Source organism: Thermosipho sp. 1244, from assembly GCF_018588215.1.
Lineage (GTDB): Bacteria > Thermotogota > Thermotogae > Thermotogales > Fervidobacteriaceae > Thermosipho > Thermosipho affectus.
Genome location: NZ_LNGA01000023.1, coordinates 115343 through 168741, shown reverse-complemented (window position 1 = coordinate 168741; position 53399 = coordinate 115343). Strand labels below are relative to the sequence as shown.

General features: G+C 32.0%; 48 protein-coding genes (1 of these 48 cut by a window edge). 27 read left to right on the top strand and 21 right to left on the bottom strand.

What is annotated here, in order from left to right; all coding sequences use genetic code 11:
- From AS157_RS05905 to AS157_RS05865, 9 genes are all read left to right on the top strand, one after another.
- On the top strand, positions 1-753 hold a 753-nt coding region (locus AS157_RS05905; RefSeq protein WP_284730381.1), incomplete at its 5' end, for a flagellin.
- 234 nt (positions 754-987) lie between these two features.
- Positions 988-1530, top strand: coding sequence for a 50S ribosomal protein L10 (gene rplJ, locus AS157_RS05900; RefSeq protein WP_077289502.1), 543 nt, complete (start codon positions 988-990; stop codon positions 1528-1530).
- Between the two features lie 18 nt (positions 1531-1548).
- Complete coding sequence (rplL, locus tag AS157_RS05895; protein WP_077198394.1) at positions 1549-1938, top strand: 50S ribosomal protein L7/L12; 390 nt, start codon at positions 1549-1551, stop codon at positions 1936-1938.
- A 135-nt stretch (positions 1939-2073) separates the two neighbouring features.
- Entirely contained in the window at positions 2074-5592 is a 3519-nt protein-coding gene (gene rpoB, locus AS157_RS05890; protein ID WP_214494995.1) for a DNA-directed RNA polymerase subunit beta, read from the top strand.
- Positions 5593-5614: 22 nt separating this feature from the next.
- Positions 5615-10567 (top strand): DNA-directed RNA polymerase subunit beta', encoded by a 4953-nt coding sequence (locus AS157_RS05885; RefSeq protein WP_214494994.1) that lies wholly within the window; start codon positions 5615-5617, stop codon positions 10565-10567.
- An 80-nt stretch (positions 10568-10647) separates the two neighbouring features.
- Positions 10648-11787: an amidohydrolase gene (locus AS157_RS05880; protein ID WP_077289499.1), complete on the top strand. Its 1140-nt coding sequence runs from the start codon at positions 10648-10650 to the stop codon at positions 11785-11787.
- A 127-nt stretch (positions 11788-11914) separates the two neighbouring features.
- Entirely contained in the window at positions 11915-13288 is a 1374-nt protein-coding gene (locus AS157_RS05875; protein WP_077289498.1) for a substrate-binding periplasmic protein, read from the top strand.
- Complete coding sequence (locus AS157_RS05870) at positions 13278-14483, top strand: sensor histidine kinase (RefSeq protein WP_214494993.1); 1206 nt, start codon at positions 13278-13280, stop codon at positions 14481-14483. Before AS157_RS05875 ends, AS157_RS05870 begins: the two co-directional genes overlap by 11 nt.
- The gene (locus AS157_RS05865; RefSeq protein ID WP_214494992.1) at positions 14483-15781 is read left to right on the top strand and encodes an HD domain-containing phosphohydrolase; all 1299 of its coding nucleotides are present in this window, start codon (positions 14483-14485) and stop codon (positions 15779-15781) included. Before AS157_RS05870 ends, AS157_RS05865 begins: the two co-directional genes overlap by 1 nt.
- Here the strand turns inward: AS157_RS05865 and AS157_RS05860 are convergent.
- Genes AS157_RS05860 through pheS form a run of 9 tightly spaced genes read right to left on the bottom strand, consistent with a single transcriptional unit; the run spans position 15755 to position 23468 of the window.
- Positions 15755-16441: a YjjG family noncanonical pyrimidine nucleotidase gene (locus tag AS157_RS05860; protein WP_077289495.1), complete on the bottom strand. Its 687-nt coding sequence runs from the start codon at positions 16439-16441 to the stop codon at positions 15755-15757. The genes AS157_RS05865 and AS157_RS05860 overlap by 27 nt on opposite strands.
- Positions 16438-17517: a Gfo/Idh/MocA family protein gene (locus AS157_RS05855; RefSeq protein ID WP_077289494.1), complete on the bottom strand. Its 1080-nt coding sequence runs from the start codon at positions 17515-17517 to the stop codon at positions 16438-16440. Before AS157_RS05855 ends, AS157_RS05860 begins: the two co-directional genes overlap by 4 nt.
- Positions 17518-17529: 12 nt before the next feature.
- Entirely contained in the window at positions 17530-18270 is a 741-nt protein-coding gene (locus tag AS157_RS05850) for a ZIP family metal transporter (RefSeq protein WP_077289493.1), read from the bottom strand.
- The gene (locus AS157_RS05845) at positions 18267-19061 is read right to left on the bottom strand and encodes a carbon-nitrogen hydrolase family protein (protein WP_077289492.1); all 795 of its coding nucleotides are present in this window, start codon (positions 19059-19061) and stop codon (positions 18267-18269) included. Before AS157_RS05845 ends, AS157_RS05850 begins: the two co-directional genes overlap by 4 nt.
- Positions 19036-20229 carry a TIGR04013 family B12-binding domain/radical SAM domain-containing protein gene (locus AS157_RS05840; RefSeq protein ID WP_077289491.1) on the bottom strand — a complete coding sequence of 398 codons (1194 nt, stop codon included), beginning with the start codon at positions 20227-20229 and terminating at the stop codon, positions 19036-19038. The genes AS157_RS05845 and AS157_RS05840 overlap by 26 nt, the downstream gene beginning before the upstream one ends.
- Positions 20220-20456, bottom strand: a complete 237-nt coding sequence (locus AS157_RS05835) for a DUF370 domain-containing protein (protein WP_077289512.1) — start codon at positions 20454-20456, stop codon at positions 20220-20222. Before AS157_RS05835 ends, AS157_RS05840 begins: the two co-directional genes overlap by 10 nt.
- A gap of 10 nt (positions 20457-20466) precedes the next feature.
- Entirely contained in the window at positions 20467-21528 is a 1062-nt protein-coding gene (gene ychF / locus AS157_RS05830; protein WP_077289490.1) for a redox-regulated ATPase YchF, read from the bottom strand.
- A gap of 46 nt (positions 21529-21574) precedes the next feature.
- On the bottom strand, positions 21575-22489 hold the full coding sequence (gene truB, locus AS157_RS05825; RefSeq protein WP_077289489.1) for a tRNA pseudouridine(55) synthase TruB: 915 nt from the start codon (positions 22487-22489) through the stop codon (positions 21575-21577).
- A gap of 1 nt (position 22490) precedes the next feature.
- The gene (gene pheS, locus AS157_RS05820; RefSeq protein ID WP_077289488.1) at positions 22491-23468 is read right to left on the bottom strand and encodes a phenylalanine--tRNA ligase subunit alpha; all 978 of its coding nucleotides are present in this window, start codon (positions 23466-23468) and stop codon (positions 22491-22493) included.
- A 96-nt stretch (positions 23469-23564) separates the two neighbouring features.
- Here pheS and AS157_RS05815 point away from each other — a divergent pair, with 96 nt between their 5' ends.
- Entirely contained in the window at positions 23565-24656 is a 1092-nt protein-coding gene (locus AS157_RS05815; RefSeq protein WP_077289487.1) for a M20 family metallopeptidase, read from the top strand.
- Positions 24656-25801, top strand: coding sequence for a diaminopimelate decarboxylase (lysA, locus tag AS157_RS05810; protein WP_077289486.1), 1146 nt, complete (start codon positions 24656-24658; stop codon positions 25799-25801). The genes AS157_RS05815 and lysA overlap by 1 nt, the downstream gene beginning before the upstream one ends.
- 27 nt (positions 25802-25828) lie before the next feature.
- On the opposite strand, the gene AS157_RS05805 is transcribed toward lysA, so the two are convergent.
- From AS157_RS05805 to AS157_RS05780, 6 genes are all read right to left on the bottom strand, one after another.
- Entirely contained in the window at positions 25829-26686 is an 858-nt protein-coding gene (locus tag AS157_RS05805) for a DUF1385 domain-containing protein (protein ID WP_077289485.1), read from the bottom strand.
- A 30-nt stretch (positions 26687-26716) separates the two neighbouring features.
- Positions 26717-26950, bottom strand: a complete 234-nt coding sequence (locus tag AS157_RS05800; protein WP_077289484.1) for a hypothetical protein — start codon at positions 26948-26950, stop codon at positions 26717-26719.
- Positions 26951-26957: 7 nt separating this feature from the next.
- Positions 26958-27233, bottom strand: a complete 276-nt coding sequence (locus AS157_RS05795) for a stage V sporulation protein S (RefSeq protein WP_075666074.1) — start codon at positions 27231-27233, stop codon at positions 26958-26960.
- A gap of 123 nt (positions 27234-27356) precedes the next feature.
- Positions 27357-31436: a PolC-type DNA polymerase III gene (locus tag AS157_RS05790; RefSeq protein WP_077289483.1), complete on the bottom strand. Its 4080-nt coding sequence runs from the start codon at positions 31434-31436 to the stop codon at positions 27357-27359.
- A gap of 11 nt (positions 31437-31447) precedes the next feature.
- Positions 31448-31921: a crossover junction endodeoxyribonuclease RuvC gene (ruvC, locus tag AS157_RS05785; protein ID WP_077289482.1), complete on the bottom strand. Its 474-nt coding sequence runs from the start codon at positions 31919-31921 to the stop codon at positions 31448-31450.
- A 1-nt stretch (position 31922) separates the two neighbouring features.
- Positions 31923-33023, bottom strand: a complete 1101-nt coding sequence (locus tag AS157_RS05780) for an MFS transporter (protein ID WP_077289481.1) — start codon at positions 33021-33023, stop codon at positions 31923-31925.
- A 94-nt stretch (positions 33024-33117) separates the two neighbouring features.
- Between AS157_RS05780 and AS157_RS05775 the strand changes: the two genes are divergently transcribed.
- The 11 genes from AS157_RS05775 to rpmB all read left to right on the top strand — a co-directional run bounded on the left by AS157_RS05775 (position 33118) and on the right by rpmB (position 41924).
- Positions 33118-33771 carry a DUF3298 and DUF4163 domain-containing protein gene (locus AS157_RS05775; RefSeq protein ID WP_197023239.1) on the top strand — a complete coding sequence of 218 codons (654 nt, stop codon included), beginning with the start codon at positions 33118-33120 and terminating at the stop codon, positions 33769-33771.
- A gap of 176 nt (positions 33772-33947) precedes the next feature.
- Complete coding sequence (gene rplU, locus AS157_RS05770; protein WP_077289479.1) at positions 33948-34268, top strand: 50S ribosomal protein L21; 321 nt, start codon at positions 33948-33950, stop codon at positions 34266-34268.
- The gene (locus AS157_RS05765) at positions 34265-34576 is read left to right on the top strand and encodes a ribosomal-processing cysteine protease Prp (protein ID WP_077289478.1); all 312 of its coding nucleotides are present in this window, start codon (positions 34265-34267) and stop codon (positions 34574-34576) included. The genes rplU and AS157_RS05765 overlap by 4 nt, the downstream gene beginning before the upstream one ends.
- Positions 34566-34823, top strand: coding sequence for a 50S ribosomal protein L27 (rpmA, locus tag AS157_RS05760; protein WP_075666726.1), 258 nt, complete (start codon positions 34566-34568; stop codon positions 34821-34823). The genes AS157_RS05765 and rpmA overlap by 11 nt, the downstream gene beginning before the upstream one ends.
- A gap of 12 nt (positions 34824-34835) precedes the next feature.
- A complete protein-coding gene (locus AS157_RS05755; protein WP_075666067.1) occupies positions 34836-35378 on the top strand; it encodes an ECF transporter S component in 543 nt (180 codons plus the stop codon).
- 2 nt (positions 35379-35380) lie between these two features.
- Positions 35381-35830 carry a 50S ribosomal protein L13 gene (rplM, locus tag AS157_RS05750; protein ID WP_075666066.1) on the top strand — a complete coding sequence of 150 codons (450 nt, stop codon included), beginning with the start codon at positions 35381-35383 and terminating at the stop codon, positions 35828-35830.
- A gap of 18 nt (positions 35831-35848) precedes the next feature.
- Positions 35849-36247 (top strand): 30S ribosomal protein S9, encoded by a 399-nt coding sequence (gene rpsI / locus AS157_RS05745; protein WP_075666065.1) that lies wholly within the window; start codon positions 35849-35851, stop codon positions 36245-36247.
- 69 nt (positions 36248-36316) lie between these two features.
- A complete protein-coding gene (gene dnaG / locus AS157_RS05740; protein ID WP_077289477.1) occupies positions 36317-37906 on the top strand; it encodes a DNA primase in 1590 nt (529 codons plus the stop codon).
- Between the two features lie 14 nt (positions 37907-37920).
- A complete protein-coding gene (rpoD, locus tag AS157_RS05735; RefSeq protein ID WP_075666063.1) occupies positions 37921-39033 on the top strand; it encodes an RNA polymerase sigma factor RpoD in 1113 nt (370 codons plus the stop codon).
- 78 nt (positions 39034-39111) lie between these two features.
- Positions 39112-41598, top strand: coding sequence for an ABC transporter permease (locus AS157_RS05730; protein WP_231450348.1), 2487 nt, complete (start codon positions 39112-39114; stop codon positions 41596-41598).
- Between the two features lie 116 nt (positions 41599-41714).
- Positions 41715-41924: a 50S ribosomal protein L28 gene (gene rpmB / locus AS157_RS05725; protein WP_077289476.1), complete on the top strand. Its 210-nt coding sequence runs from the start codon at positions 41715-41717 to the stop codon at positions 41922-41924.
- 80 nt (positions 41925-42004) lie between these two features.
- Here the strand turns inward: rpmB and AS157_RS09600 are convergent, their stop codons facing one another.
- On the bottom strand, positions 42005-42127 hold the full coding sequence (locus AS157_RS09600) for a hypothetical protein (RefSeq protein WP_255373658.1): 123 nt from the start codon (positions 42125-42127) through the stop codon (positions 42005-42007).
- Positions 42128-42253: 126 nt separating this feature from the next.
- Here AS157_RS09600 and alr point away from each other — a divergent pair, with 126 nt between their 5' ends.
- The 4 genes from alr to AS157_RS05705 are packed head-to-tail and all read left to right on the top strand — an operon-like array spanning position 42254 to position 46948.
- Positions 42254-43348 carry an alanine racemase gene (alr, locus tag AS157_RS05720; protein WP_077289475.1) on the top strand — a complete coding sequence of 365 codons (1095 nt, stop codon included), beginning with the start codon at positions 42254-42256 and terminating at the stop codon, positions 43346-43348.
- Entirely contained in the window at positions 43345-44355 is a 1011-nt protein-coding gene (locus AS157_RS05715) for a 3'-5' exoribonuclease YhaM family protein (RefSeq protein ID WP_077289474.1), read from the top strand. The genes alr and AS157_RS05715 overlap by 4 nt, the downstream gene beginning before the upstream one ends.
- A gap of 1 nt (position 44356) precedes the next feature.
- The gene (gene topA / locus AS157_RS05710) at positions 44357-46447 is read left to right on the top strand and encodes a type I DNA topoisomerase (protein WP_077289473.1); all 2091 of its coding nucleotides are present in this window, start codon (positions 44357-44359) and stop codon (positions 46445-46447) included.
- 9 nt (positions 46448-46456) lie between these two features.
- Entirely contained in the window at positions 46457-46948 is a 492-nt protein-coding gene (locus AS157_RS05705; RefSeq protein ID WP_077289472.1) for a chromate transporter, read from the top strand.
- On the opposite strand, the gene AS157_RS05700 is transcribed toward AS157_RS05705, so the two are convergent.
- Genes AS157_RS05700 through AS157_RS05680 form a run of 5 tightly spaced genes read right to left on the bottom strand, consistent with a single transcriptional unit; the run spans position 46933 to position 52735 of the window.
- Positions 46933-47679, bottom strand: a complete 747-nt coding sequence (locus AS157_RS05700; protein WP_077289471.1) for an acyltransferase — start codon at positions 47677-47679, stop codon at positions 46933-46935. The genes AS157_RS05705 and AS157_RS05700 overlap by 16 nt on opposite strands.
- Positions 47680-47683: 4 nt before the next feature.
- Positions 47684-48172 carry a polyhydroxyalkanoate synthesis regulator DNA-binding domain-containing protein gene (locus tag AS157_RS05695; protein WP_075666055.1) on the bottom strand — a complete coding sequence of 163 codons (489 nt, stop codon included), beginning with the start codon at positions 48170-48172 and terminating at the stop codon, positions 47684-47686.
- Between the two features lie 36 nt (positions 48173-48208).
- Entirely contained in the window at positions 48209-49399 is a 1191-nt protein-coding gene (locus AS157_RS05690; protein ID WP_077289470.1) for a hypothetical protein, read from the bottom strand.
- A gap of 13 nt (positions 49400-49412) precedes the next feature.
- The gene (locus AS157_RS05685) at positions 49413-50168 is read right to left on the bottom strand and encodes an outer membrane lipoprotein-sorting protein (protein WP_077289469.1); all 756 of its coding nucleotides are present in this window, start codon (positions 50166-50168) and stop codon (positions 49413-49415) included.
- Positions 50165-52735, bottom strand: coding sequence for an efflux RND transporter permease subunit (locus tag AS157_RS05680; RefSeq protein WP_077289468.1), 2571 nt, complete (start codon positions 52733-52735; stop codon positions 50165-50167). The genes AS157_RS05685 and AS157_RS05680 overlap by 4 nt, the downstream gene beginning before the upstream one ends.
- Positions 52736-53099: 364 nt before the next feature.
- Here AS157_RS05680 and AS157_RS05675 point away from each other — a divergent pair, with 364 nt between their 5' ends.
- On the top strand, positions 53100-53399 hold the 5' portion of the coding sequence (locus AS157_RS05675) for a KamA family radical SAM protein (protein WP_077289467.1). 813 nt of this gene lie beyond the right edge of the window; only the first 300 of its 1113 coding nucleotides appear in the window; its start codon is at positions 53100-53102; the stop codon falls past the right edge of the window.

The window sequence follows — 53399 nt, the reverse complement described above, 5'->3', positions numbered from 1 at the left end:
AAATTGGAAAGCTTTAGGGCAAATGTTGATGCAAAAGTTGTTACTGGTGGTAACGTTAATTTGCAACTCGGTACAGTCAGTTCTGCAGCAACAGAAGGAACATATGTTGTTGAAGTTGGACAATTAAATGGTTCTGAAACATCAGCTTTAGATGTTAAGATTACGCTTATTAACAACTCCGGCTCACTAAGTTCTACAATTACAACACTTGGTGCAAATTCCGTTTTATTTGGAAATATTTCCTTTAAATGGGATTCAAGTGTATTTAGCCTTTCAGATTTTGGTGGAGCATTACCAAGTGGTGAAGTAATAGACAGTGCAGTTGTCAGAGTAGAAGCTATAAATACAGCTGCAAACCAATTAATCTTCCAAATTGGTGCTAACGAAGGTCACAATATGCTCACAGGTATTGATGATATGAGTGCAACAGCTCTTGGGCTTACAACAACCTCTTTAGATGTCACAACGCAAAATAGCGCAGAAAGAGCAATAATGGTAGTAGATGCTGCAATACACAAAGTAAGTTCACAAAGGGCGGCATTAGGTGCTGTACAAAACAGACTTGAGCATACAATATCCAACTTAGGAGTAGCGGCAGAGAACTTAACAGCAGCAGAAAGCCGTGTAAGAGATGCAGATATGGCAAAGGAAATGATGGAATTCACCAAACAACAAATACTCTTACAAAGCAGTATGGGAATGCTTGCACAGGCAAATGCTCAACCACAAAATGTATTGCAATTGTTAAGATAATAGTTAGTTTATCAAAAATAAAGTGGGCAAAATGCCCACTTTATTTTTACATATTGTTTACACAATATATACTTGTAAAAAGAAAAATATATGATAAAATTTAGGCGATGCTGAAGACGGTAGGTTAGATAATGGCTTGTGCCGCCTGCCCGAGGCAGAAGAGGAAGAGTTTCTTCCTTGTTTTTTGCCTCGGAGGTACCCGAGGTCGTTTATTTTTTTTAGGAGGTGACAGAATTGCTGACAAGAAAACAAAAAGAGCAACTTGTTGAAGAATTAAGCGATGTATTTGAAAAATCCTCGCTAATCCTTTTTTCAGATTATAAAGGATTAAACGTTGAGCAAATTACAAAACTAAGAAGAAATTTAAGAGAAAAATTAGCAAACGGTGCAAGGTACAGAGTTATCAAGAATAGTGTTGCGTATCTTGCGTTAAAAAAGGCTGGATACAACGTAGAGGAAATCGAAGACGTTTTTTCAGGACCACTTGCAATACTATACGTTGAAGATGGTGATCCAATAGAAGCTATCAAGATTATCTACGATTTTTCAAAAGAAATGAAAGGACTTCCATCCTTTAAAGGTCTTTATTTAGATGGTAAATTCTTCGGAGCAGACGAAGTGGAAAATCTTTCCAAACTTCCATCCAAGGAACAGCTTCTTGCAATGGTTGTTAGTGGAGTACAAGGACCAATTAGAGGATTTGTTAACGTACTTTCAGGCACTCTTAAAAGTTTACTTTATGCTCTTAATGCTATTAAGGATAAAAAATCAGAATAATTCAGGAGGTGTTTATTCATGGAAAAATTAGAACAAATTGTAAATGAAATTGAACAATTAACAGTTGCAGAACTTGCAGAACTTGTAAAGATGTTAGAAGACAAATTCGGTGTAAGTGCTTCCGCACCAGTAATGGCAATGCCAGTCGCAGGTGCAGCTGCAGGTGGAGGTGCAGCAGCAGAAGAAAAAACAGAATTTGATGTAGTACTCAAGAGCTTCGGTGCAAAGAAGATTAACGTTATAAAAGTAGTAAGAGAAATCACAGGACTTGGACTTAAAGAAGCAAAAGAATTAGTTGAAAAAGCAGGCACACCTGATGCTGTTATTAAACAAGGCATTAACAAAGACGAAGCAGAAGAAATCAAGAAAAAACTTGAAGAAGCTGGAGCAGAAGTAGAACTTAAATAATAGTAACATAAGTTTCTAAAAAGAAAAGATTTTGTATCAACCCCGTACACAGTATTGTGTAGGGGGTTTTTTTGTGTTTTAATATATAATTGGTGTAATTTTACCCCCCTAAATTTTTCTAACTGAGGTGATAGGATGAAAGAAATTAAAAGTGGAAAAAGGACCCGCTATTCATTTGGTAGGGTCCAAGCACCTATCCCAGTTCCCAACCTCGTGGAAATACAGACAAAATCTTACCAAGATTTCCTCGAGAATGGGATACTTAAGGTTCTCAAAAAATTCTCACCCATAACTTCATCAAAATCCGATCTAAGAAAAGAAAAGGGATTCTCCCTGGAATTTATCTCTGTAAGAATCGGAGACCCTCAAAACACTGTTCAAGAATGTAAAGAACGACTATTAACTTATACTGTTCCGGTTTATACAACAGTTCGTATAACCGATAACAGTACTAACGAAATGATTGAAGAAGAAGCATTTCTTGGCTATATTCCTTACATGACTCCAAGAACTACATTCATAATCAACGGAGCAGAGAGGGTAGTTGTAAATCAATTAGTAAGAAGCCCTGGAATTTATTTTGTGGAAGAAGCCAAAAAAACTTCTGGGACAAGACCTATATACGTTGCCCACTTTTTACCAGTAAGAGGTGCTTGGCTTGAAATATTACTCAATTTAAACGATGAGGTATTCTACGCAAGAATTGATAGAAAAAGAAGGATAAATTTATTTTTACTCCTAAAAGCACTTGGATATGGAGATGACTTGGAATTACTATCGTTGTTCCCACATTGGATCGATGTTGAAGATGAATATACTTTATTACATTCAGAAGGACTTGTAATACTTGAAGATGTTAAAATGAAAAACGGTGAAATATTGGCAAAACGTGGAGATGTTATTACACAAGGACTTATTGAAAAACTCTCCAATTCAAATATCGAAAAGATTAAAGTTGCTCACAGATATGCGGTAAATACTTTAGAAAAATTAAAACATATGTATGGAGAAAATGTAGAAGAAAATAGAGCATATATAGAAATCTTCAGAAAATTAAGACCTGGTGAACTTCCAAGAATAAATGCCGCAAAAATATTCTTAAAAAACCTTTATTTCAACGAAGAAAGGTTTGAACTTTCAGAAGTTGGAAGATTCAAAATGAATAACAGACTCGAAGAAGCTTATAGAAAATACTTGATAGATGTCGAAGGAAAAAAACCCGAAGAAGTTGAAAATACTAAGTATACAGAAACTTCAAACGTCTTAACTCCAATGGACATCGTGCTTGCATCAAGAAATTTAATAGAAATAGACAAACACCCTGGGACTATGGATACAAAAGATCATCTAGGGAACAAAAGGGTAAGAACCGTTGGTGAACTTATAAGAATCGAATTTGAAAGGGCATTTTCAAAAGCTGTTTTCATGATTCAAGAAAAACTTGCAACATATACATCACTTGATAAAATTTCAGTACAAAGCTTAATTAACGTTAAATCAATCATTGCAACGATAAATTCATTTTTTGCAACAAATCCACTTTCACAATTTATGGATCAAACTAATCCGCTTGCAGAATTAACACACAAAAGAAGGTTAACTGCCGTTGGACCTGGAGGTTTAAAAAGAGAACGCGCAAGATTCGAAGTACGTGACGTTCACCATTCCCATTATGGAAGAATGTGTCCTATTGAAACACCTGAAGGTGCAAACATAGGTCTTATTACCTCTCTATCTGTCTACTCTTCAATAGATAAATACGGATTCTTAATAACACCTTATGTTAAAGTAGTAAAAGGCAAAGTTACTAACGAAGTAGTCTATCTAACAGCAGATGAAGAAGAAAATTACAAAATAGCACCTTCAACGACTCCTGTCGATGAAAATGGAAATATCATTCCAGAAAATGTTACCGTAAGATACGAAGAAAAAGTGCTTTATGTGAATAAAAATAATGTACAATTTTTAGATGTTGCTCCTAACCAGATCGTTAGTGTTTCCACTTCTTTAATTCCATTCCTAGAACACGACGACGCAAACAGAGCGCTAATGGGTTCTAACATGCAAAGACAAGGTGTTCCATTGATTGAGACTGAAGCACCTAGAGTAGGGACTGGAATGGAATGGAACGCTGCAAAGTATTCTGGTACTCTGCTCCTTGCAAAACACGATGGAATAGTCAAAAAAGTAGACGCAAGAAAAATAATTATACACAGAATAGATAAAAACGAAAAAGAAATGTATGATTCTATGGGAAATCCCATCCTTGACACATACGAACTTTTAAAATTCACAAGAACAAACCAAGACACTTGTATTAATCAAAGACCTATAGTTAATGTTGGAGAGGTTGTCAAAAAAGACGAACCGATAGCAGATGGTCCTGCAACAGATATGGGAGAATTAGCCCTTGGAAAAAACGTACTTGTGGCTTTTGTACCTTGGGAAGGTTACAACTTTGAAGATGCTATTTTAATAAGCGAAGAACTTTTAGAAAAAGAAACGTATACTTCCATACATATTGAAGTGTATGAAACAACAGCAAGAGATACAAGACTTGGTCCTGAAGAAATAACACCTGATATTCCCAACGTTAGTAAAGAAAAACTAAGAAACTTGGATGAAGATGGTATTGTCAGAATAGGCGCATATGTACAGGAAACGGATATCTTAGTTGGTAAAGTAACACCAAAAAGTGAGAGCGATACAACCCCAGAAGAAAAAATAATAAGATCAGTTTTTGGAGAAAAAGGTAAAGAAGTAAAAGATACTTCGTTAAGGGTTCCACATGGAATAGAAGGAAGGGTAATTGCTGTTCACGTTTTTGATAAGGAAAAAGATGGAGATTTAGGCCCAGGTGTTAACAAATTAATAAGGGTATATGTTGCAATCAGGAAACCTCTTGAAGTAGGTGATAAATTAGCAGGAAGACATGGTAACAAAGGTGTCGTTTCAAAGATATTGCCAAAAGAGGATATGCCATTCTTACCAGATGGTACACCTGTACAAGTAGTATTAAGTCCTCTTGGTGTTCCATCACGTATGAATGTTGGACAAATACTAGAAACAAGTCTTGGATGGTTAGCAGTTCTAACAAACAGATGGTTCGCAACTCCTGTATTTGATGGTGCAAAAGAAAAAGATATCTTACCTGAACTATATAAAGCAAGAAAAAAAATGGGACTTGAAGCAGGTGATAATGAAAAAAATCCGTCTGGAAAAGTAATTTTGCGTGATGGTAGAACTGGAAAAGAATTTGATCATCCTATCTTGGTAGGTTACATGTATGTAATGAAGCTTATTCACATAGCAAGGGATAAAATACATGCAAGATCCACAGGTCCATACTCACTTATTCACCAACAACCACTTGGCGGTAAAGCACAATTTGGCGGTCAAAGATTTGGTGAAATGGAAGTGTGGGCATTAGAAGCATATGGTGCTGCACACACTCTAAACGAGATGTTAACGGTAAAAAGTGACGATATCAGGGGAAGAAATGAAGTATACAAAGCAATAATGAAAGGGAAAAATATACCAGAACCTGGTCTTCCTGAAAGTTTCAAAGTGCTTATAAGAGAACTAAGGGGAATCGCTCTAGATGTTAGAGTATACGATGAAGAAGGTAATGAGATAGATATTGAAAAGTTATAATGCCCCATAAGGAGGGAAAAAAATGGGTTCAACTTTTAAGAGAAAAATCGCTAAAGTTACCGTTAAAGTTGCTTCACCAGAAGTTATAAGAAGTTGGTCAAGTGGTGAAGTTAAAAAGCCCGAAACTATAAACTATAGAACATTCAAACCGGAAAAAGATGGTTTATTTTGTGAAAAAATATTTGGTCCAACAAAAGATTACGAATGTGCATGTGGAAAATATAAAGGAAAGAAATACGAAGGTACCGTGTGTGAAAGATGCGGAGTAAGGGTCGAATCAAAAGAAGCAAGAAGAAAAAGAATGGGACACATTGATTTATCTGCCCCAGTAGTTCATGTATGGTACTTAAAAAGTAGTCCAAGTATACTATCAGCGTTGCTTGATATTCAAGCAAAAGAACTTGAAAATGTCATATATTATGGTGGTAAAAGAATAATTGAAAAAATATTAATCGTTACTGATCCCAAAGATACAGATTTCATCAAAGGATCACTTCTCTACCAAACAGAGTATGAAGTTTACAGTCAAAAGTTAGATTTCGAGGTAATGCCTGGAGTTATCATTAAGTCCCCTACTACCCCAGTTATATCGGATATATCAGGTGAAGTAAAAATAAGACACGAAAAAACTCATACAGATAGAGAAATCACCTGGGTTGATATAAGAAAAATTTCAAGAGCAGAGCACAGAGTGTATACAGGAATGGTTTTAAACGTGAAAAACGGTGATTACGTAAATCAAGGTGATGAAATTGTTTCTGAAATGCAAGTTAACCCAATATATGCCCCTTTTGATGGGACAATTGAAATAGATGAAATTTCAAATACTATAACTGTTAGACCTCTTACTACAAGTAAAGATATGCCTGTTACCTTTTCTTTACCATATGGCGTAAAACCCTTAATTTCAAACAGTAGTAAAGTAAAAAAAGGAGACCAATTAACTAATGGAACAGTTTTGCCTGCTGTTATTGCATCTGTAAGCGGGACAATAAGCTTTGGAAAAGAACTTAACATTAGACCTCTTGAAAATGGAAAATATGAAGTATTAACAAGCGGAAATGTATACGTTGAAAATATTGTAGAAGAAAAACATTATCCTTTGTTTGAAGGTGCCTTTGTTTACGTAAAAGATGGTGATGAAGTTTCAGAAGGTCAAACAATCGCAGATAGGTTTTTATTTGAAGATGAATATCTAACACTTGAAGAATATAAAATATTTGAACAACATTATCCTGCTATGTTTACCGCAGAATCAGAAGTAGAAAATGATAGACCCATAGTCGTAATTACAAAAATAGATGATGATGTTTCAGTTGAAACTAATTTAAAGGTTGGAGATATAATAACGGATCACCAATACGATGCATATAGAACGATTTATGGAGAAAAGATAGAAGCCGAATCTGGAGCAGCTGCAATAAAGAAACTTCTTCAAAATTTAGATCTTGAAAAATTAAAAGCGGAAATAGAAGCAGAATTAAAGAGACTTTCTAAAAGTAGTGGTAAAGCTAAAAAACTTCTAAAGAGATTAAAAATAGTAAAAGATTTATTAAAAAGCGGGACAAATCCCGAATGGATGGTTTTGGAAGCAATTCCTGTGGTACCACCTGATATTAGACCTATGATACAAGTTGAAGGTGGAAGATTTGCTACTACTGACTTAAATGATCTTTACAGAAGAGTTATTAACAGAAACAACAGGTTAAAAAAATTATATGAAATGAATTCACCTGAAATTATAGTTAAAAACGAGAAAAGAATGCTGCAAGAAGCCGTAGATAGTCTTATATACAACGGTAGAATGGGGAAAGCAGTTACAGATAGAAACGGAAGACCTCTAAAATCACTTACAGACCTTTTAAAAGGTAAAAAAGGAAGATTTAGAAGAAATCTTCTAGGTAAGCGTGTAGATTATTCTGGACGTGCTGTCATCGTTGTAGGTCCACATCTAAAAATTCACGAATGTGGTCTTCCAAAGAAAATGGCTATGGAGCTTTTCAAACCATTTGTCTTGGCAGAACTTTTAAACAAAGATGATGAAACAAGCAAAACGGCAAGAAAAATGAAAAAGGCAATAATCGAAAAAGAAATGCCTCAAGCATATGAAGTACTAGAAGAAATAATTAAAGGACATCCGGTACTTCTTAACAGGGCACCTACACTACACAGAATGTCATTACAAGCATTTGAACCCAAACTAATCGAAGGCAACGCAATCCAGTTGCATCCTCTTGTTTGTCCGCCATTTAATGCAGACTTTGATGGCGACCAGATGGCAGTTCATGTACCTCTATCCGCTGCTGCACAAGCTGAAGCAAAATTCTTGATGCTTTCAAGGTACAATATAATTTCCCCGGCACACGGCAAACCTATATCCATGCCTGGAAAAGATATTGTAGCAGGTGTCTACTATTTAACAATGGTTGACAAAAATTTTGATAAAATTGAAAAGGAAAATATAAAATGGAAATTCTCTTCTATAGATGATGCAGAACTTGCATATGAATTTGGTTATATCAATCTCCACGATCCTATACTTGTTAAAGTTGATAATAAAGTTATTAAAACCACATATGGAAGGCTTGTATTTACAAATATTGTTCCAAAGGAATTTAGAGATTATAACAAAACATATGGAAAAGGTGCTATTAAAGATTTGGTTTACAAAACATTCAAGAAATACGGAGTTGATAGAACAGCAGATCTATTAGATGATATAAAAGATTTAGGATTCCACTATGCAACAATCTCTGGACTTACGGTAAGTATAACTGATTTTTACATTTCACCTGAAAGAAAAAAAATAATTGAAAATGCTAAAAAGAAAATCTCTGAAGTTGAAGAACTATTTGCTCTAGGATTCCTATCAGATGAAGAAAAATATAGAGAAACAATAAAAATATGGGCAGATGCGACAGAAAAAGTCCAAGAAGCTACATTCAAATATATAGGAAAGGATCCATTTAACCCAGTATACATAATGGTAGATTCAGGTGCAAGAGGTAACAAGGACCAACTTAAACAACTTGCAGGTATGCGCGGTCTTATGGCTGATCCATCTGGAAGAACTATTGAAATCCCAATTATTTCAAACTTTAGAGAAGGCCTTTCTGTGCTAGAATTCTTTATCAGTACTCATGGTGCTAGAAAAGGCTCAGCTGATACAGCATTAAGAACAAGTTCTGCAGGATACCTTACACGAAGACTTGTCGATGTTGCTCAATCAGTTGTTGTAACTACTACAGATTGTGGCACACAAAATGGTATAAGAGCAACTGTTCTAAAAAGCAGTGACGGATTAACAGTTGAAAAGCTAGAAAACTTCCTATTTGGAAGAGTTCTTGCAAAAGATGTATTTGATCCAAAGACAAATAACATACTTACAAATCCTGAAAATGGTAAACAGTACACAAGAAATACTATGATAGACGATGATGATGCAAAATTCTTAGGAAACTACTCGGTAAGAATTCCCGTATCAAGAGAAGTAGTACTTAATATTGAAAATCCAGAACTTCCTGAAAACTACTGTGAACTAATAGATGATTTCATATATGAAGACATACATTACGATGCCGGAACAGAAGTAAACTGGGATATCATAAGAAAAGCAAGAAATGCTGGTATAACAAGTTTAAAAGTTAAAGAGTATCCAATTGTTGGAAAAGTTTCAGTTGAAACAATTGTAAATCAAAAAGACATGAAACAATTAATAGTTGATGAAGAGTTAATAATGCCAACAACTGCAAAAATACTAGAGGAAAACAACGTGAAATCCGTATTAGTAAGACCTGAAATAATTGTAAGATCTGTATTAACCTGTGAATCAGAACATGGCGTATGTTCAAAATGTTACGGTATGGACCTTTCAAATCACAAAATAATAGAAGTTGGTGAATCAGTAGGTGTAGTAGCTGCACAATCAATAGGAGAACCAGGCACACAGCTTACAATGAGAACATTCCACACAGGTGGTATTGCCACTACTGCAGATATTACACAAGGTCTTCCGAGAGCAGAAGAACTATTTGAAGCTAGGAAGAAACTAAAAGAACCAGAAGGTGTATTCTCAAAAGTAAAAGGCTATGTAAAAGATATTGTTGAAGACGAAACTGGTAAGAAAAAAATCTATCTTGAAGATGAAGCGGGAGATATCCACGAATACGAAATTCCAACAAAGGTAAAAGTAGCAGTGAACAAAGGTCAAAAAGTACTTCCAGGGCAATCTTTATCTACAGGTGCAATTAGACCTAGGAAAATACTTGAAACACTTGACGTTGACGCAACAGCTCTTTACTTGCTAAAAGAGATTAAAAAGGTCTACGTCGAACAAGGTGTGGATATTCACGATAAACACTTTGAGATTATAATAAAACAAATGCTCGACAAAGTTGAAGTTGTTGATCCAGGTGATACAGATTACTTACCTGGAGATCTTCTAAGACTTCAAACTGTAAAAAGAATAAATAGAGAATTACTCGAAGGAAATACACATGTGGAAACAAACAGAAAACGGGTAATAGGAAAGATATTACATCAACACCTAATAGGTGAAGATGAGAATGGTCAGATAGTTGAAATTGCTCCAGAAGGAGCAGAAGTCACCGAGGAAATACTTGAAAAAGCTATAAAGTTGGGAATAAAAGAAATTATTGTTCAAAATGGCGAAGGCGAAGTAATAAATTATCAAATTTTACCAAAAGAACCTATAAAATACAAGAGAAAATTACTTAGAATAACAAAGGCATCACTTGAGAGAGTAGGGTGGTTAAGTGCAGCAAGTTTCCAACAAACACCTCAAGTCTTAACTGAAGCAGCTATTGAAGGTTCAGAAGATCTATTACTAGGTCTAAAAGAAAACGTAATTGTAGGGCAACTAATACCTGCAGGAACTGGGTTGGACATGTTTGCAAATATACAAATTGAAGAAACACCTAGAATGGCTACTAAAGATAAAGAAAAAATGGCGTAAGTTGAATCCCCCTCTTTAAAGAGGGGGATTTTGTTTGGATACCGAACAATATGGTATAATAATTATCGGAGGTGAGAAATATGGTATTATTAAAAAATGGCTCAATTTATCCTATAACAAAGAAACCATTTAAAGGGGATATTCTAATTGAAGATGGAGTTATAAAAGAAATTGGCGAAAACCTTGAAGTAAAAGGCGCAGAAGTTATTGATGTAAGTGGAAAATACATCTTCCCTGGATTTATTGACGCACATTCTCATATTGGAGTATTTGAAGAAGGTGTTGGAGAATTTTATTATCAAGATGGTAATGAATATTCAGATCCTTTAACTCCTCATGTTAGAGCATTAGATGCTTTCTATCCAGGTGACAGTGCTATAAAGCGGGCTCTTTCAGGGGGCGTTACAACGGTAATGGTAGTCCCAGGAAGCGCAAATCCTATAGGGGGGCAGGGTTTTATATTAAAGTTCAAATCTGACATTGTAGATGAAATGATTGTAAGACAACCTGCGGGATTAAAGATGGCATTTGGCGAAAATCCAAAAAGAGTATACGGTTCAAAAAACAAAATGCCAACAACAAGACTAGGTGTTGCAGCAATTATTAGAGAATATTTTTCGAAAGTAAAAGATTATATGAAAAAAAGGGAGGAAGACCCAAAGACCCCAATAGATTTTAAATTGGAAGTGGGAGTAAAAGTATTAAAAAAAGAAATTCCAGCAAGATGTCATGCACACAGAGCAGATGACATTGTTACTGCAATACGTATAGCTGAAGAATTTAATTTCGACATTGTTATTGAACACGCAACAGAAGGATATAAAATTGCAAAATTTTTAAAGCAAAAGAAAATTCCAGTTGTACTTGGACCTTTATTTGGATTTAGAACAAAATTAGAACTCACAGATTTAACATATGAAGCCATAAATATTATCAATGAACACGGAATTCTTGCTGCTTTAATGTGTGACCATCCAGTAATACATTTAGAACACACCAATATTCAAGCAGCTACTGCATTAAGATACGGTGCCAAAGAAGAAGATCTTTTAAAAATGCTAACCATTAACCCTGCCAAAATATTAAAAATAGATAACAAGGTAGGATCACTTGAAGTTGGAAAAGATGCAGATATTGTAGTTTGGAATACCCATCCTTTTGATTTCAAAGCAAAAGCAGAAATGGTTTTCATAGAAGGGAAAATAGTTTACAAAGATTAAAACGGGAGAACACAATCTCCCGTTTATTTCATAAGTACATTTAAATTTTCTGTTCTTCCCTCACTTCCTATCAAACCTTTATCATATCACAAAATTTGTGGTAGAATATTATTATAGGGGTGAGTCAATGAAAAAATTAATCGTTGTGTTTCTTCTGATTTATACTATTTTTTATTCCATAACTCTTTACACATATCCTCAAGATACTATTGCAAAGTTTTTAGATAAAGATGGAAATCTTAAGGGTATAAGTTGTAAAATTATAGAAATACTCAACAAAAAGCTTTCAAACTACAACATTAAAATCGAATTTAAATCAAACACACCCAAATCTCTTTCTGAAATTCTCTCCTCACTTGAAAATAACGAAATTCAAATATTTGTAGGCCTTTCCAAAACACCAGAAAGAATCAAAAAATTTAAATTTTCAACTTTCCCACTCTGGAATACAAAGCTTTTAATAATTTCAAAAAAAGAAAAAACACTAACGGAAAAGAATAAAAAAATAGGACTAATAAATTCATCAAAAACGAAAACTTTATTCCAAAATATCTTTCCTAATTTAGTTATTAAATCTTATGAAAATATCCAACTTGCAATAAAGGATCTATTAAACGACGAAATAGACTATGTCGCATACAACGGCGGAATTTTAAATTATTATACAAAAATTTATCCTCTAAAAATCATCCAATTTGAATCTGAAAGATACAGACAATACATAGCATTTTCAAAAAATGTTGATAATCAAATAGTAAACATAATTAACAACGCTATAAAAGAATTATACAATTCCCATGAATATAACAATATATTCAAGGATTTTTCAGGTTTTTCACCTGGAAATAATGTATATTTTGCTCTAATTGACTGGCCACCGTACGAATACAAAGAAAATGGGGAATGGAAAGGTATCGACTATGAGTTACTAAAAGTTTCTCTCGAAAACTTAGGATTTAAACTAGTAACAAAAAAATATCCCTGGCAAAGATGTCTTAATTTAATAAAATTAAAAGCAATAGATGGAACTTTAACATTACGCAACACAGAAGAAAGAAGTAAATATATATATTTTACGAAAATTCCTATTAGCTATGGTATAGATGTTATTTTTTCAATAAAAAATAATAAAGAAAAAAAAATACTCGGTTATGTTAAAGGATACGCCTACAATGAAAAAATATTCAAAATGGGATACAAATTAGTTTCTGTTGATAATGATTTTAACGGTATGTTGTTGCTTTCAAAAAAGAGAATAGATTTATTTGTTGCAAATTTGTACGTTGGTTTGTTTTACGCAAAAGAATTAAATATAGATGTTGAATATTCCATTCCAATAGATTACTTTAAATATTACGTAGGTTTCTCAAAAAGTTATTTAGGGAAATTCTTATCAGAAAAAATTTCAGGTGTCCTTTTAAAATTTAGAAAAGACGGTACATGTGAAAAAATATATCAAAAATACAATTTAACATTCCAGGAGGATAAAAATGATAAATAAAAAATCTTTGACATTTTTGATTGTTCTAATCACTGTTATTACAATATTTTTATATTTCTCTTTTTGGAAAAATCAAATTAATGAAAAACTAAAAATTTACACAAAATCCATTGAATATCCTCTTTGGCTTTTAGATAATGAAGAGCTGGAAAGAACGCTAAACCTAATCACAAATGACAGTGAAATACTTGGCGTTGAAATATTTAATTTTGACGGAAATAAATTAATTAAAAAAATAAAAAATCTACCAGTAATTTATCGTAATTACTCATTTCCTATTTATTTTGAAAATATCTTTATAGGAAATGTAATATTTTACATATCCTATAAAAAAGTTATATTTACCTCTGCATATTTAATATTTATATCTACACTCTTTTATATCATAGCTTTACTACTATTGAAAAACGTAAACATAAACGAAAAATTATTTGAAACAAATGAAGAGTTACTTGAAACCAATGAAGAACTCGAAGAAAATTTAAAAGAACTTGAAAGAACACAGCAATCTCTTGTCACTTCAGAGAAAATGGCGACTATTGGAAAATTAATGGTAAGCATAGCCCATGATATAAACACTCCAATTGGTATTATATATTCTGCAGCAACTGAAATTGAAAATAGAATAAATGATGATGACCTAAAAGAACTTGTAAAAATAATTATTAAAAACTCCCAAAAAATATCAAATTTAATAAAGAGTCTAAAAAAAACAACATTTTACGAAATAACAAATGAAAAGTCTAAAATTAATATAAAAGAGTTTGTAGATGATATAATCACAACTATCTCACCAAAATTAAAGGAAAAAAATATAAAGATAATCAAAGATATAGATGATGTGTCTGTATATTCAAATCCAGGAGCAATCTCACAAATTTTGATTAATCTAATAGACAATGCAATCTTTCATGCCTTTGACAAAAAAAATAACAATATTATTACTATTTCCGCACATATAACCCCATCTAAAAAATTAGAAATAACCATAAAGGATAATGGTAAGGGAATAGATGAAAAAAATCAAAGAAAAATTTTCGAACCTTTTTATTCTACCAAAGAAAAAGGAAGTGGTTTAGGTTTAAGCATTGTGTACCACCTTGTAACAGAAATACTAAAAGGTGTTATTAATGTTGAAAGTAAAAAGGGTAAAGGAACTATTTTTAAAATAATTATTCCCGTAGAGGTGAAATAATGGATGAATGGAAAGTTTTACTTGTTGATGATGAAGAGGATATTCACGCCTTAACATCAATAATCTTAAAAGACATTAAATTTAAAAATAAACGTATAAAATTATTAAGCGCCTATTCTGCCAAACAAGCAAAAGAGTTATTAATAAAAGAAAAAGATATTTCTCTTTCAATAATTGACATAGTAATGGAGAATGAAAACTCTGGACTTGAGTTAGTGAAATTCATTAGAGAAACTTTAAATAATCAAATTATGAGAATAGTAATAAGAACAGGTCAACCAGGATATGCTCCTCCACGTGATATCATATTAAAATACAACATCAATGACTATAGAGAAAAAAGTGAATTGTCAAGCAACGGTCTTTTTACAATGGTCATCGCAAGGCTTAGAGAATACTCTGAAATAAAAAAGTTATATTCTCAAAAAAATTTATTAGAAAAATTCGATACTATAGATTCAAGTAAAATTGTATCTATAAACGATTTAAAAAGGATTCTTGAGGATACTTTGAATACTTCAGTCGTTATAACAAAGGCTGAAACTGGCAAAGATATAAAAAATAAAATATATTGGAAAGACAATAATGAAATTTTGTTTAAAATAAATAAAAAAAGTTATACAATAAACTTTTCAAAAAATATGGATAACAGGGACTTATTCACCATTGCTTTTGAAAAGTTAATTTTAGATCTTGAAAACAACATACTCTACAAAGAAAGAATTAATTCTTTATACCAACTCATATACATACTTTCTGAAATAACAGAAACTCGCTCACTGGAAACCGGGGAACATGTTAAAAGAGTTAGTACAATAACAAAACTCATATCAGAAAAAATACTTGATAACAAAGAACATATAGAAACTGTAAGTCTTGCTTCTATGCTTCATGACATAGGAAAAATAGCCATCCCTGATAAAATTTTAAATAAACCTAATAAACTCTCAGATGAAGAATTGAAAATAATGAAAACTCATACTGAAATAGGGTACAAAATTTTAAATTCTGTTGAAAATTCATTGTTCAAAATTGCCGCAAATATAGCCCTTTACCATCATGAAAATTGGGATGGAAGCGGCTATCCAAAAGGATTGAAAAATTCAGAGATTCCCATTGAAGCACAAATTGTATCCATAGCCGATGTTTATGATGCTTTAAGTAATGACAGAATATACAGAAAGGCATGGCCAAAAGAAAAAGTACTTAAATATATAAAGGAAAATTCTGGAAAAAAATTTAATCCAAAACTAGTAAAAATTTTCTTTGATTTATCTGATAAAATCAAGGAGCTTTAAATAAAGTTCTTCATAATCTTTTGCTTTTTTACAATTTACTTCCTTATACCTACCTTTATAGTCAAACAAGATAAAATCTACATTTGCATTTTTTGCACCTTCAAAATCCGTCTCTACATTGTCACCAACATATATAGAATTTTTCAAAGGTACATTTGAAAGCTCTTGCGCATAGTAAAAAATATCTGGATTTGGTTTTGGATTTCCAACTTTTTCCGATGTTAAAATAAATTCAAAAAATCTATCTAACCTTGCAAGTTTTGAGCGTCTTTGTTGTACATACTCAACACCATTAGTTAAAACAGCCATTTTCAATTGTAATTTTTTCAACTTTCCCAAAAATTCCTCTGCACCATCTATAAAAAATGCAGAATTTGAAAGACCCTCAAGGTAAATTTTTGCAATTTCATTATAATCCTTCAAAGATATACCTACATTTTCAAAAAATTCCCTAAATCTCTCAACTACTATAATTTCTTTCTCATATTTTCCCTCTGAAAAAAGTCTCCACCATTTTTCATTTATCGGTCTATAAATTTCTAAATACTCTTTTTTATACAAAACACCAATATGTCCAAAAACATTTCTTAAAGCATACTCCTCGGATTTATCAAAATCTAAAATAGTATTATCCAAATCAAAGTAAATCATTTTCTTCATTTCAATATTACTCCCTTCATATCGTTGGTGGAAAAATTGAAAGGAAACTTTACAGGTTTTCCTTCTAAAGCAGATTTGTATATTGCAAGTACTATTTCTACCGCCTTTTTCCCATCTTCTCCTGAGATATATGGTTTTCTATCTTTTTCTATTGCTTCGTAAAAGTCTTTGTATAACGGTACATGTCCAAATCCATATACCGTATCTGGATCAGGTAAATTCATAAAGGGATGTCCTTCTTCTCCCTCAAATCTCCACTCTTCTATTCTGTTTACCGCAAGTCCTCCTATCACCACTGTTCCTTTTTCTCCAAATATCCCTAGCTTTTCATGTAAGTTCCTCGGATATATCGTTGTCGTTCCTTCTATTATTCCCACTTTCCCGTCTTTAAATTTTACTATTGCTCCTCCAAAATCTTCTGCTTCTATATATGGATGATTAAAATTTTTAATTATTCCATATACTTCCTCTATCTCTCCTCCTAACATCCACTGCAACAAATCTATATTATGTGTACATTGATTCATTAATGCTCCTCCATCTTGAGCCCATGTTCCCCTCCAACTTGCTTGTTTGTAATATTCTTCATTCCTATTCCACCTTATTGTTGCAACTCCATAGTGTATCTTTCCAAATGCCCCTTCTTCTACTTTTTTTCTTAGTTCCTGTATCGGTGGATTAAATCTGTTTTGAAAGCAAACCTCTAGTTTTAAATTTTTTTTCTTTGCTAATTCTATCATTTCATCTGCATGTTTTGTGGATAATGCTATTGGCTTTTCCACAAGTACATGTTTATTATTCGTTAATGCTTCCATCGTTATTTCATAGTGTTTTCCACTCTCTGTTGCTATCGCTACTGCATCTATATCTCCTCTTTTTAAGATTTTTACATAGTCTTTTTCAACCTCAGGCTTTCTACCTATCCTCTTTTCTATTATCTCTGCACACTTTTCTGCCCTTTCTCTTTCTATATCACAAAGTACAACTGTTTCAATTCTATCCGAGTTTTGAATCAATGCCTCTATATGTTTCTTCGTTCCTATCCTTCCGCATCCTATTAATGCCATCCTTAACATCTTTATTCCTCCTTAGCCCAAAGCTACATCAAGCGCAGCCATTAAAAAGAAGCCAATAATCAAAAAATAGGTAGATAACCTTTCGTTACCCCTAAGATGTGTTTCAGGTATAACCTCATCACTGATTACAAAGATCATTGCTCCACCAGCAAAAGCCATCATATATGGAAGTAATGACTGAGAAATACTTACAATACCAGCTCCAAGTAACCCACCAAAAATCTCAACTAGCCCCGTCAAAAAAGAAACAAAAAAAGAAATTTTGATGGAATATCCCGCATTTAAAAGTGCAGCAGCAACTGCTGCTCCTTCAGGAATATTCTGAGCACCTATCGCAAATGCAATATTTAAAGCTTGATTGGAAAAAGCACTAACACCTACTGCCATTCCTTCAGGCAAATTATGAATTGTAATTGCAATTACAAAAAGCCATATCTTGCTTAATCTCTTTAATTCTGCTCCCTCATGTCCCTTTAAAAAGTGTTCATGAGGTGAATACTTATCCATCAAATCAACTAAAATCGCCCCTAAGAAAAAACCAAATGCAAATCTCAAAAGACCTCCTAACTCTATTGATGGAGCAACCAGGCTAAATGCACTTGCAGCAAGCATTATACCAGCTGCCATTCCCAAAAGTGCATCTATAAATTTTTCATTTACTCCTTTTCTAAAAAACAAAAATGGAATTGCACCGAGGGATGTTGCCATACCTGCGGCTGAACTTAACAAAATTCCATAAAGGAAACGATTCATCTTGCTAACCCCCTATATAGTTCTTTTTTTCTATTTAAAAAGTACGCATGTGAGATTCCTTTCTCTTCAAATCTAAAATAATCTAAAGTCTTTACGTCCACATCGTGATAAATTAACTGTTCTTTTTTTCTTGCACTAATAATTACATTACCATCTGGCCCTACTATTCTTGAACTACCTATAAAGTTCATTAAACCCTTTCCAGATGTCGAGGCCGTTACTAAAAATGCTCCGTTTTCCAATGCACGCGCCTTCGTAGCAATATCATATATGTGTTTTCTCTCCCTTCCAAAAGCAAATGGTGCAAGTAAAACTTGCGCACCATTTATTGTCAAAATTCTGGATATCTCAGGAAATCCTATTTCATAGCATATTAATATACCGAACCTTACACCATCAAACTTAAAAACCAAAAACTTTTCCCCAGGATAAAACACATCTTTTTCTTTTCTAAAAAGATGTGTTTTATCGTAAAATAAAACACCTTTTTTCTTTTTTACAACAAATACAGAATTTCTAATTTCTGAAAGTACTACTCGAGGTACGCCACCTACTATAGCCATATTGTACTTTCTAGAAAACCATATTAATTCTTCTTCTTTTTCTTTGAAAAATTTCACAGAAGAAAGCAAGATATCTTTATCATACGTGTATCCCGAAATAGATAACTCCGGAAATAATATCAATCTTATCCCCAAATTTCCGGCTTCTTCTATAAATTGTACATGTTTCAAATAATTATATTCAAATTTTCCAGGTTTAGGTTCAAATTGGGCTGCTGCTATTAACATTTGCAACCCTCCTTGCAAGTTCTTCTTGTTTCAACCAATACCCATCAAGATAGCCCTGTGAAGTTAATAATCCGAGGAATTTATAATGTTTTTTGGTTAGTCTTCCAGGTCCTACATTCGCCAGTGGCGTACCTGGAAGAGGCATAAAAGTATGTGCATGTACCTTTGCATCGTATTTCTTAACTATTTTTTTTATAAACTCAAACGTCTCTTCCACATCTTTCTCGGTTTCAAATGGAAAACCAAAAATAAAATCTACTCTTGGTATAAAACCAAATTCCTTTAGCAAAGCTAAAGCACGTTCTATCTCATCTAAATTATGCCCTCTGCGTATCCTTTTCAATACACCTTCACTTCCGCTCTGCGCTCCTATAACAATATACTTGTTGTTAACATATTTTTTTATAACTTTCAAAATCTCTCTACTTACACTTTCAGGTCTTACATCTGACGGAAAAGTCCCAAAATAAATCTCTTCAACACCTATTTTTTTCAAATTGTATAAGAGATCATCAACTACTTCCACATTTGGCGTTATCCCATTTTTACTACCATACCCAAATGAATTTGGTGAAATAAACCTTGCAATTTTTCTGCCGTTTTTCACTCCAAGTTTAGAATATTCCACTATCTGTTCCACAGGTCTATGCCTAACTATCTTCCCGGCAAGTCTAGGAGTTTGACAATATCCACATGAAAATGGACAACCACGTGTTATTTCAATAGGCATATATAAATTCTTTTGCGGACAAAAAGGCGGATATTTTGAAAGATCAACTCTATTTTTCACACCATCAAATATGCGATTTTTTGGAAAAAAACCATCCAAAAATCTCCTTATATTTTCCTCACCATCACCTGTAAAAACATAATCAATACCTATATCTAAAAGTTGCGTAGGGTTTGCTGTTGCATGCGGTCCTCCGGCAATAACCATGTAACCATTTTCTTTTAATATTCTCACTTCAGATATTACATTTTTAAGGTCAAAACTCATGAAAGAATAGAGGACAACTGTCCCCTCTCTAGAAAAAGAAAAAATATCATCAAAATTCCTTATCTCATACATTTTCACACTTTTTTTGTAAGAATAGATAGATGCAACAAGTGCGGTAATACTGTATCTATTTGTCTGTGTGTATCTAAATAATATTCTTTTTAACTCCACAAGGCCTCATCAACCTCTTCTAAAGTCTTAGCTATCACAAAAACATGACCACTATCCATAATCAAAATAGTCTTTGACTCTTCACCAAAAGTCATGTTAACAATTTTCCCACCAACTTTATTCATTCCCCTTAATCTCCTAGCAACGGTTGATGAAACAGGCAATATTGCAATAATTCTATTTCTTGGAATAAATAAGTTTTTGGAAATTTTAACCACTTGCCTCACAATTTCACCCCTAAACATTAAATCTTATGGTAAGAATATCTCCGTCCTCAACTATGTAATCTTTACCAACTAATTTCATTAATCCCCTTTCTTTTACTTCTTTTTCACTACCATAATTTATTAAATCTTCATATTTTATAACTTCGGCTTTAATAAATCCTCTAGCAAGATCCGTATGGATAACCCCTGCCGCTTCAACGGCGCTACTCCCTTTTTTTAAAGTCCAAGCTCTAACTTCATCTGGACCTACCGTGAAAAATGAAATAAGCCCAAGTTGCTCATATACAACCTTAGAAAGTCTTTCTATACCACTTTCTTCTATTCCCAAATCTTTCAAAAATTCCTGACGTTCTTCCTCATTAAGCTCCTGTATCTCTTTTTCCATCAATCCACATAATTCTATATAGGCAAAATTATAATCTTTCACTAAATCTAAAACTCTTTCTTTTTCAGGATACTTTCCTTTTGTAAATTGATTCTCATCTAAATTTATAGCAATAATTATTGGTCTCAACGTAACTAGAGAATAACTTGAAATCATCTTCTTTTGTTCTTCAGTTAATTCATGCTTAGATAAAAATTCTTCATTTTCTAAAACTTCCCTCAATTCCTTTAAAAGTTTTAGTTCTATTTCTTCTCTGTTGTCTAATTTTCTTTTTGAGTTCTCAAGTTTTTCAATTCTATTCATAACTATTTCAAGGTCTCTAAAGATAAATTCGTCTAGGGCTATTCTTAACTGCTTATAGGCATTTTCCTCTGGAAAAAGCACATTTTCATTTTCAAAAGCCCTTAAAACTAAAAGTAACGCATCTGCACTTTGAACCATATTAAAGACTTGTGTCCTACTCTTTTTATCAGAAGGATCAAGTGAAGGTGTATCATAAAATTCTAAAGTAGCGTATGTGGTTTTTTTGGGATTATACATATTTGAAAGTAGTTCAACCCTTTTATCATAAACCTTTGCCACACCTTTCTGATGAACAGGTGAATAAGGATCAACATCAATACCCGTTAACAAAGAAAAAATTGTAGTTTTACCAGATTGTGGAAGCCCTATAATTCCTATCTTCAAGATTTTCCTGTTACCAAATTTACCTTGGTAACAGACACACCTCCTTTCATATCTCCCTAAAAACTTTCTTCAATTTAAATATCTTTTCCTTTGGATGATTTTTTTCAATAAATTTTGAACTTCTTTCTGCCCTTGCAATAGCAATTAATTTTCCTTCACACAATAACATAACATCTTGCTCTTTTGAAAAATCATCAAATATTGTTTTTAGAAAATCCATTGTCGGTTGAATTCCGTTGAAGATTTTTTCCACAGAATCCTTGTAAACTTCAACCTTTGGCAAATTTAAAACCTTTTCAACATTTAACATATTTTTTAGTAGTTTGTCTTTTCCTGTTTCAAATGGATTTATAGAATTTTTCAATTCAAAATCTCCAACGCTTATTCTCACTAATTCCTCCGCCGTTGCACCACATCCAAGTTTATAACCTATATCCATACACAAACTTCTTATATACGTTCCTTTCGAAACTTCCACTTCAAGTGTTACATGTGGTATATTTATTTTAATGTTTTCTATTGAATATATTTCTACTTCAACAGGTGGAAGAGAAATTATTTTTCCTTTTCGTGCAAGTTTGTAAAGCCTTTCACCTTTATACTTTTTTGCAGAATATGCAGGGGGAACTTGCTTGTACCTTCCCTTAAATGATTTTATTGTCTCTATTATCTCTTCTTCCGATTTATCACATACCCTTTCTTCGACAACTTCACCTGTTATATCAAAAGTTTCCGTTGTAATCCCAAGAAGCATCTTTACAAAATACCTTTTTCTCTCCACTTGCAAATATTCTAAGAGTCTTGTTGCACTTCCTATTCCAACTACCAAAACTCCCTCTGCAAAGGGATCTAATGTACCTGCATGTCCTACTCTTTTTGTACCTAATTTTTTTCTTATTTCATCTATAACGTCATGCGAAGTAACACCTTTTGGTTTGTACACGTTTAAAAAACCCATCATATCAGTAATTCTCCAGGAATCTCACATCATTCCTTATAAAATCTCTTATATCTTTAATACCGTATTTTACCATTGCAATCCTCTCAAGTCCAAGTCCAAAGGCAAATCCAGACCAAGTTTCTGGATCATACCCCACATTCCTAAATACATTTGGATCCACCATACCTGCACCTAATATTTCAAGCCAATTACCTTGAAACCACACGTCTACTTCATAACTTGGTTCTGTAAATGGGAAGAAGCTAGGTTTCAACCTAACTTTTGCAGACTCTCCAAAAACTCTCCTTGCCATTTCCTCTAAAGTGTATTTTAAATGTCTAACGGTAACATTCTTATCCACATAAAGCCCCTCCATCTGGGTAAACATTGGAAGGTGGGTTGAATCATAATCCCTTCTAAAAACCCTCCCCGGTGAAATTATAGCAAGTGGTGGTTTTCTTTCAAGCATAGTCCTTATTTGTATAGGTGATGTATGAGTTCTAAGTAACGTTTTTTCGTCAAAATAAAATGAATCTTGGGTATCCCTTGCAGGATGCCATTCTGGAGTATTTAAAGCATCAAAATTATGCCATGTATCTTCCACCTCAGGACCTTCAACCACTTCAAATCCCATGGAAATAAATATATCTTCAAGTTCCCTTTGAACCTTCGTTAATATGTGCAAATGACCTTTATCCCTTTTTGCACCTGGTAATGTTACATCCACTCTAATTTCTTCAAACTTTTTAATCTTTTCATTTTTCTTTATCTCTTCCATCTTTTCGTTTAATAATTTCTCTATTTCATTTCTTACTTTATTGATAACCGCACCAAATTTTGGTTTTTCTTCCTGTGGAAGGTTTTTTAATTTTTTCATTTCCAAAGTAACAAGACCTTTTTTCCCCAAATATTTGATTCTTATATTGTTTAAAGAAGACATATCGTTAGCAGAAGATATCTCATCTTTAGCTTCTATCAAAAGTTCTTTTACTTCTTTCATTAAAACACCTCCAAATTTAACTTATATGAAACGAAATTCAATAGTAATTATAACATACATATGCTATTATTAAAACAAAATAAGGAGGTGAAAATAATGGATGCAATCGAATTGAGGCATCTTTTACACCAAAATCCAGAAGTCTCTTTTAGAGAATTTGAAACGCAAAAAATATTACTAGATGCATTAAAATCGTTAAATGACAATAGATTAAAAATCTATAAAATTGCCGGTACAGGTGTGATTGCACTATATGAGGTTGAAAAAGATAAACCGTTTATAATCTACCGTGCGGATATAGATGGACTTCCCATATATGAAAAAACAAATTGGGAATTTTCCTCAAAAAATTCCAACATGCACGCTTGTGGTCATGATATACACATGGCAATCGCATTTGATTTAATTAAGAAAATTTTAAAATATAATATAAAACAAAACTTTGCCTTTATTTTTCAACCTGGAGAAGAAACGGGCGCAGGTGCAAGATATGTTTTAGATGAAATAGAACAACTTCCAATAAAATACGCTGTTGCATTGCACGTAACAGATGAATACGATTTTAAAACCATTGCCACAACAAATGGGATACTTTTCGCGGCCGCAACAGAAATAGATATTGTTTTTCAAGGGAAACCTTCTCACATAGCCTTCTACGATAAAGGAATAGACTCGATAAAAATGGCTACATTTTTTCTAAGTAAATTTTACTCTACAAAATTTGAAAATTCATTAGTTAGTTTTGGAAAAATAGTTGGTGGAAATGCAAGAAATATCGTTTCTCCTGAAACAACCTTGATGGGAAGTATAAGAAGTATATCCGTTCAAAACACCGAAAAAATAATTAACACATTAGCACAATTAGCACAAGAAGTAACAAAGAAAACAAATGGAAGTTTTTATATAGAAAAAGGCAGTCAATATCCTCCTGTTGTAGTAAATAAAGAATTGTACGAAAAATTTAAAGACTTCTTGGCAGAAAAAGAAATAAACTTTGTAGATTGCGGTATGAAATTCACCGGAGAGGATTTTGGATATTTTTCACAAGAATTTCCATCGCTTATGTTCTGGGTAGGTACAAGAACAGATGAAAAACATGGACTTCACCATCCACAATTTCTTCCTAAAGATGATGTTATTCCTTACTATTCAAATGTTATTTTTGAATTTTTTAAGGAGTTGGTATAGTGAAAAAATTAATAGAAAAATATGGCACTCCGCTTTACATATACTATGAAGAAGTAATAGAAAACAGGATAAAAAAAGTAAAAGAAGTATTTAAAAACGTAAATTTTTTCCCAACATTTGCCGTTAAGGCAAATAACAATCCAAATTTACTAAAAATAATACACAAAAACGGATTTGGAATGGATATTTTAGGAGAAGGAGAACTTTACGCTTGTAAACTTGCAGGTATTCCTGGAGATAAAATTGTCTGGAATGGAAATGGAAAAACAACAAAACAAAAAGAAAAAATGAAAGAATATGGTGTAAAATTTGTAAATATCGATAGTGTTGAAGAATTTGAAAATCTCTGGAAAAATGATAACGAGTTTGCTTTATTTTTACGTGTAAATCCAGATATTGATGCAAAAACACATCCATATATTTCAACAGGACTTAAAAACCACAAATTTGGTGTTTCTTTTGACTTAGCAGAAAAAATACTTAAAACCGGAAAAATACAAGGCTTACACATACACATTGGTTCTCAAATCACAACAACTGAACCATTTAAAGAAGCTATCGAAAAAACGTTAGAACTTGCACAGAAATATAACATAAATAAAATTAATATAGGTGGAGGTTGGGGAATTAAATACAAGAAAGAAGAAAATGAACTAGACCTTGAAAAATACAAAAGAGAAATCATACCCATTTTGACAAATTTTGAAATGGTAATAAACGAAATTGGAAGGTTTATAATCGCTCCAGCAGGTATTTTGGCAATCAAAGTTATACTAGTAAAAGAAACAAAAAACAAGAATTTTGTAGTCACGGAAAGTGGTATGAATCATTTAATTAGACCTGCATTATATAACGCATATCATGAAATTGAGGTACTGAACAACCAAGAAGATAACATAATTGCAGATGTGGTTGGTCCATTATGCGAATCTGGAGATTTTCTTGCCAAAAATAGGAAAATAAAAAAGCCAAACCCTGGTGATATTTTAATTGTTAAGAACGTAGGGGCATATGGATATTCAATGGCAAATAACTATAATGGGACAACCAAACCTGTGGAAATATTGATAAAAAAAGACGGAAAAGACTTGATTATAAGAAAAGGTGAAGAGATTTCAGACTTATATAAAAATGTAATTATATAGAAATGGGGCAAATATTTGCCCCATTTTTTAACCAATATATTCCACTTCTTCTTCATCTTCACCCTCAAGTGCAAATTTTAAAGACTCAATTGCAACCTCAATTTGTGATCCATCCGGTTCTGCTGTAGTAAGTTTTTGCAAAAGAAGCCCAGGAAAAGCCAAAAATCTCAAAAACTTCACCTTATCAAATAACTTTAAAAGCTCATATGAAATCGAGGCAATTATCGGAATAAAAACAACTCTAACAACTATTCTTTCAAGCCATGTCAAAGGTCTGTATATTCCAAACAAACTAAATAATATTATGGCAACAATAAAAAAAATCATTACAAAATTCGTACCACATCTTGGATGAATAGTAGAATATTTTTTCACATTTTCAACTGTTAATTCTTCATTATTTTCATACGCATGTATAGTTTTATGTTCTGCTCCATGGTATTGAAAAACCCTTTTTACATCTTTCATAAACGAAATTATCCACACATACAAAAGGAAAAATCCCAACCTTATAAACCCATCCACCAATGAAAATAAAAATTCATCATTGTTTATTCCTATCAATCCCGTTAAATAGACGGGGAGCATAACAAAAAATCCTATTCCCAAAACAATTGCAAGAAAAATAGAAAAAAATGTCTCAGACTTTTTCATTTCTTCACCTGTTGCTATTTCCGCTGACCTATCTAAACCCTTCAATCCAAAGTACATCGAGTAAAAAAGACTAAATAATCCCCTCAGAAATGGAACTTTTAGTATCTTTTTGTTTTTTATCTTTCCAATTTCCTCTTTAACTATTTCCCCAGATTCGTTCCTAACGGCTATAACTATTTTTTTCCCCATCATTAGGACACCTTCTATTATCGCCTGTCCTCCTACTTTCATGTCATTCCTCCCATAATAAAGAAATTGGGGTCAAATATCCCCCAACATCTCCAAAATTTTCCTTGCATTATCATTTTCTAAAACTACCTTAAAAAACCTATACGCACTTCTATCTTCTTCCGTATTTTTATCAATGAAGTAACTACGCATCTTATTTGCAAACTCATCTTTCTCTTCCTGCGTCATCTTTGCTATATCTTCTACTATATTCAACAACCTTTTATCATCTCTACAAATTCGAGCTATATACTCCAATTCACCCATTCAAGATTTATTCCGCCTTCTTTTTAGTAAGATATACTCTAAAGGAAATTCCCGTTCTTGTTTCACCATCAATTTCAACTTCTATAAACCCAGGTACTGCGTATAGATCCTTCCCCTCTTCCGCTAGAAATCTTCTTGCCACTGCTAAAGCTTTCGACGCCTGGTTAACAGCCCCAGCACCAATTGCTTGAATCTCAAGTTTTTCGTTCTTATTAAGCGAACCTACAATAGCACCTGCCACCTTGTTAGGATTTGATTTTGAACTAACCTTAAGTGTTTCCATAGCTATACCACTCCTCCTTGAACAAATATTAATAGAACTGTAACAACACAAGTATATTTTAACATAAAATTACAAAAAAACAAAATTTTGCCAAAAATTTTTTTATTTTAATCTGATAAAAACCTAAAAATCAAACAAAGAAGATTGATCAGTCTCAGGTAAATCTTTCAAAACACCCAATTTTTTCATAGTATCAATATGTGCCTTACTTAATTTAGTTCTTCTTTTTAAATCTTCAATTGAAGTAAAAGCCTTTCCCTTTCTTGCTTGTAAAATGGATAGAGCAACGCTATCTCCAACGCCGGGAATTTTATTTAGAGGTATCCTTAATTTATTATCTTCAATAATAAATCTTCTATAATCACTCTTAAATATATCAGGAGGCAAAAATTCAAATCCCCTTAAATACATCTCAAGGGCTGCTTCTAGTACTTTTTCTTCATTTTTCTCTTTTACATCTTTTTTTATCTGTGCACCTAATTCTACGAGTCGTTTTTTAATTGCCTTTTTACCTTTTAGAATAGTTTTCACAGAAAATTCATCACCTTTTATAGAAAAAAACGCCGCATAATATGCAAGTGGATAGTGCACTTTAAAATACGCTATTCTAAAGGCCATACTTACATAAGCAACAGCATGGGCTTTAGGAAAAAGATACTTTATTTTTTTACAAGATTGTATAAACCATTCTGGGATATTCTTTTCCCTCATTATTTGTTCATCTTCTTCTGAAATACCCTTTCCTTTTCTCACGTTTTCCATTATCTTAAATGCTCTAGACTCATCAACCCCTGCATCTATGAGATATATCATTATATCATCGCGACATGATATCACTTCTGAAAGAGTTGCTTTTCCAGAACTTATTATATCTTGTGCATTATTAAGCCATACATCTGTGCCATGTGAAAGTCCAGAAATCCTTACAAGTTCTGCAAATGTTTTTGGTCTAGTTTCTTTCAACATCTTTTGCACAAAGTCTGTTCCAAATTCTGGAATACCTATCGTTCCAACATCAGTACCTAAATCATTCGCCTTGATCTTCAAAGACTTTAAAGAAGAAAATATTTGCAATGTTTCTTTATCATCCATTGGGACTTTTGTAGGATCAATACCTGTATATTCTTGCAAAAGCTTTAACATTGTAGGATCATCGTGTCCCAATGCATCCAATTTCACCAAATCATCGTGTATGGATTCATATGCAAAGTGTGTTGTACACATCCCTGAATCTTTCTTATTTGCGGGATACTGTATAGGTGTAAAATCATACACAGTCATATCTTTTGGAACTATCATCAATCCACCGGGATGCTGACCGGTTGTCCTCTTAACACCGGCAACCATTTCAGCTAATCTAATCTGCTCTGCTGTTTGTAAACTTTCACCTTTTACCTCCATATAACTTTTCACATAACCAATAGCACTTCGTTCCGCTATTGTACTAATAGTTCCCGCCCTTAAAACATTGTCCTTTCCAAAAAGTTCAACAATATAGTTATGAGCTCTATCTTGATATTCTCCAGAAAAATTTAAGTCTATATCAGGTACCTTATCCCCCTTGAATCCCATGAAAGTTTCAAAAGGTATATCCTGCCCCGTTTTCACAAGCTCTACTCCACATTTTGGACACTTTTTACTAGGCAAATCATATCCAGAACCTACTTCTTTTGAAAATTCCAAATATTTACATTCAGGACAAAGATAATGAGGTTGTAGAGGATTAACTTCGGTAATTCCCATAAGGTATGCGACAAACGAAGAACCAACTGAACCGCGCGAACCAACTACATAACCGTCTTCGTTTGCCTTTTTAACTATAAGGTGTGCAATTTCATACAACACCGCATAGCCGTTGTCGATTATGCTTTTTAATTCTTTTTCCAAACGTTTTTCAATAATCTCTGGAAGCGGATCACCGTAAAGTTCCTTTGCACGGGTAATAGATAAATTCCTTACATTTTCATCAGCACCTTCAATAATTGGAGGATGCAATTTTCTTTTCACTGGTTTTACATATTCAATCATATCTGCAATTTTATTACTATTTTCAACTACAACTTCTCTTGCTATATCCTCATCTTCAAAAATTTCCATTGCCTCTTTTAGCATTTCTTGAGTAGTTCTAAGGTACAACATTGCATTTTTATCTCTTAAATCCTCATCATTTGGATTACTTTTTTCCACTGGCGCAAGTAGTACATGTCTTGCTTTGATATCTTCTGGTTCTAAAAAATGTGCATTACTAACCATAACTACAGGTAAATCCAATCTCTTTGCTAAATTGTATAACCTTCTAAAAACCTGTTTTGCAACATCTTTTTCAACATTTACCACAGTATTTATCGGAAAAATCTCTACAAAATCATACTCTTTTAGCATTTCTAAAATTTCTTCATCTGTCGAAGAACCCGTTAATGCTTGAAAGAGCTCACCATTTTCACATCCAGTACCAAATAAAAGCCCTTCTTTGTATCTTATTAACTCTTTCTTTGGAATAAATGGTACATATTTAAAGTATTTTACATGCGCATCAGATACGAGTTTATATAGATTTTTTAACCCCACTTTATTCTTCACAAGTATAGTCAGATGATTAAATTGTCTCTTTGTTCTAATACTAGAATAAGAGCTACTCTTTAAGTTATTTACTTGTTTTAAAGTCCTTATACCGCGTCTTATAACAAGTTCTAATAATTTTTCAAACAACTTTACAGTTACACTGGCATCGTCAAAAGCCCTATGATGTTTAAATGGGCCTAATTTAAAATATTCCACAAGCCTTCCAAGTCCAAAAGATTTTACCTTTCCCCTTAAAACTTCTTTGGAAAGTTTCAAAGTATCCAAATAGGGAAGAACTAAGTCTTTTTTGTGTAACTTTCTATAAACTTCTCTTATAAACCCATAATCAAAATCTGCGTTATGTGCTACTAAAACTGTACCTTCAATAAATTCCAAAAATTTTGGGAAAACTTCATATATATCCTTTGCATCTTCTAACATCTCATTTGTAATACCTGTAAGCTTTTGAGTAAAATCTGAGACTTTTTTTGTAGGTTTTACAAAAGTAGAAAATTTATCGATAATCTCCCCATTTCTATACTTTACCGCACCTATTTCAATAATTTCATCAAATCTAGCATTCGTACCTGTTGTTTCAAGGTCAAATACAGTGTATGTAACCTCACTTAAATCAAAATCATCCGATAAATTTTTTACTATATCCCCTGTCTCATTTAATATGTACATTTCCGTACCAAATATAGGTTTAATACCATTTTTTTCTGCTTCCTCAAACAAATAAGGAATAGACTGTACATTACCGTGATCTGTAATTGCAACTGCATTCCAACCCCATTTTTTTACTTTTTTTACCAATTCTTTAATATCTATAATAGCATCTAAATCACTCATTTTTGAATGAAGATGTAATTCTACTCTTTTCATATCCGAAATATCTTGTCGTTCAATAGGGTTTGGATCTTCATAGATCTCAGAAATCGCAAAATAATATTCTCCTTTTTTACTGACATTCATAGAACCTTTAAAATAATACCAATTTCCCACACTAAGTGTTGACTCAAATTTTTCATCAAAAATCTTTCCCAAAATAGACTCCTTTTTATCGGTGATATATACTAAAATAGTTGATAAATAATCTGACTTTTCTAACTTGAACACCTTTCCCCTCAAAAATACTTTTTTGGAATTCAAAGGTATATTGGATGGAAAATAATATCTCTCTTTCTCTGTAAAAGTTTTTATTTTTTCTTCAACAACTTTTGGTGGTTCAAATTTTTCTTTAACAAATTCAATCTTTACAGGTTTACCCGTAATTTTCTCTATGTTCTTTAACTTTTTCTCTATTTTTTTCACGGCAAATTCACTAAAAGTTTTTACCAAAATCTCATTTTCAAATACCTCTACATCTTTTACGTAAGGCGCCGCTCCATTCAAAAGTTCTAAAATTTCCTCTTTTTTTAGTTCAAGAAGTTCATACTCAAATTCAACATCGATTCCAAAAAAAACCATTAACTTTTCTCTAAGTAACTGAAAATCCCCAACTCCCTTCTTTATATAGAAAATCAAAAGGCGGTTACTTTGGTCGTAAATCACTTTTGTAATTTCACCATCTATTTCAATATTAAAATATTCAGCTATATTTGTAATTGGATAACTTAATTCATCAAAAACGTACTTCATAACATACCTCCTTACAACCTTAATTCCACTGCTAAACACCAAGCAACAGCTAATGCATCAGCTGCATCATCAGGTCTCGGAATTTTATCCAATCTTAAAAGCATTTTTACCATTTTTTGTACTTGTTTTTTATCAGATCTTCCATAACCGGTAATGTTATTTTTTACTTGATACGGAGTAAATTCATATAACGGCAAATTTCTTTGAGATGTTGCAAGTAATATTACTCCTCTTGCTTCACCTACATGAATAGCAGTTTTTACATTTTTATAAAAAAACAAACTTTCGATTGCACACGCATCTGGAGAATAATATTCAAGTAATTTAACAAATTCTTCGTATATAATTTGGAGTCTCTTTGACATGGAAACATCTTTTTCTGTTGTAATAACTCCATGAGCTACATGAGAAATCTTATTCCTATTTTTTTTCAAAACTCCATACCCTAGTATACCATATCCCGGATCAATACCTATTATTATCAAGTTATTCCCTCCGCAATGAAAGATTATAAACAAAGATTGTTAAAACAGGTAACACACTTGCACTTAAAAACATAAGCATGGTATTATTACCAAAAATTGCGGCGTAACCACTAGATAAAAAACTACCAATTGCCCATGAGAACCCCATGGAAATTGAAGAAGCCAATGCCTTATTGTTGGGTAATAGTTTTTGAGCAGAAACTATGTTAGAAGACATGGTAAAAAAGCTAAAACCATCAAATAGAATGAAAAATACAATCTTTAAATATAAATGCGGAACAAGTACAAATAATAAACCAAAAAATCCCATTCCCAAAAATCCCACAGTATTTGTAAATCTATCATTTGTCTTCTCAAGCACAATTGTACCAAAAAAATTGGTAAATACACCAAGAATCATACCAAATGTTAGTATTGAACCGCCAATTATCAAAGATTTTCCAACTTCATTCACATAAATAGGTATATACGTATGAAAAATATCCATAGAAAAACTTCTTGAAGCCACTATCAAAAATATAGGCCATAACTTTAGAATATCACCTCTAAAAGACAAATTCTTTCTCACAGCCTTTTTTTCATAATGTAATATGGTCCTTGATAATACTAAAAGGAAAATAGAAACACTAAACGTTAAAATATACATTTTTTTTATCCCTACATATCCTTGAAAAATTGTTATAAAAAGTGGTGCAAGTCCTGCACCCAATGTTCCAGCTACCGAAAAAATAGCAATATGTTTTCCCTTTTCGCTCTTTCCAGCAAAACTAGCACCAATTGGATGAAAAATAGAATTTAAAACCCTTATTATAACAACAAGCAAGAAAAATAAAAATACAGAGTTTACAAATCCCAAAAATGAAACAAAGAATATTTCAAGTAACACTATAACGGTTATGTACAAACCGTCTCTCTTTTTACCATCAAAATACATCCCAAAGAACACTTGAAATAGGGAAGTAAGCCCCCCCAAAAGTGCCATAAAACTTGCAAAAGTCCTATTGTCTATACTTAAATTTTCAATAAAATATGGAGCAAGTGGTTTGACAAAAGCGTTGAAAAAATCTGCAAAAAAGTGAAAAACAGCCGTTACAAACTCCATCTTCATCACCATCCTTTTTATGATACAATAATTATAACAACGAAAACCTAACATGTCTATATATTTCGCAAAGCTAATCAAAGGAGGGAGAAACATGAAAAAATTAGTTATACTGTTATTAATTTTTCAAACACTCTTTTTATTTTCCATTCAATATGTTGAATTTTCATCCACGCTTGATAACGAAATTTGGAAGTTAAACGTAAAATATCCTATGTTTCTCCATATGGAAAATTTTGCAGTGGAAAAGTACATAAATGATATGATTTATAACGACATTTACAACTACATAAGGAATTTATACAATTTTTTGAATTATTCATATTCCGATGCAAAAAAATATGGTATGCAATACAGACCTGGAAATGTAATTGTAAATTATAAAATCACATATTCAAAGGATAACATAATAAGTCTGGTAATAGACTACTACGAATATACAGGTGGTGCTCATGGAAATACAAAAAGAAAAGCATACAATTTCGATATAACCAAAGGAAAATTATTGAAATTACACGATGTAGTAACACGTGATTCCATTGAAAAAATGTTAAAATACATAAATAATCAAATTAAATTAGACAAAAAGAGATATTTTCAAACTCTACTCGATGAATTACCTTCTGATCAATTTTATTTTACAAACGAAGGTTTGGTAGTATATTTTAACCAGTATGAAATTGCACCATATTCTTCTGGAATTCCAGAATTTGTATTCAAAGTAGAAGATATACAGTTAAAAAAATGATAAAAAGAATAACGTTAAGCTTTTAGAAAAATAACATTAACAGAATTTTTTTATTTCAATTCGTTAAAAGTGGTAAAATATTTGAGGTTATAGACGCCTGGAACGTGTCGAAAACGCCGAGATGGCTACATGTTCCAGCGTGTGTTTATTTCAAAAACATTGAGGAGGTGAAGTTTGTGTACGCTATTGTTGAAAGCGGTGGAAAACAGTTTCGTGTAGAACCTGGAAAAGTATTTTTTACAGAAAGAGTTCTAGGAAAAAACGAAGGAGACTCTATAACACTAGACAAGGTATTGATGGTAAAAACTGATGATGGAAAAGTTTTAGTCGGAAAACCATATCTTGAAAATGTTTCAATAACTGGAACAATTGTTGAACATGGTAGAGCAAGGAAAATTATAGTTGGAAAATTTAGACCGAGGAAAAATTACAAAAGAATCAAAGGTCACAGACAATGGTATACTGCTATAAAGGTTGAAAATATAGAAGTAAAATGATTAAGTGTGCTTTTACAAAGAAGAATGGGGTATTTGAAAATTTTTTAATAACAGGACATGCCATGTATGAAAGAAAAGGAAAAGACGTAATTTGCGCGGCGGTAAGTACTGTCTCTCAACACACAGCACGTTTTTTAGAAAAACAAGGTGCAAAAATAACAATTAAAGATGGATGCCTAAGGGTAGAAAAAATTCCAAACGACGAGATATCTCAAATTTTTGTTAAAGAACTAACGGAAACGCTTTTAGATCTTTCTTTGCAATTTCCTAAATTTATAAAAATGGAGGTGACCAATGATGAAGATTAACATACAACTCTTTGCAAAGAGTAGTACCGCAAGGAACGGTCGTGACAGTAATCCAAAATATCTAGGTGTAAAAAAATCTGATGGTCAAGTAGTAACTGCAGGTACTATAATAGTTAGACAAAGAGGAACAAAAATATGGCCAGGTAAAAACGTAGGAATGGGAAGAGATTTCACGTTATTTGCCCTAAAAGATGGGAAAGTAAAATTTGAAGTGAGAAATAACAGAAAATACGTTAGCGTGTATTAAGGGGGATTAAAGGTGAAAAATGCCAAAAAAGTGGCAATTATTGGGGTGTTTGCTGCGCTTTCATTTGTTGTGATGTATATAGAATTTCCCATATTTCCAGCTGTAAATTTTCTAAAATACGATCCAAGTGATATACTTGCATTATTAGTTTCTTTTATATATTCCCCAACAGTAGGATTAATAGTACTTGCAATAAAGGATATATTATTTTTCATATTTAAATCAGGAGATATAGTAGGGATTGCAATGAACTTTGCTGCAGGTGCACTTTTTATAGTCCCAACAGCCATGATATATGCAAATAAGGGGAGAGTTAGAGAAATACTAGGGTATATAGTTGGTATAACAGCTGCAACGGGTGGTATGGCACTTCTAAACATAGTAGTTGTACCATATTATTGGAAAATTTCTTTATCTGATGTTTTTAAATTATTACCATGGATAATAGGATTTAACGCAATAAAGTTTTTCATAGACTCGGTCGTAAACGCAATAATACACAAAAAAGTTAAAGGAATATTAGAACCTGACGAAAATATAAGGAGGGAGGAATAACAATGGCAAGACCTTTGCCTATACAGAAAACAACACTTTTAAAGAAAGAAGAAGTCAAGAGAGATTGGTATGTAATAGATGCCGAAGGACAAACACTTGGAAGACTTGCAACAAGAATTGCACTAGTTTTAATGGGAAAAAACAAACCAAATTGGACTCCTCATGTAGATTGCGGAAATTTTGTAGTTGTTGTTAATGCTGATAAAATAAAACTTACAGGTAAAAAATGGACTCAAAAGAAATATTACAGACATACAGGATATCCTGGTGGTATTAAGGAGTTTACCGCAAGGCAACTTTTACAAAGAAACCCAGAAAAATTAATTCAACTTGCGGTTAAGAGAATGCTCCCAAAAACAATTCTAGGTAGAAGAGCACTAAAAAGACTTAAAATTTATGCAGGTTCAGAGCATCCACATCAAGCTCAAAAGCCAGTCGAATTGAGTTTTTAATAAGGAGGGGAAAGGAAGATGGCTGAATACTACATGGGAACCGGTAGAAGAAAAACATCAGTTGCAAGGGTATATTTAAAAGAGGGAAATGGAAAAGTAATAGTTAATGATAAAGAGTACGAAGATCTAAATGGTTATCTCGAAAACTCCGTCTGGACCCTTCATGCAATGGAACCTTTAAAAGTGACTGGTCTAGAAGGTTCCTTTGATATGTTAATTAGAGTAAATGGTGGAGGAAAGTCAGGTCAGGCAGGAGCAATTAGATTGGGAATTGCAAGAGCACTCTTACAATACAATCCAGATTTAAGACCTACATTAAAAGAAAAAGGTCTTCTAACCAGAGACCCGAGAATGGTAGAAAGGAAAAAATACGGTCTTAGAAAAGCAAGACGCGCTCCACAATTCTCCAAACGTTAATATTCCCACATTTTCCTTTGTGGCAGCTTTTTGCTGCCACGTTTGTTGTTTTAAATAAAGAGGTGGTTTATGTACTCCAAGCAAATTATTGAGGAAATCAAATCAAAAATTGATATCGTTGAACTTATCTCAAGATATGTTAGCCTACAAAAAGTAGGAAATAATTATCGTGGGCTCTGTCCTTTCCATACCGAAACCACACCATCATTTTATGTAAACCCATCCTTTCGGACGTTCCACTGCTTTGGTTGCGGTGCGTCAGGGGATGTGTTTAGCTTCTTGGAAAAAATAGAAAATATATCCTTTAGCGAGGCACTTCAAAAACTAGCAAAAGAAGCAAATGTAAAAATAGACGTTAAAACTTCTACTTTTCAACAATTATACTACAAGTTCTATTCACTTGTACATCAAGAGTATAAAAATCAATTAAAAATAAGTCCCATTGCACTAGATTATCTTAAAAATAGAGGGTTTTCAAATGAGGAAATACTAGAATACGAATTTGGATTTTCTCCTTTAAATTCCTCCATACCATTAAAGATATCACAACAATTGGGGATAAAAATTTTGAGAAAATTTGGATTCACCTCAAAGGATCTATTTGAAGGAAGATTAATTATCCCTATTAAAGATGAATACGGTAAAACAATTGCATTTGGCGGCCGATTATTGGGCGAAGGTCAACCTAAATATTTAAATTCATTTGATACAGATTTATTCAAAAAATCAAAGACTTTATTCTTATTAGATAGGGCAAAGGAAAAAATCAAAAATGCAGATTTTGCAATTGTATGTGAAGGATATTTCGATGCACTTGCGTTTCATAGAGCAGAGCTTAAAAATTCCATTGCAACACTCGGCACTGCCTTTACAAAATTTCACGCATATAAACTAAAAAAACTCACACAAAATGTAGTACTTTCTTTTGACACGGACAAAGCCGGCATAAAGGCTACTTTGCAAAGCATAAAAATCCTTCTTACTATGAACTTTAACGTAATGGTGGCAAATAAATCTTCAAAAAAAGATCCCGATGAAATATTTAAATCGACCGGAAAAGATGGTCTTTATAATTTTATAAAAGAATCTATCCCAGCAGAAAAATTTATTCCCATTGCACTAAGTAAAAATTACAACCTTGAAAATCCAAACGCAATTTCACTATTTATCAGTGAAATAAGAAATTGGGAGGTTATTTTTGAGAAATTTCCAAAAAAACTAGAAATATTCAAAGATACAGTAAAAGAAATATCCGGAAGCAACATCTTTACAAGAAGAATAATCCAAAAAAATTCAAACCTCCCAACATTAGATGATATGATAATCTATCTCATAATAAACTATCCAGATATAAAATTGGATTTAAACCCAAAAATATTAAGTAAACGTTCACAGGAAATTTTAAAATATTTAAAAAACTTTTCCTTTGAAAACATGTCTAAAGATTTGCAAGAATATGTAAAAGACGTATTGAAAAAAATGGAAAATGTGGAAATTACCGAAGAATTTATTAAAAACATAAGAAAACAAATCAAAAGAAAAAATATTGAAAAAAGAATAGAGGAAATAGATCAATATATAAAGAACGCAAGTGATGATGAAAAAAGAATTCTTCTACAAACAAGAATAGAGCTTATTCGAAAGCTCAAAAATATTTAGGAGGTGATCTCCTGATGGCAAGAAGCAAAAAGTTTTCCGTGGATAAACAAATAGAAAAACTAGTAAAAATCGGAAAAGAAAAAGGTTTCGTAACATACGATGATATTGATAAAACATTTCCACCTGATAAAACCGACGATTTTGATGGAAACATTTTAGAAAAAGTCTACGAAGAATTAGAAAAAAATAACATCTTAATAACCGAAACAAATCCTCATGAACAAATAGATGAAGTTTCATTAGATGATTTTCTAGAAGAATCCCCAAAATTTTACGATAACATGGCAACTAAGGATTTGATAAAAATGTACTTGAAAGACATAGGAAAAATACCGCTTCTCAGTCAATCAATGGAAAGAGAACTTGCAAGACGCGCCCAACAAGGTGATGAAAGAGCCAAGCAAAAATTAGTTGAATCAAACTTAAGATTAGTTGTAAGTATTGCAAAAAGATACATAGGAAAAGGATTGTCATTTCTTGACTTAATCCAAGAAGGAAATGTGGGGTTATTAAAAGCAGTAGAAAAATTCGACTGGAGAAAAGGATACAAATTTTCAACATATGCTACATGGTGGATTAGACAAGCTATAACAAGGGCTATAGCAGATCAAGCGAGAACTATTAGAGTCCCTGTCCACATGGTTGAAACTATAAACAAAGTACAAAAGATAATGAGAGATTATTATCAAAAACACGGAACTGAAATGCCTCTAGAAGAAATCGCAAAAGAAATTGGAAAACCCGTTGAAAAAGTAGAAGAAATACTCCAAGCTGCTAAAGAAACAACCTCACTTGAAGCTCCTGTTGGAGAAGATGAGGATTCTACTGTAGGTGATTTTGTTGCAGACGAAAGTATAGCTTCCCCCAGAAAAGAGGCTATGAGAATGCTTATTAGAGAAGAAGTGGAAAAAGTATTAGAAACATTAAATGATAGGGAAAAATTGGTCTTAAAGATGCGATATGGTTTAATTGATGGAAAATCAAAAACCCTTGAAGAAGTGGGACAATACTTTAACGTGACACGTGAAAGAATTAGACAAATAGAAGTCAAGGCGCTTAGAAAATTAAGGCATCCATCTAGAAGCAGATATTTAAAACTTTTATTTAAAATGTCTGATGAATCATAGGTGAAAGCAATGTTTAAAATACCATTTCGAAATGTAATTAAAAATTGGAAAAAATCCCTTTTGGTAATTCTCGGGAGTATGATTGCAACTATGTTAGTGGTGGGAGCATTATCACTAAATGACTCTGTAAATAATTGGTTTGCAAACAAAATTAAAAACAATTTTGGAAATATAGACATAGTGGCAAAGGACAAAAGTGATACATTTTTCTTTCCAAAAACACTCAATACCACAAAGATATCTAAGTATCTTGACGAACTTAAAGAGAAAGGAAAAATAAAAGACTACACATTCGTTAATCTTATATCCACTAGAATACAATTTGATGAAAAATTTATAGATGTATTCGCAATAGGATACGATAAAAATTTTTTTAATTTTTCCAAAAAAATTGTCAATGGAGTAATAATATCAAAAGACCTAGCAGAAACTTTAAACGTAAAAAAAGGTGATAAAATAAATTTAATCACCCTTAACGGAAAAAAAGTTGTGGAAATAAACGAAATAGGAGCTGAAGAATTTAATTTTAGAGGCGAAACTGGTATGACAAATGGGAGCATATTTCTCCCTAGAGACCTTATGTTAAACCTCAAAATTTACACGTATAAGGAACCAAATACAGTATTTATTTCTTTAAAAAGTCCTATAAAAAATCATCTTAAAATTTCAGCAGAAATATCAAAACTTACAAATCTTAGAACTACTCCTACTAAGTATAATTTAAGGTATTCTCCTCTTAATAAAGTTATTGGCTATTTATTTTTAGGATTTAGTGGCTTTGCACTTTTAAGTAGTTTTTTATTTGTTTCAAACTTTTTTGGTGTACTAGCCGAAGACAGAAGAAAGGTATTTGGTACTCTAAGAACTTTGGGAATTTCCAAATACAAAATTGGAGGATTGTTGTTTTTAGAAGGAGCTATATATATAATTTTCTCGTCTTTAATAGGGGCTACTTTGGGAATACTTCTTGGAAAATACTTATTAAGCTTAGTAAATAAAGCACCGGAAATATTATCATCTAATACTATGATTCCAGAAAAGATAACTTTCTTTATAACTACAAAAACCATATTATTGGGAATATTAGTTTCTATAGTTGTACCATTATTACTACTTATCCTTCGTTCAATTTCTTTTTCAAAATTACCTCCTGTTGTATTACTTTCCAATACAGAAATTTTACCAAAGAAAAAATACTTGTATTTCCTTTTATTTGTGGGACTTTTAACTATTTTAAATTTCAACAGATTTTACTTTTTAATATTCTTAATTTTAACACTCCCAATATTCATTAAAAAAAACTATATCCTGGTAATTTCTGGAGTTTCTGCTATATTATTGACACTCCCTCAAATAGGAACTGGGGTTAATTGGGACTATTTAATACGTTCTATCATATTTTTAATTGCAAGTATATATCTAGTTTTTTCGATTTTAGATATATTAAAGAACATCTTAAAAAAATTTCACAGCATAACATCTATACTTTCAATTTCATACATTGAAAAACAAAAATTAAGAAATTACGTTGTTTTCCTTGTCTATGCAATCATTACACTCGTAATCATACTAACCGCTATTATACCAACAAGCATTTTTAAACATATCAACCAGAAGCTAAACACTGGTATACTAGGACACAATTTTATTATAATCGAAAATCCATTAAAAAGTTTCCTTAGCTTTTCAAATTATGATGAAGAATTTAAATCTATGTTTAAAAATATCTCAAAAATACAACTTGTCAACGCAAGGAAAAATGGAAAACATCTGGTAGTAATACTAGCATCAGAAGGTATATGTAAAAGCTTAAAAATAAAAGGAAAAGATATCCCAAAATTAAAGTTAAAAGATGGATTAGGAAATAAAAACATACTTAAAAATGGAACAAATACCATTCTTCTAACAGGTATACTACCTGGTATAAGTGCAAGATTTAATGAAACATTTAACGTAGTTGATACATATGATCCAAAAGAACTACTTGTACCACTTGATGCAATATTTGTTTACGACAAAAAGATTTCCGGAGCACTTACGGGATATGCAGGCGTAATAAAAGAAAAATTTGCTGAAAAGGCAAAGAAAATTGTATACGAAAAATTTGATTCTCCTTTGTACATAACAGAAGAATTAAACAAGATATTTTCCGGTATAAAGTATTTTGTTAATATAGCAATTCAACTCTTCTACTTTGGATTTATTAGTGGTTTTTCCGGACTAACCATACTAAGTTTAAAAAATGTACATGAAAGAAGAAGGATAATCGGTGCACTAAAGGCAATAGGTGTAAATAAAAAAATCATATTCAAATCCTTCTTGACGGAAACCTTTTTGATAGTCACAATAGCAATCATCACGGCAATATTTACAAATATTTTTATAACGCTTGATATTTTTAAAATGATATCTTCTGAAATACCTAATTTCAAAATAACAATTCCTTGGAAACAAATTTCGCTAATACTACTGGGTGTTTACCTTGTTACAGCTATATTTACCATATATCCTGCAAATCTTGCCCAAAAAATCAAAGCATCAGAAGCAATTAGGGTTTTCGATTAATGAAACACATTTTTTACATTTCTAAAATTGACACATTAAAAACAAAAGTGTAAAATATAGTTTGTGTTAGAGTAGAAAATATATAAAGATAAAATAAAAGAAAGGGGAGAATGAAAATGGCAAGATGTCAAATTTGCGGCAAAGGACCCGTTACCGGTAAGAACGTTTCGCACTCAAACAGAAAAACAAATAGATGGTTTAGACCTAACTTACAAAAAGTAAGAGTAATAACAGATGAAGGAAAAGTAAAGAGAATGTGGGTATGTACGAGCTGTTTAAGCGCGGGAAAAGTTAGAAGGTACGTTAGCAAAAGCGTGGAGGCGTAATAAGCGGGTGTTCCCCGCTTTGTTTTTATGTATAAAATATTGGTAATTTTATTTTTTTTATCTTCACACTACCCTTTATACTACATATTAAAATTCCCCATTTCTTTTCCAGTTTTTGCGATCACTTTCTCCTCATACTTTGCTCTAACTTCCCTCTTTTTGGAAGCCGTTACTTTTTCCGTTAATCTCAATAGAGATTTCATTGAAATTAGTTCTCTCTTTTACAAAAGATTCATTTCTATATCAAAAATCGAATATTTTCGTTATTCTATATTTTGTGTTAAAATAAGGTCTGAAGGTAAAACTTATGCTTTTCCACCAATGGGGGGATATTTACGGAAAGTAGAAGAACTTTTGCCGAAATAAATCTTAAAAATTATATCCATAACCTAAAACACTTTGAAAAAGAATGTGCTCCTGCAAAAATAATGCCTGTAGTAAAAGCTGACGGATATGGCCATGGTGCTGTTTTCCTTGCAAAGGCAGCAGAAAAAATTGGAATTGACTATTTTGCCGTGGCTTTTTTAGAAGAGGCATTAACATTAAGAGAAAATGGAATTAAAGCAAATATACTTGTATTTAACTACATAGATAAAGATTTTGTTGAAATTGCCGTAAAAAACAATATAACTATTACAATGTTTTCTTGGGAACAACTTCAATTATACAAAAACTTAAAAAGAAAACCAAAAGTTCACATAAATATCAATACCGGAATGAATAGGCTAGGAATTAATCCAAACGAAGCTAAAAACTTTTTCAAGGCACTTATTAAAAATAATTTTGAAGTTGAAGGTGCATATACTCACTTTGCCGTGGCAGATTCCAAAGATAAAGAAGATATAGAATTTACAAAAAAACAATATAGATTATTTGCCAATACAAATTTAGATGTTAAAATCAAACACGTAAACAATAGTGCAGGTGCAATCTCAAAACTAGTGCCCATGGAAAACTATATAAGAGTTGGAATTGCAAGTTACGGTCTTATGCCAAGTTTACAAGTAACAGATGAAAATCTCAAACCTGTACTTTCATGGAAAAGTGTGGTTTCTCACGTAAAATATATTGAAAAAGGAGAAACAATAAGTTACGGTAGAACATTTAAAGCACCAAAAAAAATGAAAATTGCAACAATTCCCGTTGGATATGCAGATGGATATTGGAGACATTTATCAAACAAAGGAGAGGTTTTGATAAACGGAAAAAGAAGAAAAATCTTGGGAAGGGTTTGCATGGATCAATTTGTAGTAGAAGTAGATGATGATGTAAAAATAGGTGATGAAGTAGTACTAATAGGTATACAAGGAAAAGAAAAAATAAGTGCAGAAGAAATTGCAGAAAAAGTGGGAACAATAAATTACGAAGTAACATGCAGGATATCTAGTAGAGTTCCAAAAATATACAAAGGGGTGGAACTTTGAAATTACCCAAAGAATTGATTGAGAAATTCAAGGAACCTTTCATATCTGAACTCGAAAATTATATCAACTCAGATGTTGAATTAATTGTAAAAGTAAAGAGCAAAAGACTCCTGGAAAATAAAAATGGTGAAAAATATTTGCTAATAACTTTTGAAGATAAAACTGGTATTTTAAGGGCTATTGATTGGTTTAACGCAGAAAAAAACAACTTAAAAGTGGATGTTGGCAATGTGGTAAGGGTAAACGGCAAAATTGTTTTATACGATGGAAGACTTCAATTAAATATTCCTCAAGACTCGAATTTAATTGTATTAAATAAAAATGAATATTCGTATGAAAGGTTCGTATCTAAATCAAAAATTCCAGTAGATAAAATTATAAGCAAGCTCTTTGAAATTATCGAATCTATAAGAAATAAAGAATTAAAACAACTTTTAGAGGAAATATTTAAAAATGACAAAGAGATTTTTAACAAATTTAAAAATTCACCGGCGGGATTAAAAGTACACCACAACTATATTGGAGGTCTTGCCGAACATTCCATAACAGTGGCAAAAATGTGTGATAATGTAGCAAAGATATATCCATGGCTTGACAGAGACCTTTTAATAACCGGTGCACTTTTACACGATATAGGAAAAATTTACGATTATGAGATTAATTCAAAGGGTATAGAAATTACCCAAACAGGTGAATTAATAGGTCATATTGTTATGGGATATGAAATAGTTAACGAAAAAATAAAAAAATTAAACCTAAGAGGAATCTCGGAAAAACTCCTCCATATGATCCTTTCACATCACGGAGAATTGGAATGGGGATCCCCCATTCTTCCAAAAACGCCGGAAGCTTTTGTATTACACATGATTGAAAATTTAGACTCCAAATTAAATAGAATCCAAAATATAAAAGAAAAAGAATTAGAAACAAACCCAAATAAAAAATGGAGCGATTTTGATCCGAACTTAGGAAGAAGATTATTATTAAAACACACTGAGAGGGGATAACGTGGGAAAGAAAAAAAAGGTAATCATAGTAGAATCACCTGCTAAAGCAAAAACTATCGAAAAAATACTTGGGGAAGATTACAAAGTTATTTCATCAAAAGGACATGTTAGGGACTTACCACAAAAGAAATTTGGAGTAAATCTCGAAAATTTCGAACCTGAATTTGAAATAATCCCTGGCAAAGAAAAGGTTGTTGAACAGATACAAAAAGAAGTAAAAGGAAAAGAAGTTTTAATAGCCTCAGATATGGATAGGGAAGGTGAAGCTATTGCATGGCACCTTTCCAATATATTAAACCTTTCTGGAAAAAATCGGATAATATTTACCGAAATTACACCAAATACTATTAAAAAATCCGTACAATCTCCCAGAGAGATAGATATAAAAAAAGTAAACGCACAACTTGCAAGAAGGATTTTAGACAGAATAGTTGGTTACAAAATAAGTCCTCTACTATGGAAAATTATAAAAGGTGCTATGAGTGCCGGAAGAGTTCAATCTGCAGCCTTAAAAATAATTTGCGATAGAGAAAGAGAAAGATTCGTTTTTAAACCAAAAGAGTTTTACAAGGTCTCCATTGAAGTAAAAAAAACTAAAGCAAGCTTGTGGAGTATCTCTGGAAAAAAGATAAAACAAGAAAATGTAACGGAAAAAATAGCAAATGATATAAAAGAAAATGTTAAAGAAGTAATTTTAAAAGATATTATAGAAAAAGAACGAAAAAAAACACCTCCCTCACCATATATAACAAGTACACTTCAACAAGATGCAGCAACAAGGCTGGGGTTCCCTGTATCTAAAACCATGAAAATAGCACAATCACTATATGAAGGTGTAAATACAAAAGATGGTCAACATATTGCCTTTATTACTTATATGAGAACAGACTCTACACGCGTTTCTGAAGAGGCAAAAAACATGGCAACAGATTTCATTGAAAAGAAATTTGGAAATGAATATCAAGGCGGGAAAAAAACAAAAAAACAGAAAAAGAAAGTTCAGGATGCACATGAATGTATAAGACCTGTAAACATAGAAATAACTCCGGAAATTGCCAAAAATTTATTAAATCAAGATGAATACAAGTTATATAAAATTATATGGGAAAGATTTCTTGCTTCGCAAATGAAACACGCAATTTATAAAGACAAAACTTATATATTTCAAAGTGAAAAATACGAATTTAGAACCACAATATCTCACCGTATATTTGATGGATTTGAAATAATTTACAATACAAAGGAAAAAAAAGAAAATGAATTAAATCTTAAAGTAGGAAAAACATATAACGTTTCAAAGGTAAACACCGAAAAAGACATGACAAAACCTCCTTCGAGGTTTACAGAAGCAACACTTGTAAAAAAATTAGAGGCAGAAGGAATAGGAAGACCAAGTACTTATGCAACGATAATCTCCACTCTTTTGCAAAGAAAATACGTAATAAAGGAAAAGAAAGAACTTCTTCCGACACTTCTTGGCTTTGTAGTAGAAGACTTTTTAACAAAAAAATTCCCAGAAATAGTAGACAAAAATTTTACCGCAACAATGGAAGCAGAACTGGATAAAATAGAGACTGGTGAAAAGCAGTGGAAAAACGTACTTAACGAATTTTATTCAGATTTTTCAAAGTACCTTTCAAAAGCACAAAAAGAATTTTACACCGTAAACTACGAAACTGATTTAAAATGCGAAGACTGTGAAGATACTTATAAACTGAAAATAGGAAAATTTGGCCTGTATTTAAATTGTGAATCATGCAAAAAAAATAAAAGTATTGATAACACAATAAATGCAGTAATAATAGAAAATAAAGCCTATATTAACAAAGCAATTGAGAACCACATCTCTATAACAGTTTCTGAAAACGCATGTCCAAAATGCGGTGGTAATCTTACAAGAAAAAAAGGAAAATTTGGTTATTACTTTAAATGTGATTCTTGTGATTTCACTATATCTGGTTATAAAATTGCAAGTGGAAAATGTCCCAAATGCAACTCAATAGTAGTAATGAAAAGAAGCAAAAATGGAAAAACATATTGGGCATGCGCAAACCCAGACTGCGATTATATGTCATGGAATGAACCCAAATGAGGTGATCATTTGTTAAAACTATTCATGACCTTTGCAAAAATTGGATTTTTAGCATTTGGTGGTGGATGGTCAATAATAGGAATCATTCAAAATACCGTTTTGTCTAACAATTGGCTTACTCCACAACAATTCAAAGAAATATTATCAGTGGCCCAAATGACCCCGGGCCCTGTTTTTTTGAACCTTGCAACATATTTGGGACTTAAAATGTATGGTATAAAGGGGGCTATATTAAATTCCTTTTCAGTCCTTGTTGCACCTATTACTTTTACCACTATATTTTTCCTAATTAGAAATAAAGTTTCCAACAAGCTTATAAATGCTTTAAAATTTGGAGTAATTTTTCTAATAATTCTTACCATTCAATCTCTTGCTTTGCGTATTGATAATGCCTTTCAAATAATACTGATATTGTTGGCTTTTATACTATTTACGAAAACAAAAATTGATCCAATATACATTATACTTCTATCTGGAATAATTGGCTATTTTCTTTTTTGATTTTCCAACAACTCATCTGCAGGCACATCCTTTAGTTCTCTTGCCGGAACTCCTGCATAAACTTTTTTAGAAGGTATATCTTTTGTAACAACTGCACCTGCAGCTACCAATGCATCTTCATCAATTACTATTCCTGGAAGAATTGTAGCGTTTGCACCAATTCTCGCACCTTTTTTTAGAGTAGGACCTTTAAAGTATTTTTTTCTCTCTTCTGTCCTTCCTAAAAAGTTATCGTTTGTAAACGTTACTTCAGGAGCAATAAAACAAAAATCTTCAATATTTGAAATTGCAGTTATGTACGCCTCTGTTTCAATTTTTACATACTTTCCTATTTGTGTTTTATTTTCTACCGTTACCCCTCTACCAATGATAGTATACTCTCCTATTTTCACATCTTCGCGTATACTTGCAAGATCACCTACAAAAACAAAATCACTTAAAATTGCACCTCTATAGATTACGCATAACGCCCCTATTGTAACAAATTTTCCAATAACAAGTGATGGTAATTCTTTTTCTTCCGTTGTTGCAGATGTTTTAGCTTTAAATGGCTTCTTTCCAAGGACTGTGTTATCACCAATAACAGAACCTTCCCTTATGATAGTTCCCTCTCTAATAACTACGTTGTGACCTATTTGCACATTGTTCTCGATAATGACACCATCTTCAATTACCACATTGTGCCCCAATTTAACATTTTTTCCTATTTTTGCCTTATCTGAAATATACAAATCTTCACTTCCTTTCTAATTTGCCACATCTCTTTTTCAATTTCTCATATTCTAATTTTAACTTCTCGTATTCTTCCTTTGGAACAAAACCTGCAGAACTTATAACACTTAATATATCCGCTTTTAATTTATCATTGAATTCGTTGAAATGCTTAATAACCGAATTTCCTATGTCCTTTGCCATTTCAGAGGTTAAAACACCTTGGTCAACAAGATCCAACAAAATTTCAACAAATTCATCGGAACTTCCATTAAAAAATCTTATAAAAGCATGTATCAATTTTTCAACAATCTCCCTTTTTAACCCACCAAATACTTTTCCCTTAATTCTTGCTTTTAAAGAAATTTCCTGGGTAATGTCATTACCCAGGCTATCTACAACCTTTATAACTTCACCATTTCTAACAAAATTAGCAATATCATCCAATGTAATAAATTGCTTATCTAAGGTATCGTATAACTTCCTATTTTTATATTTTTTTATTAACCTCAATGTTCCCTCCATAGTAAACCCAAGAAACCGCAGGTTTTATATTTCTGACTTTAGTCCAACCATTACTAAAGTTATATCCTTGTTCCATTTACTTCTTAAGAAAACACCTGTATAATCATCAAAGTTGTAGCCCAATTCGTATAACACATCAAAATCCTCTAAATTATATTTTACCATACCTTTTACATTAAAGTTATCTTTTGAGTAATTGCCATATATTCCCACTAAAAAACTATCGTATTTAAGGTCTACTAACTTAATATACCCATCAACACCTACTAATCCATTACTACCTATTTGATATTCAACTCCTGAAACGTTTTCTAACACGCTTGGTACTTTTTCCTCAATTTTTACATCTCCAACACCTAAAACAGATATTTCAAAATCTGAAACACTTCCAGATTCAAAACCTAAATAGTTATGTACCAAAAATGAAGTCTTTGGGACCTGATAGACTAAACTATTTGAAATTGTAAAAACAAAAGGTCTTTTAACAACTAACCCTTCTTCTGAAATTTTATCTACTACAAAATAATCTGCTCCTTTGTATGTAAGGTATAGAGAATAATCCACACCAAACATATTACCAAACCAACCCATTCCATACGATAACATGGGCTTTAATCCATCTAAAACGGGAGTTGAAGGTGTGTTCAACAAGGCTAAAATTAGTGAATCGTCTGGTAAGTCTGTTTTAACTGTATACGTATAAGTTGCAGGTCTTTCAAATTGGACAAAATTTGAAAAAACATTTAACTTTATACTTCCAAAATCAGTATTATACATATACCTTGCACCTATTGTTGGAAGTTTTTCACTTTCAAAAAATTTTCCAACTTTGTCATAAACTTTGAAAATCTCTGAATCAGGCAATCTCTCAATAAATTTTCCAACCCTTATATCACCAAATTTTGTATAAGCTTCCGCATATGCCTCTTTTAAAGTGGTTAAAGTTAATGGTACAGGATATAAAATTGAATAGAAATCCCCTTCAAAATAAATATAAGAACTATCATAAACCTGATCAAAAATAAGTGCTGATTTTGTATAAAAAGTCCTATCAAACTTTGTATCACTACTAAATGTTAATGGAAAATACATTTTATACTGCCCTATATCAACTAAATTTGTATCAAGATAAAGATAACCACTTTCCAAGTTCAAAGTAAATGAAAATGCGTAAACAAACAAAATTGATAAGAATAATACCGATAATTTTTTCATAAACCACACCTCCTTAATACCTTAAAATGGGTTTTGATATAGTAACCGGTGAAAAGAACCTTTCTGGAATACCTATATCAAACTCTACATCTTTAAGGATAATTTCTGTTACCGTATTTTCTTTTAAATTTCTTGCAACAATACTTGTTGGGACGTTATAACCATCTATGTTTTGAATTTTTTCAAACGTTATAGTTTTATACTTTTCACCTTGCCAGTTGAAAAATTCTATGTAAACTGGTAAAAGTAGTTTTTTATCAATTCTCATATTTAATTCTTTAAAATCAAGCTCTGAATCGTTATGTGTTATATATAAATAATAGTAATTTTCATCTTCTTTAGTTAACTCTGCGTTATAATTTTTATCACTTACCTTATAAACAAGCTCAATATCTTTGTAGGTAAAATCTGAACCTGCAAACCTATCGTTCTTTGCTGCACCACTTATACGTTTTGTAGTTCTAAATGCCGGCATGTACAAATATATATTGTCAGAACCTTTTACCAATAACGTTAAATTTCTATCAGATGCAGGTTTTTTAAATCTAATTATCGCGTATACAACATCTTCACTTTTTTTGTACATGTAAATGGTAAATTCTTTTTGTTGTACATTTCCCTTCTCATCCGTCATCTTTAATTCAAATAGTGCCTTCTCGTCTTTTACATTTTGATAACTATCCTTTACCTTATCCAAAACCTCCTGGCCTGTTATAGAAAATGCAAAAATAACAAATAATAGCGAAAACACCGTCAAAAACTTTTTCATGCCTTTCTACCTCCTTTTATCGAAAATGCCGCAGATAAGAATAATATCGTCAAAATCGCACTTAAAATCAAAGTAATACCCGTCAAAAGACCAAATTGTCTTAACATCTTAATATCCGAAAATACAAATGTGAAAAATCCAAATGAAACAGCCAATGCGTTAAATATTATTCCCCTCCCTGTTGTGAATATAGTCTTTACAACAGCCTCTTTTTTATTACCCAACCTTTCACTTTCGATCTTGTACCTGGAAATAAAATGAATAGCATAGTCTACCCCCGCACCTATTGCAATAGCAGCAATAGAAATTGTTGCAGTATTAAGCGGTATGTTCAACATACCCATAAGCACAAAGTTGAAAAAGACGGTAAAAATCGACGGAATTATTCCTATTATTCCTACTGCAAAAGACTTCATTTGTAAAAGCAAAAGTACAAAAACCACAAATAAAGTCAAAAACATGGATTGATACTGATTCTTAAACAACAAATCACTCACGTACAACGCTATTTCTTGTGCACCTGTGTGTATTGCACTATAACTTGGCTTTAAACTTGGAATATATATATCTTTTTCGGATACTATCTTTAAATATTGTTCGGTATTTTCGTTATATGGAATTCCTAATTTCCTTGCAAAATAACTTGCCTTCCATTTTTTTACAGGCAAATAAAGTTCGTTGTATAATAGATAGCCAAAATCAGAATCAAATTCTTCTTCTTCAAACTTCTTCATACTTAAAAGCTGATTTACAACCTTTTCTTTATCTTCTACACTTTCTCCTAATAATTTTTCTACATCATCAATTGCTTTTAAAATTTCATCTCTATGTAATCTTGCAATCTCAGAAAATGGCATATTCTTCACTAAATTATATGTTTTCTCAAGTTTTTTAACATCTACATTAAGTACTTTTGCATAGTATTTAAAATCAGGAGTATGAGAAACTTCAAAACCCTTGGGTACACTTTTTAAAATTTTTTCTATATTATTTATCAATTTTCTTGTTTTGCTTTCACTATCAACTTTGACTGTTACTTGTATGATCCCCCTATTTAGTTGTTTGTTAACGACAGAATAAATTGTTTCATTTCCTTGGAGAAAAAACCACAAGTTTGATAACTCGTCTTTTGAGAACGGTATAGAATAAAATCCAGTAAATGCCCTACTTAAATCCAACAAAGTATCAACAATAGAAAATGTATTTACAACTCCATCTAACTTATTTAACCTTCTTTCTATCTCATCCATTGCAATTAAAACAGCGGGATCTTTAAAATCTCCCTTCACATCTATGAATAAATAATCAGAGCCTCCAAAATTCGTTTCAATAAAACGTTTATCTACAATAATTCTCTCGTTATCATTTATAGAATTAACAATATCCATATCTGTTTTTATATTAAAAATAAATGGAATCGTTGCAATAACAAGGATAATCAAAACAGTTAGTGTTAGTTTGGGCTTTAAAACCAACCTTGAATGTTTCTTTTCATCCACATGAAAAACTGTAGGCGGATTTATGTAATACAACATCGCTGGAACAAAAAATAGCGCTATAAAGTTACACAACATAACTCCAATACTAGAGAAAATCCCCATTATCCAAACAGGTTTTATATCAGCAGTAAGTAATGACAAAAATCCCACTGCGGTTGTAAGACCACTTAATAAGACAGCAATACCCACATCTCTTAACGTGTAAATTACCCTTTCTTTCTTATTTCCCTTTTCTTCATAGTACTTATTCACAACGTGTATAGAATAAGCCGTACCAATAGATATCAAAGCAACAGGTATAATGGAATTTGCTATTGTAATGTCGAATCCAAAAACTACTATTAATCCCATAGTCCAAATAACACTAATAATTACTCCTAAAATTGGCAAAAAAGCACCTGTAAATCTTCTAAATGTAACTGTCAAAATTACAACCACTATTAAAAGCGATATGGGAACAAGTTTCATTAGATTTCTAAAAGTTATCTCTTTAACAGCCTGATTCACAGCAGAAACTCCGTAAAAATGAACGCCTTTGTAATAGTTCTTTTCTACTAAATCTTTTAACGCTTCAAATGCTTCAGATTCCTTCCCACTTTCAAGAGAAACTAACATCAATCCAGATTTCCCATTGTCAGAAATAAACTTGCTCCTTAGCGTTTTATATTTCAAAAGAGACGTTGGTTCTACCTCTCCCGATTTGAGCATTTCAGAAACTGTAGAAACCTCAATACCATTTTCCGTGTTTACAACAAGTGGGATATTTGTTATCGAAGTAACATGTTCTACTCCTTCCAACTTTTCAACCTTGGTAGTTAATTCATCAATCTTTCTTAAATCTTCTGAATTTCCAATTTCAAATCCCACCATGACCATGGAATTAATGTTAAATTCTTTTGCAAGAGATTCATACTTTTGCACTAAAGGATCATCTTTTGGTGGATATTTTGTAATGTCATCCCTTATCTTTAAGTCTTTAATTTGAAACAGGAAAAAAGCCGTAAGTACAAAAGTAACAATAATTATCAAAAGCACATTCTTCTGAACAAATCTCCCCAACCTTTCCAAAACAACACCTCCTTTATTCTGCATTGCATAATATAATCTACCACTTATTTGTTACGACAAACACGCAAAAAATGTTAAAATTATGCGACGCATAAAAATAAATCAACTCATGTTCTAAAGTTATTTTGTTTAATTAATATTTGATATAAAATATATTTTTTCTAATTACGTAATAAATTCAATTAATAATTGATCTACACAAACTTATACAACATATTTAATATATAATATATGTAAATGCAATTATATATTTACTTATGAATAATACTAAATTAACTTATGTTTGTTAAAATTAAAATGAGACCAACCAAACTATTCCTTTCTTTCCTGAAAACATACCAATTTTTTACAAAGGAGGGATATTATGCCTGTAAAGTATATTATTGACATTTCAAAAGTCGACCAGCTTACAGATAAAGAAAAAAAAGAATTGAAAAGAGTAACGGAAAAATACAAATTCCGAACTAATGATTATTATTTAAATCTCATAAATTGGGAAGATCCAAATGATCCTATAAGAAAACTTATAATCCCTCAAATAAGTGAACTTGAAGAATGGGGGAGACTAGATGCTTCAAATGAAAAAAGCTATACAATAAGCAAAGGACTACAACACAAATACAGAGATACCGCTCTTTTGTTGGTAAACGATGTATGTGGGGGC

What these genes read in the sequence shown, in the direction of transcription:
- AS157_RS05690 (WP_077289470.1), bottom strand. Translation starts at nt 49,399, where the DNA reads ATGAAAAAATTATCGGTATTATTCTTATCAATTTTGTTTGTTTACGCA.
- pheS (WP_077289488.1), bottom strand. Translation starts at nt 23,468, where the DNA reads ATGAAAGAAGTAAAAGAACTTTTGATAGAAGCTAAAGATGAGATATCT.
- AS157_RS05685 (WP_077289469.1), bottom strand. Translation starts at nt 50,168, where the DNA reads ATGAAAAAGTTTTTGACGGTGTTTTCGCTATTATTTGTTATTTTTGCA.
- AS157_RS05790 (WP_077289483.1), bottom strand. Translation starts at nt 31,436, where the DNA reads ATGAAGTACGTTTTTGATGAATTAAGTTATCCAATTACAAATATAGCT.
- AS157_RS05795 (WP_075666074.1), bottom strand. Translation starts at nt 27,233, where the DNA reads ATGGAAACACTTAAGGTTAGTTCAAAATCAAATCCTAACAAGGTGGCA.
- rpmB (WP_077289476.1), top strand. Translation starts at nt 41,715, where the DNA reads ATGGCAAGATGTCAAATTTGCGGCAAAGGACCCGTTACCGGTAAGAAC.
- AS157_RS05865 (WP_214494992.1), top strand. Translation starts at nt 14,483, where the DNA reads ATGGATGAATGGAAAGTTTTACTTGTTGATGATGAAGAGGATATTCAC.
- rplM (WP_075666066.1), top strand. Translation starts at nt 35,381, where the DNA reads ATGGCAAGACCTTTGCCTATACAGAAAACAACACTTTTAAAGAAAGAA.
- AS157_RS05780 (WP_077289481.1), bottom strand. Translation starts at nt 33,023, where the DNA reads ATGGAGTTTGTAACGGCTGTTTTTCACTTTTTTGCAGATTTTTTCAAC.
- rplL (WP_077198394.1), top strand. Translation starts at nt 1,549, where the DNA reads ATGGAAAAATTAGAACAAATTGTAAATGAAATTGAACAATTAACAGTT.
- AS157_RS05765 (WP_077289478.1), top strand. Translation starts at nt 34,265, where the DNA reads ATGATTAAGTGTGCTTTTACAAAGAAGAATGGGGTATTTGAAAATTTT.
- dnaG (WP_077289477.1), top strand. Translation starts at nt 36,317, where the DNA reads ATGTACTCCAAGCAAATTATTGAGGAAATCAAATCAAAAATTGATATC.
- rpoB (WP_214494995.1), top strand. Translation starts at nt 2,074, where the DNA reads ATGAAAGAAATTAAAAGTGGAAAAAGGACCCGCTATTCATTTGGTAGG.
- AS157_RS05800 (WP_077289484.1), bottom strand. Translation starts at nt 26,950, where the DNA reads ATGGGTGAATTGGAGTATATAGCTCGAATTTGTAGAGATGATAAAAGG.
- AS157_RS05860 (WP_077289495.1), bottom strand. Translation starts at nt 16,441, where the DNA reads ATGAAGAAAATGATTTACTTTGATTTGGATAATACTATTTTAGATTTT.
- AS157_RS05815 (WP_077289487.1), top strand. Translation starts at nt 23,565, where the DNA reads ATGGATGCAATCGAATTGAGGCATCTTTTACACCAAAATCCAGAAGTC.
- AS157_RS05730 (WP_231450348.1), top strand. Translation starts at nt 39,112, where the DNA reads ATGATTGCAACTATGTTAGTGGTGGGAGCATTATCACTAAATGACTCT.
- rpsI (WP_075666065.1), top strand. Translation starts at nt 35,849, where the DNA reads ATGGCTGAATACTACATGGGAACCGGTAGAAGAAAAACATCAGTTGCA.
- AS157_RS05805 (WP_077289485.1), bottom strand. Translation starts at nt 26,686, where the DNA reads ATGAAAGTAGGAGGACAGGCGATAATAGAAGGTGTCCTAATGATGGGG.
- truB (WP_077289489.1), bottom strand. Translation starts at nt 22,489, where the DNA reads ATGATGGGTTTTTTAAACGTGTACAAACCAAAAGGTGTTACTTCGCAT.
- AS157_RS05875 (WP_077289498.1), top strand. Translation starts at nt 11,915, where the DNA reads ATGAAAAAATTAATCGTTGTGTTTCTTCTGATTTATACTATTTTTTAT.
- AS157_RS05870 (WP_214494993.1), top strand. Translation starts at nt 13,278, where the DNA reads ATGATAAATAAAAAATCTTTGACATTTTTGATTGTTCTAATCACTGTT.
- AS157_RS05855 (WP_077289494.1), bottom strand. Translation starts at nt 17,517, where the DNA reads ATGTTAAGGATGGCATTAATAGGATGCGGAAGGATAGGAACGAAGAAA.
- AS157_RS05775 (WP_197023239.1), top strand. Translation starts at nt 33,118, where the DNA reads ATGAAAAAATTAGTTATACTGTTATTAATTTTTCAAACACTCTTTTTA.
- AS157_RS05885 (WP_214494994.1), top strand. Translation starts at nt 5,615, where the DNA reads ATGGGTTCAACTTTTAAGAGAAAAATCGCTAAAGTTACCGTTAAAGTT.
- rpmA (WP_075666726.1), top strand. Translation starts at nt 34,566, where the DNA reads ATGAAGATTAACATACAACTCTTTGCAAAGAGTAGTACCGCAAGGAAC.
- AS157_RS05850 (WP_077289493.1), bottom strand. Translation starts at nt 18,270, where the DNA reads ATGAATCGTTTCCTTTATGGAATTTTGTTAAGTTCAGCCGCAGGTATG.
- AS157_RS09600 (WP_255373658.1), bottom strand. Translation starts at nt 42,127, where the DNA reads ATGAAATCTCTATTGAGATTAACGGAAAAAGTAACGGCTTCCAAAAAG.
- AS157_RS05845 (WP_077289492.1), bottom strand. Translation starts at nt 19,061, where the DNA reads ATGTTAATAGCAGCAGCCCAATTTGAACCTAAACCTGGAAAATTTGAA.
- AS157_RS05880 (WP_077289499.1), top strand. Translation starts at nt 10,648, where the DNA reads ATGGTATTATTAAAAAATGGCTCAATTTATCCTATAACAAAGAAACCA.
- rpoD (WP_075666063.1), top strand. Translation starts at nt 37,921, where the DNA reads ATGGCAAGAAGCAAAAAGTTTTCCGTGGATAAACAAATAGAAAAACTA.